This window comes from Mesorhizobium sp. B2-4-19 (assembly GCF_006441315.1).
Taxonomy (GTDB): Bacteria; Pseudomonadota; Alphaproteobacteria; order Rhizobiales; family Rhizobiaceae; genus Mesorhizobium.
In genome coordinates this window covers 56,330-112,110 of record NZ_VFUV01000002.1, presented here as the reverse complement: position 1 = coordinate 112,110, position 55,781 = coordinate 56,330, and the positions used below count along the sequence as shown (strand labels likewise).

Sequence of the window (55,781 nt, the reverse complement as noted above, 5' to 3'; positions counted from 1 at the left end):
AGGGAAAAGACCAAGGATCCGGAGAAGGCGGCAAAGCTCCTGTTCGACAATGCCGGTCGCATGGGCGGTCTGTGGCGCAAGCTCGAAACATCGGGCAAGCCCTGGGTATCGGCGATCAACGGCACCTGCATGGGCGGCGCCTTCGAGTTGTCGCTGGCCTGCCACGGTCGCGTCGCCGCTGATTCAGACAAGGTCAAGATGGCCTTGCCGGAAGTCAAGGTCGGCATCTTCCCCGGTGCCGGCGGCACCCAGCGCGTGCCGCGGCTGACCGATCAGCAGCAGGCGCTGCAGATGCTGACCTCCGGCCAGAGTCTCTCGCCGCAGAAGGCGAAGGCCATGGGCCTGATCCACGAGATCGCCGAGCCGGCCAAGCTGGTCGAGACGGCAAAGGCCATGATCAGGAACGGACTGAAAGCCGTCCAGCCCTGGGACGAGAAGGGCTTCAAGCTGCCTGGCGGTCAGATCTATTCGCCGGCCGGCTTCAATCTGTGGCCGCCGGCCATCGCCATCCTGCGCCGCGAAACCTATGGCAATTATCCGGCCGCCGCCGCCATCCTGAAATGCGTCTATGAAGGCCTGCTGGTGCCGTTCGACACCGCGCTCAGGATCGAACAGCGCTATTTCACCGAGATCATGCAGACCAGGGAAGCGGTGGCGATGATCCGCTCGCTGTTCGTGTCGCTGCAGGAACTGAACAAGGGTGCCCGCCGTCCGGACGGCGTGCCGGAAACCAAGTTCAAGAAGATCGGCATTCTCGGCGCCGGCTTCATGGGCGCCGGTATCGCCTATGTCACGGCCAAGGCCGGCATTCCGGTGGTGCTGCTCGACCGCGACATGGAGTCGGCCGAAAAGGGCAAGGCGCATTCGGACAGCCTGGTCTCGGATCAGGTCAAGAAGGGCCGCGCCAAGCCGGAGGAGAAGGACAAGCTCCTGTCGCTGATCACGCCGACAGCCGACTATGCCGATCTTGCCGGTTGCGACTTGGTGGTCGAGGCGGTGTTCGAGGATTCGGCCGTCAAGAAGGCCGCCACCGAACAGGCGGAAGCCGTGCTGAAGTCGTCCGCGATCTTCGCGTCGAACACCTCGACCATTCCGATCACCTCGCTGGCGAAGAATTCGGCGCGCCCGAAGAGTTTTGTCGGCATCCACTTCTTCTCGCCGGTCGACAAGATGATGCTGGTCGAGATCATTTTGGGCAAGAAGACCGGCGACAAGGCGCTCGCCACCGCGATCGACTTTGTCCGAGCCATCAAGAAGACACCGATCGTCGTCAACGACACGCGCGGCTTCTACGTCAACCGCTGCGTGCTGCGCTACATGTCGGAAGCCTACAAGATGCTGATCGAGGGCGTGCCCGCGCCGATGATCGAGAATGCGGCGAAGGCCGCCGGCATGCCGGTCGGTCCCTTGGCGCTGACCGACGAGACGGCGATCGACCTTGCCCAGAAGATCATGAAGCAGACCATCAGGGATCTCGGGGACAAGGCCGTCGACCCGAAGCAGATGGCGCTGATCAACACCATGGTCGACGACCATGGCCGCTTCGGCCGCAAGAACGGCAAGGGTTTCTACGATTATCCGGCCAAGCCGGCCAAGAAGAAGCTGTGGCCGGGGCTGAAGGACCTCTATCCGCAGCTTGCACCCGAGAAGGTCGATTACGAGGAGCTGCAGCAACGGCTGTTGGTCACCATCGCGCTGGAAGCGGCGCGGGTGATGGAGGAAGGCATCGTCACCGATCCGCGCGAGGCCGATGTGGGCTCGATCCTGGCCTTCGGCTTCGCGCCCTACACTGGCGGTGCGCTGTCCTATATCGACGGCATCGGCGCCAAGCAGTTCGTCAAGATCGCCAAGGGCCTGCGGAAGAAATACGGCGCCGAGTTCAAGGCGCCCAAGCTGCTACTCGACATGGCCGAAAAGGGCGAAACCTTCTACCAGCGCTTCGATCCCTACGCCAAGGGCGACGTGAAACAGGCCGCCTGACGCCGGCCGAAACACAAAGACTGGCCGACACACAAGGGGACGCCATAGCACGTTCATTTTGCGCATGATGGCCACGGCACGCAGCCGTGGCCGAGCGGATGTTCATAACTTCCCATCAGGGCCTGCGGCCGGATAGGCTGATCTCCGACCATCGATGTCCGACCGCTGAAACCGCGCCCTTCGCGCGGCCAAGGGCGCGCCGTCTGGGGGCGGCACGCAGTTTTGTTAGCGATCCGCCAGTTGCGCCCGGGTAGTGTCTCAGTTTGAAATCCGGCGGCCTTTACGCGCTGCTCGCTCTTGCCCTTCCGATGCGGTATGATTTTGTTTGCGAAAGCCAAATTTGATGGGCATTGGAATGTTGTCCTCCGACCTAACGAATGTCATCGAACAGGATCATCTGGCCGTGAGTGCTTTTGTTAAGGGCGATCCTGAGCCCCTGAAAAGCCTGTATTCGCGACGCGATGACGTGATAATCGCGAACCCGTTCGGTCCGCCGGCCAGGGGATGGACAAAGGCTGCTGAGACCATGGATCGAGCTGCCACCAACTACCGGGATGGCGAGGTCATCGGCTTTGAGCGAATCGCCGAGTACGCGACGGCAGACTTGGGCTATATCATGGAGATCGAGCGGGTCCGATCCAAGGTTGGCGGCGCCGATAAACTGGTGCCGATTGCGCTTCGGACCACCACTATTTTCCGGCGGGAGGATGGCGTGTGGAGGATCGTTCTACGTCACGCCGATCCTATCACGTCGGGACGGCCAGCGGCGTCGGTAGTTGGGCAGTAGAAGATACCGACCGGACCGAAAGGTCAAAAGCGCCCCGCCGATGTGATCGGCGATGCCGTCCGCGTCATGCGCATTGCTACCGGCGAGGAAGCCGACGATCTGCAGGTCGACGGCAAGAGCGCCGCCGCCAAAGAGCTTGATTCGAAGGGTGGCAAGAAGCGCGCCGAGAATATGACGCCAGAGCGGCGCGCCGAGATCGCGAAGAAGGAGGCGGAAAGCCGCTGGAAGCGCTAGGCGCGCCCCTCTCGCCATTGCCGCTCCGCAAACTAAGACACTACCTGCGCCCGGTGGACATGGCGGCGAATGCGCGTTAGACAGGAGAGGCATTTTTTCCTGTCTGGAAGGAGAGCACGACATGCTCTCGCACGACCGCGTCTGGGCCGCCATCGATGCTCTTGCCGAGCGCTATTCGCTTTCGGCGTCAGGTCTGGCGAGGCGCGCGGGCCTCGATTCGACCGCCTTCAACAAGTCGAAGCGCCTGTCCTCGGATGGCCGGCCGCGCTGGCCCTCGACCGAATCACTGGCCAAGATCATCGAGGCGACGGGTGCCTCGCTCGACGAATTCACCGGGCTGATCGAAGGCCGCATGGGCGCCGCGCCCGCCTACAGGCGTTCCGTGCCGCTGCTCGGCTTTGCCCAGGCCGGCGCCGGCGGCTTCTTCGACGATGCCGGCTTTCCGGCCGGGCAGGGCTGGGATCTGGTCGAACTGCCGGCGCAATCGACCGAAAGCTCCTATGCGCTGCAGGTGCAAGGCGATTCCATGCTGCCGCTCTATCGCAATGGCGACGTCCTCATCGTCGAGCCGGGAGCCATCACCCGCAAGGGCGATCGCGTCGTCGTCAAGACCACATCGGGCGAGGTGATGGCCAAGGTGCTCGAGCGCCAGACCGTCAAGTCGATCGCGCTGGTCTCACTCAATCCCGATCATCCCGACCGCGACATTCCCATGCGCGAGGTCGAATGGGTGGCGCGGATTGTCTGGGCAAGCCAGTAGGTCGGGCTGGTGCGGGTACCCCATCTCATTGTGGCGGTTCTGATGATCCCGGTGATGGCGGCCCTGGTCGTCGCCGGCGGCCGCGCGCTGAGGGGAAGCCAAGGCACCGTCGCGGTGGATCAGATCGATCCCGGCGTGGACACGATCTCTCAGGCCGGCACCGATGCCGGGTCTGACGAGCCGGCCACCTCAGCCATTCCCGCGCCGGCCGTTCCGCCACCGCCAAAGCCGGCGGTGCATTCGCGGGCGATCGATCCGGACGTCGTCGCGCCGCCGGAACTGCGCGCCGGGGAACTCGAGCGGGTCGAGCCGCGCCAGCCGCTGAGCAAGCTGGCGCTGGCCATGCCGCCCAAGCCGAAGATGCCCGATGACTGGAATGGCACCAAGCTGTTCCAGCCGGTCGCGACAGCCGCCGGCCTGATCGAGGCGAAAGGCTATTCGGTCGCGATCTCCGGCGTCGATGTCGTCGGGCAGGACGAGACCTGCACCACCGACGGCAAGTCCTGGCCGTGCGGCATCCGTGCGCGCACGGCGTTCCGCGCTTTCCTGCGCGGCCGTGCCGTGGTCTGCACGGTGCCGCCCGAAGGCGGCCGCGACCGCATCGCGGCGGAATGCCGGATCGGCAAGCAGGACGTCGGCCAATGGCTGGTCGACAATGGCTGGGCGCGTGCCGCCAAGGGCGGACCCTATGTCGCGGCCGGTGAAAAGGCGCAAGGCGCGAAGAAGGGCATTTTCGGGTCGGCGCCGAACCTGGCCGGCATATCAGCGATTCCGCCCGTGCCAGCCCCGGCGCCTCAGGCGCCGGGCTCGATCCTGGAAGAGGTCGACGGCGTCCTCAAGCCAGCTGACCAGCCAGCGCCTGCTGAATGAGCGCGCGGGTCTCGGCGACGCCGTAGAGCGCGGCGAACGAGCCGAAGCGCGGACCGCGCTCCTGGCCGATGAGCACCTGGTAGATCATCTGGAAGAAGGCGCCCGAAACGCCCGGGCCGCCCTCAGGGCTCTGCTTGGAATGATCCTGGTAGCGTTCGATCTTGCGCGCCACGTTGAGCGAAGCGTTCTGGATCGCTTCGCCGCCGGCATCCGCCGGCAATGCACCAAGTGCCGCGTCCAGGGCCTCGAGCGCGTCGCGCTCGACTTCGTCGGCCGCACGGAAGGTCTTCGTCGGCCGCACGAAATCGTCGAAATAGCGGATGGCGTGGCCGACCAGCTGGTCGAGTTCGGGATGCGTCTTTGGCGTCACGCCTTGCGTATGGCGCGAGATGAAGCCCCACAGCACGTCCTTGTTCTGCGCATTGGAGGCGCTCACCAGGTTGAGCAGCAGCGAGAATGGCACCGGCATGTCGATATCAGGCGGATTGCCGTCATGCATGTGCCAGACCGGATTGCCCAGCCGCTCCTTCCAGTCCTGCCTGGGGTAGGCGCCCAGGAAGGTGTAATACTCGTCCACCGCCCTCGGAATGACGTCGAAATAGAGCTTCTTGGCCTGCCGCGGCCGCTGGTACATGTAGAGCCCGAGACTTTCGGTCGGCGCATAGGTCAGCCATTCGTCGATGGTCAGGCCGTTGCCCTTCGACTTCGAGATCTTCTGGCCGTTTTCGTCGAGGAACAGCTCGTAGACGAAATGCTCCGGCGCGCGCCCGCCCAGGATGTTGCAGATGCGGTCATAGACCACCGCGTTGGTCTGGTGGTCCTTGCCGAACATCTCGAAATCGACGCCAAGCGCTGCCCAGCGCATGCCGAAATCCGGCTTCCACTGCAGTTTCACCCGGCCGCCGGTGATCGAAAGCGTGGTCTCGGTGCCTTCATCGTCGAAGGTGATGGTGCCGGCCTTGGCGTCGACATGCTTCATCGGCACGTAAAGCACACGGCCGCTCTTCGGGGAAATCGGCAGGAACGGGCTGTAGGTCGCCTGCCGCTCCGGCCCGAGCGTCGGCAGCATCACCGCCATGATCTTGTCGTAGCGCTCGGCGGCGCGCAGAAGCATCGCGTCGAAACGGCCTGACTTGTAGTACTGCGTCGCGCTGGCGAATTCGTAGTCGAAGCCGAACGTGTCGAGGAAGCGGCAGAGCATCGCATTGTTGTGGTCGGCGAAGCTCGCATAGTCGCCGCCGAACGGATTGGGGACCGAAGACAGCGGCTTGTGCAGATGCGGCTCGAGTGCCGCGCGATCCGGCACGTTGTCGGGTATCTTGCGCATTCCGTCCATGTCGTCGGAGAAGCACAGCAGCTTGGTGGCGACCTTGTCCTGTGTCAGCACGCGGAACGCATGGCGCACCATCGAGGTGCGCGCCACCTCGCCGAACGTGCCGATATGCGGCAGGCCCGACGGGCCATAGCCGGTCTCGAACAGGATCGTTTCGGGAAAGTCGCTGCCTTTGTGGCGCTCGATGATCTTTTTGGCTTCCTCGAACGGCCATGCCTTGCTCTCGGCCGCTGCCGCCAGCAGTTCGGGGTTGAGATCGATTGTGTTTGATCCCGCCATGGTCGTGTTTTCCAAATTGTTCGCCGGCCAGATCATTCGCCAGCATGGTCGCAGTGTCGATTTTCAACCGGTCCTCTAGGCGCGCATGGCCGGAGCGTCAACGCGTGGGGCGCTTTTTCCTTGCGACCTTCGACCCCCGTTCCTACCTTCGAAACCCGTTCAAGGAGTAAAGAATGCCGTCGCCGACCCCACATGAAGCCCTGATCTACCTGATGGTCATCACCTCGGCCTCCGACCGCGACATGACCGATGTCGAACTGGCCCGGATCGGCGACGTTGTCCGCTCATGGCCGGTGTTCGAGGATTTCAAGCAGGATCGCCTGGTTCCCGTCGCCCAGGCTTGTCAGAAGCTGCTGCAGGAAAAGGATGGCCTCGAGGGTGTCCTGGCCCAAATTGCCGAAGCCCTGCCGGAGCGCCTGCGCGACACCGCCTATGCCGCCGCCTTCGAAGTGGCCGCCGTAGATCTCGAAATGCGCATGGAGGAAGTCCGGGTGCTGCAGTTGATCCGCCGCAAGCTCGATCTCGACACGCTGACCGTCGCCGCCATCGGCCGCGCGGCAAAGGCGCGGCTGCGCACCCTGACCTGAATCTCAACAAACGCTGGGCCGTGCTCTGGAATCAGAAAAAGCTGACCGGGAAGTAGCGCAGGTAGAATTCGGCGAAGGTGCCTTTCATCGAGATCTCCTGCAGCGCGTAATCGATCGCGGCGGCCAGCGCCGGATTGTCCGTCCGTGTGGCGATAGCCATGCCCGTGCCCAGATATTCGGGCGCCAGATAAGGACCGCCGGCAAAACGGCAGCACCCGGCTGCATCCGAGCCGCCCAGCCAGAAGGCGAAACGCATGCCGTCACCGAAGGCCGCATCGATCTTGCCCGCCTTGAGATCGCTGTAGAGGGCTTCCGGTCCGTCGAAGGAGACGATTTGGACCGTGCTGAAATAGTCGCGCAGCATGCGCTCATGCGCCGAGCCGGCGAGAACGCCGACGCGCTTGCTGCGCAGCTTGTCGAAGACCGGTTCGGCAAGTGCCTTGTTCTTCGGCGTGATGAAGCGCGCCGGAAACTGCAGATAGGAGCGCGAGAAGGCGTATGTCTGGCGCGATTGCGGCGTCGCGGCGATGCCGGCGATGATCGCTTCGCCTTCGCCTTTCTCGAGGGCCCCTTCAAGCTCGCCCCAGGGCAATGCCTGGATCTGGCATTTGTCGGCAATGCCGAGTTCGGCGCAGATGGCGCGCGCCAGATCGATGTGGAAACCGGACAGTTTTCCCGCGCCGTCGAGGAAATTGAAGGGCGGAAAATCCGTGGTCGTCAGGAATCGCAGCCGTGGCAGTGCCGAGAGGTCGGGCTTCGGCAACCGCTCCTTGGCGTCCCATAATACCGGTACCTGCGGTTCGGCCGCGCGCGCCCCAGGAGCCAATGGCAGTGCCGCGATCAGCAGCGACGCCAGGACCAGGAACCTCCATTGGAACGCCACGATAGAACTCCGCCGCCCTCGTGTTCGCACCGGTTTTGGTACGAAAATGGGACAGGCACAATGGTTTTTGATTTCAACGCGCCAATTTCAGGCTATGCTTTAGCACGTTTGCAAACAGCGGTGGCTGCCCTGGTTGGGGGACCAGGGTCGAGAACCACAACCGAGAATGTGCGCGTTGCAATCCGTGGTCGGTGGCCAAATGCAGACAACGCATGGACCATCGATCTCAATGCATGAGGCAACATGGGGTTAATGTTGCGATGGGTCAATTCGATCGCACGCTGGAATACATAGACCAACTGCAGCATGCCGGAACGGCGGCGGCGGTCTGCGAGAAACTTTTGGGCATAACGTCGGATTTCGGCCTGACCGCGCTGATGGCGGGAACCGTTCCGCAGCCAGGTACACCGAGTGGGCAGCAAAAGCAGCATGTGCTGCTTTGCGACTGGCCCGTCGAATGGCTGGAGCGCTACGTGGCGCGCAACTATGTCGATCACGATCCGGTGGTCAGCCACATGAAGCAGCTGCAGGCGCCGTTCCAGTGGCGCGAGGCCGCCCAGGGCATCAGCTTCGACAAGAGCAGCGATGAGGTGATGGGCGATGCCGGCGCCTTCAAGCTGCGCGACGGGCTGGCCTTCCCGCTGATCACGCTCGATGGCCAGATCGTCATGGTGTCGCTGGGAGGCGAGGCCGTGCAGCTGTCGGCGGCCGAGTTCGGCCTTGTGTCGCTGGTCTCGACCTATGCCGTTGGCCGCGCCATGCAAATCCACACCATGGCGACCAAGACCATCGACCATATAGAACTGACTCCGCGCGAGCGCGAATGCCTGCAATGGGCCGCCGTCGGCAAGTCGGAATGGGAGATTTCGCAAATCCTCGGCATCTCCGAACACACGTCGGAGAAACATCTTCTTAACGCCAAAAGCAAACTCGGTGCCGTCAACCGGGTCCAAGCCGTCGCCGAAGCGATAAGGCGCGGCTACATTAGTTAGGTCGGCCGTGCCGACCTAGAACTTCTTGCCTACGTGATCACGCAATTTTCTCGTTGAGGCACGGCCGTATCTTCCTCTTAAACCCAGGAGACGACGGCATGCTTTTTTGTCTTACAACTCAGGAATTGATGGAACGTCCCGACCTTTGGGAGGCCGTCCATCGTCTACGCTACCAGATATTTGTCGAGGAGATGGGGTGGGAGGACCTGCGGCGGCCGGACGGATTCGAGGTCGACCAGTTCGACCATGACGAGGCGGTGCATCAGATCGTCATCAGAGGCAACGAAGTCGCGGGCTATCAACGGATGTTGCCGACCACGCGGCCCCATCTGCTGACGGAGGTCTTGGCTGACCTTTCCGAAGGAACGCCACCATCGGGCCCCAACATCTGGGAATTGACCCGCTACGCGGTGGCTCCCGGCTTTCGCGATGGTCGTCGCGGCGTCTCGACCGTCGGAACCGAATTGATCGCCGGCTTCGTCGAGTGGGGGCTGAAGCGCGGTGTCGACAAGGTGATCATCGAGTTCGAGCCGATGTGGGTGCTGCGCGCCCTGCAGCTGCATTTCCTGGCGACGCCGTTGGGCTATCAGCGCACCTATGGCAATCAGCAGGTCGTGGCGACCCTGCTCTCCTTCAATGAGCACACGCTGGACGTTGTGCGTTCGCGCCGCAACCACCACGCTCCCGTCCTGGCCCGGGGATATCCCGACATGTTCGGCCAAAGGAGGGCGTCATGAGGTTGGAGACCGCCATGAACCCGCACCCGCAACCGGAACTGCGCAACCACACGCTGATCGTCACCGTGTCGTCGAGTGACGGCCGGCCGGTGCTCGACAGAAGGGCCTATGAAAGCCTTGCCAGGACGTTCCATGAAGCCGCCGACAATGACGAGGTCCGTGTCGTCGTGCTGCGTGGCCTGGCAGGCTGCTTCTGCCTCGGCGGCGACTTTTCCGAATTCCTCGACGCCACCAAGCACCAGAAGCTGATCGCCGCCGTCACCGACATGTTCCGCACGCTGGCGACATTCCCCAAGCCCATCCTCGCCTGCGTCGACGGCGATGCCGTCGGTGTCGGCTGCACCATCCTGTTCCATTGCGATATGGTGATCGCCTCGAATGAAAGCACGTTCCGGGTGCCGTTCGTCGATTTCGGCCTTGTGCCGGATGCGGCGACCAGCATCCTGGCGCCGCAGAAGCTCGGCTATGCCGGCGCCTTCCGCTTCTTCTGTCTCGGCGACACGCTCCACGCCGAGGACGCCAGGGCACTAGGCCTCGTCGCCGAGATCGTGCATGACGGCGTGGAGGAAGCGACACTCGGCCGCGCCAGGCAGCTCGCCAAGAAGCCGGTTGCCGCCCTGCTGCAGACCCGCGGCCTGCTCAAGGGCAACACCGGCGCGCTGTGCGACCGCATCGACCAGGAGATATCGCTGTTCCAGCAGGCGTTGCAGGACGACACCACGCTGCGGCGCCTGCAGCGGATCGCCCGGCTCGCGGCCTGAGCAACCGCGTCAAGAAGCCACGCGCCGCGCTGCCCGGTGGCCGGCGGCGCGGGAAGGCCTAGCCTTCCTTGCCGAGGAATGACGGCCCCTCGTCGATGATCTTCTTGTCTTCCTTGCCGATGATATCGAGATCGCGCCCCTCATAGGGTACCGACAACAGGATGCGCCGCATCACCGCCAACCGCGCGCGGCGCTTGTCATTGGCCCGCACGATGATCCATGGCGCGAACGCCTTGTGGGTGCGCTCGAACATGGTGTCGCGCGCCTTGGTGTAAGCGTCCCATTTGGTGATGCCGGCGACATCGATCGGCGAGAACTTCCAGCTCTTCAGCGGGCTGTAGCGGCGATCGTGAAAACGCTCGAGCTGCGTTTCCCGGCCGATGTTCAGCCAGAATTTGAAGAAATGGATATCGTCGTTGACGATCATCCGTTCGAAATGCGGCGTCTCGTCGAGAAACTTCTCGTGCTGTTCGGGCGTGCAGAAGCCCATCACCGGCTCGACGCCGGCGCGGTTGTACCAGGAGCGGTCGAAGGTGACGAATTCGCCCGACGTCGGGAAATGGTCGACATAACGCTGGTAGTACCATTGTCCCAGCTCGGGCGGGGTCGGCTTGGTCAGCGCCACGTTGCGCGCCGTGCGCGGGTTGAGATACTGGTGCACCACGAAGATCGTGCCGCCCTTGCCGGCGGCGTCGCGGCCCTCGAACAGCGCCATCACCCGCTTGCCGGTCGCCTGCAGCCATGCCTGCGCCTTCACCAGCTCGATCTGCAATTTCTCGAGCGTCTCGTCATAGTCGTCGCTGTTCATCTTCTTGTCGTAGGGGTAGCCGCCCGCGGTCAGCTTGTTGTCCTCGACCCAGTCCGGGAGCTCGGGATTCTCGATGTCGAACTCCCGCTCCTTGCCGTCGATCCTGATCTTCAGCGGACCTGACGCCGGTGTTGCGGGATTTTCCTTGGCCTTTTTCATCGAGACGAACCCTTTCCAGCTTACGGACTCATGCTATTGGGAGCCTCCATGCCGGTCTAGCAGGAAGTTGCCATACGGCCGGACAGCGCCCGAGAGGGCTATAGGACGCGCGGATGGCTGAGCAAAGCGCAGAGCAGGCAAGTGTGGCGCAAGCCATGGCCATCCGGCTGTGGAACAGCCGCTGGCTGCTTGTGGCCGGTGTCGTCGCGGTTCTGACAGCTTTTGCTTTTGCCGATATTTCCGCCTACGTGCTGGTGCCGGCGCTGCTCCTGTTGCTTGTCGCTGCGATGCTGCCGGCCGCAGGCCTGCGCCAGTCCGGCGAGAATGCCGCCGCAATCGAGGCGAGCGGCCTGCAGCGCCTGTCGGGCGAATATCTGGCGGCGGCCGTCGCCGATCCGCTGATCATTTTCGACCGCTCCGCCACCATCGTCCATGCCAACGCCGCCGCCTTTGCCGCTTTTGGCGGCATCGCACCGGGCCTGTCGCTGCCGCTGAAATTCCGGGCGCCGGAAATGCAGACGCTGCTCGACAGCGTGCTGTCGGGCACGATCGCCTCCGATGTCGTCGACTATACCGAAAAGCTGCCGGTCGAACGGGCCTACCGGGTCAGCGCGTCCTCGGTCGGGCACGGCACCGACCTCTATGTGCTGGTGTTCAAGGACCAGAGCGAAACGCGCAGGATCGACCGCATGCGCGCCGATTTCATCGCCAATGCCAGCCACGAATTGCGCACCCCGCTCGCCTCGATCGCCGGTTTCATCGAAACGCTGCGCGGACCGGCCCGCAACGATCCGGCGGCGCGCGAGCAATTCCTGCAGATCATGCAGAACCAGACCGGCCGCATGGCGCGCCTGATCGATGACCTGCTGTCATTGTCCCGGCTGGAGATGAAGCCCTATCTGAAGCCCGGAACCGAGGTTGACCTGCGCCAGACCGTCGACAGCGTGATCGATTCACTGGCCCCGCTTGCCCACGAAAACAGCGTCGTCATCGAGCGTGATTTCGCCAAGGGACCCCTTAATGTGCCGGGCGATCGCGACGAGCTGTTCCAGGTTTTCGAGAATTTGCTGGAAAACGCCTGCAAATACGGCCAGTCGGGCGGCCGTGTCGTGGTGTCGATCGCGCGCGCCGATGACGGTTCCGAACCCGGCATCGACGTCACCATCCGGGATTTCGGTCCCGGCATTCCCGAGGAGCACATTCCGCGCATCACCGAGCGCTTCTACCGCATCGATGTCGAGACCAGCCGGACCCAGAAAGGCACGGGCCTTGGCCTGTCCATCGTCAAGCACATCCTGACGCGCCACAATGCCAGGCTGACGATCAAATCCGAGGTCGGTAAGGGCGCCGCCTTCTCGGTTCATTTGCCGACGCACTGATAGTGCCCTAGTTTCCCCTGGAAGCATTTCTTTTTTCTGTCATCCGGCTAGCGTATCAGCGGGGATTCGAGGAAACGACTCAAGAACCCGTGGGAAGGCATTTCATCCATGCAGTCCGTGCACATAATGAGCGCCTTTGACGAGGAGCTGAAATATCTGTCGAAGCGCATTGCGGCGATGGGCGGCCATGCCGAGCGCATGGTCGAACAGGCGGTCGCCGCCCTCGTCAATGCCGATCCAGGGCTGGCCCAGAAGGTCATTAACGACGATGCAGTGCTGGATGAGGGACAGCGCGAAATCGACGACAAGGCGATCATCATCATCGCCAAGCGCCAGCCGATGGCGACGGACCTGCGCGAGATCGTCGGCGCCATCCGCATTTCGGCTGACCTAGAACGGGTCGGCGACCTCGGCAAGAACGTCGCCAAGCGGGTGGTCGCCGTCACCGACGGCCGCCAGCCGACCAGCCTGTTTCGCGGCCTGGAGGCCCTGGCCAATCTGGCGCTGACCCAGCTCAAGGAAGTTCTCGACGTCTACGCATCGCGCTCGGTCGACAAGATCGGCTTCGTGCGCGACCGTGATGATCAGATCGATGCCATGTACACGTCGCTGTTTCGCGAATTGCTGACCTACATGATGGAAGATCCGCGCAACATCACGCCCTGCACGCATCTTCTGTTCTGCGCCAAGAACATCGAGCGCATCGGCGATCATGCGACCAATATCGCCGAGACCATCTATTACATCGTCACCGGCGACCAGATGCCGGCCGAGCGGCCGAAAGGCGACAAGACGGACAAGATCAGCCTTTCGGCGCCGCTTCCGGCGAAATGAACGTTCATCCTCTCGAACGCCAGATCATATTGCGCTAAACTATCCCGGCGTTAAGCTTCTCAGGCCTTGATAAGGGGCCTGCTTTCAGGAGGCTGCGATGGAATATGTCCGAGAGTTCAAGCCCGCGGCGCCGACATCAGGCATCATCGCCTCCAGTGTCTACACGGCCGGGCGGCGTATTGCCGACATTCCGATCGAGGAAGCCGGCGAATGGGCCAAGAAATCAGGACATGTCGTCTGGATCGGGCTGCTCGAGCCGGATCGCGAGCTTCTGTTGCGCGTTCAGGCGCAGTTCCATCTGCATGAACTGGCGATCGAGGATGCAGAGCATCCGCACCAGCGGCCGAAGATTGAGCAATATGGCGATGCGCTGTTCATCGTCGCCCGCACCGCGCAATTGATCGAAGGACGGGTGACTTTCGGCGAGACGCATCTGTTCGTCGGCTCGGGCTACATCGTCAGTGTCAGGCACGGCCCGTCGACCTCCTACGCCGCCGTGCGCCAGCACTGGGAAAGCTGTCCGCATTCGCTGGCCAAGGGCGAGGACTTCGTCCTCTATGCCATTCTCGATTTCATCGTCGACAACTACATGCCGGTGCTCGAGCAGATCGAGGACGAGGTCGAGGTGATCGAGGACCGGGTGCTTTTGAAGCCGATGACCGGTCCCGATATCGAGCGGCTCTACATGCTGCGCCGCGATCTGCTGCGCCTTCGCAATGCGGCGCTTCCGCTGGTGGAGGTCTGCCGCCGCCTGACCAGCGCCGACCTGCCGCAGATCCATTCGGCGATGCACCCGCTGTTTCGCGACGTGACCGACCACATCCGCACGGTCCAGGAAAAGGTCGACAGCCTGCGCGAGGTGCTGGCCTTTGCCTTCGAAGCGAGCCTGCTGGTCGGTCAGAGCCAGGAAACGGCGATTTCCAAGAAACTCGCCTCATGGGCGGCTATATTGGCGGTGCCGACGGCGTTCGCCGGCATCTACGGCATGAACTTCACCGACATGCCGGAACTGAAGATGGAATATGGCTACCCCATCGTGCTGGCCACCATCGCGACGATCTGCGCGTTTCTCTACTGGCGTTTTCGCAAGAATGGGTGGCTGTGAAAGGAAGTCAGTAGAAATTAGTGAGCAGTGAACAGTGCTCCATTTCACTACTCACTACTCACTAGGTCACCGACTCCGCCGCCGCTCCGCAGCTGGCTGGAAGGCCACGCGAGCATGATATTTGCAGTAAGGACCGGTTTCGGCGGCCTCGTTGCCGCAGAAGTTGAAATCCTCCGACAGCGGATCGCCGTTCGGCCATTTGCAGGTGCGCTCGGTCAGCTCGACGAGCTGCAGATGCCGTGAGATCGGTACCACGACATTCTCGACTGGGCGGATATAGTGCCGCACCACCGGCTCGGCGTCGAATTGCGTCTGAAGGGCGGTCGCGCCGATCGATGTCGTGACGTGGCGAGCCGTGCTCGCGGCGCGCGCCACCGATTTCTGAACGGTCGAGCCCTGTGTCGTCTTCTTCTGGCGTGCCGGCGTCGCCGTTGCGCGGCCGCGGCCCGACAGCTTCAGACGGTGCACCTTGCCGATGACCGCATTTCGGCTCACCCCTCCAAGCTGGGCAGCAATCTGGCTTGCGCTCAGACCCTCCGACCACAATTTTCTGAGAAGTTCGACCCGCTCGTCAGTCCAGTTCATGAGACCGCGCTCCTGCTAAGCGTGCGGCAATCAGAATCCTTTCCCGACCCAGCACCACTGCTGGGGCAGACACCACATATATCTGGTGATTAGGTCCGCCGCACGAAATCTAGTTATTTCTCGACTACAATTACCTTATGCGCAGACTCGGTGACAAGAGTCCCAAGTGCAACACGAATCGGTTTTTTCGGTTTTCCCCAACTTGCCCGGTCTCTTATGAGCCGGCGTCTCGTCAGGGGGCTTGCCGCGTGCCACTACGCGACGTTTTCGTTGACTTCATGGCCGAAAAACACGATAAGCCGCACAAGGCCGCCGCTTTGGCGGCTTTTTTGATTTTCCGGTACCGGAGACGCATATAATGAGCGGTTCGGCGCTTTACGAGACCTTTGCTCGCGCTCCCCTGGCTTTCGACCACGGGGAAGGCACCTGGCTGGTTACCGACAAGGGCGAGCGATATCTCGATTTCGCCGGCGGTATCGCGGTCAATTCGCTCGGCCATAGCCATCCGCATCTGGTCGCGGCGCTGACCGAGCAGGCGGCAAAGCTGTGGCACGTCTCCAATCTCTACGAGATTCCCGGGCAGAGCCGGCTTGGCGAGCGCCTGGCCGATGCCACATTCGCCGACAAGGTGTTCTTCACCAATTCCGGCGCCGAGGCGCTGGAATGCGCGATCAAGACGGCGCGGCGCTACCATTTCGTCAAGGGGCATCCCGAGCGCTTCCGCGTCATCACCTTCGAAGGCGCCTTCCATGGCCGCACGCTGGCGACCATCGCGGCCGGCGGCCAGTACAAATACCTTGAAGGCTTCGGTCCCAAGGTCGAAGGCTTCGACCAGGTCGGCTTCGACGACATCGATGCCGCCGAGAAGGCGATTACGCCGGAAACCGCCGCGATCCTGATCGAACCGGTGCAGGGCGAGGGCGGCATCCGCCCGGTCCCGACGCAGTCCCTGAAACGGCTGCGGCAGCTTTGCGACCAGCACGGCCTGTTGTTGATCTATGACGAGGTCCAGTGTGGCATCGGCCGCACCGGAAAGCTGTTCGCGCATGAATGGTCAGGTGTTGCGCCCGACATCATGGCGATCGCCAAAGGCATTGGCGGCGGCTTTCCGATGGGCGCTTGCCTTGCAACCGACGAAGCAGCCGCTGGCATGACGGCTGGCGTGCACGGCACCACATTCGGCGGCAATCCGTTGGCCATGGCGGTCGGCAACGCCGTGCTCGACGTGGTGCTGGAAGAGGGCTTCCTCGAAGACGTCCAGCGCAAGGCATTGCTGATGAAGCAGGGCCTGGCGGCGATCGCCGACGAGTTTCCCGATGTCATCGAAGACATCCGGGGCACTGGCCTCATGCTTGGCCTCAAATGCGCCATGCCCAACACCAAGGTGAACATGGCGCTGCGCGACCAGCATTTGCTGGCGGTTCCGGCCGGCGACAATGTCATTCGCCTGCTGCCGCCGCTAACCGTCACCGACGCCGAGATCCACGAAGCGCTCAACCGCATCCGTGCCGGTGCCAAAGGCCTAGCGGATGCCATCGCCGTGGCCGCCGCGAAGTAATTCCGGAAAATTGCTGATGTCAGTTCGCCATTTCACCGATCTTTCCACCGTTTCCGAGGGCGACCTGCGCTTCATGCTGGACGACGCGGTGGTGCGAAAGGCGCGCCTCAAGGCCGGCGAGCGCACCCGGCCGCTCGAAGGCAAGGTGCTGGCGATGATCTTCGACAAGCCGTCGACGCGCACGCGCGTCTCCTTCGATGTCGGCATGCGCCAGCTCGGCGGCGAGACCATCATGCTGACCGGCACCGAAATGCAGCTCGGCCGCTCCGAAACCATCGCCGACACCGCCAAGGTTCTGTCGCGCTATGTCGACGCGATCATGATCCGCACCACCTCGCATGACCGGTTGCTGGAGCTGACCGAGAATGCCACGGTTCCGGTGATCAACGGACTGACGGATGACACCCATCCGTGCCAGCTGATGGCCGACATCATGACCTTCGAGGAGCATCGCGGTCCGGTGGCCGGCAAGACCATCGCCTGGACCGGCGACGGCAACAATGTGCTGCATTCGCTGCTCGAGGCCTCGGCGCGGTTCCGCTTCAACCTCAACGTCGCCGTGCCCGAAGGCAGCGAGCCGGCGCAGAAGCATATCGACTGGTCCAAGGCGCATGGCGGCAAGCTGCACTTCACCCGCTCGCCCGAGGAAGCCGTCGACCAGGCCGACTGCGTCGTCACAGATTGCTGGGTGTCGATGGGCCAGGAGCATCGCGCCCGCGGCCACAACGTGTTCTCGCCCTACCAGGTCAATGCCAAGCTGATGGCGCATGCCAAGCCAGACGCGCTGTTCATGCACTGCCTGCCGGCGCATCGCGGTGAGGAAGTGACCGACGAGGTCATCGACGGACCCCATTCGGTGGTCTTCGACGAAGCCGAGAACCGGCTCCACGCCCAAAAGGCGGTGCTTGCCTGGTGTCTTGGGGCTTGAAGCGTCTTGGGGCTTGAAATGGCTTGGGGTTTGAAAGGTCCGGACGCTTGATCTGCGGGGGCGCGATGCCTATCTGCGCCGCATCACGCAAATCAAGCGCGTTTGGACGCATGCACCCCAGGGGGCGGCATGGCCGCGCCCTGGAGCTTTGTCATGTTGGAAACGCATCAAGTGACTGAACATCACCCCAAACTTGGCGAGTTCGGCTATGCCGGCGACGACCATGTCGTGCCGTTCGAGGTCGGCCCGCTCGACGTACGCGGCCGTACCGTGCAGCTCGGGCCGATGCTCGACGCCATTCTCAGCCGCCACGATTATCCCGAGCCGGTCGCCCGCCTGCTGGCGGAAGCCTGTGTGCTGACGGTGCTGCTCGGCACATCGCTCAAATTCGAGGGTAAGTTCATCCTGCAGACCCGCACCGATGGGCCGGTCGACATGCTGGTGGCGGATTTCACCACGCCGTCGGCGCTGCGTGCCTATGCGCGCTTCGATGCCGATCGGCTCGAGGCGCTGGTCGCCGCAGGCGAAACGTCCCAGCAGACGCTGCTCGGCGGCGGCGTGCTGGCACTGACCATCGATCAGGGCGCCCACACGCAGCGCTATCAGGGTATCGTTCAGCTCGACGGCGAAACGCTGGAAGACGCGGCGCGCACCTATTTCCGCCAGTCGGAGCAGATCCCGACGGATATCAGACTTTCGGTCGCCAAGCTTTTGACGCCCGGCGTCGGCGTCGCGCGCGAGCAATGGCGCGCCGGTGGTATCCTGGCGCAGTTCCTGCCGCAGGCGCCCGAGCGCATGCGCGTTCCGGACCTGCCCGGCGGCGATGGCGATCCGCGCGAGGATATCCATGATCCCACCGACAATTCCTGGCAGGAATTGCTGGCGCTGCTCGGTACCATCGAGCCGACCGAGCTGATCGATCCGACGATCGGCGCCGAACGGCTGCTCTATCGCCTGTTCCACGAGCATGGCGTGCGCGTTTTCGGCGGCGTTCCCGTCGCCGACCAGTGCTCATGCTCGCGCGACAAGATCCGCGGCATCCTCGAGGGTTTCTCCGCGCAGGAGATCAAGGACAGCACCGAGGATGGCGGCATCCACGTCGCCTGCGAATTCTGCTCGACACAGTACGACTTCGATCCGGCGGAATTTGCCGCGCAGTAAAGCCAGTCCTTCTCCTCGTAAAACGGGGAGAAGGACGCTAATTCACCGTACGCCTGGTCCCCGGCAGATCCAGCGAAAATGCCGGGATGGCGATGTCGAAGGTCTCGCCGCGCTTGTTGCGCATCGTGTAGTGCCCGACCATGATGCCTGATGGTGTCGAGAGCGGGCAGCCGGACGTGTACTGATAGCTGTCGCCGGGATTGAGTTCGGGCTGGTCGCCGACGACGCCCGGGCCACGCACTTCCTCGACCCGGCCGGCACCGTCGGTGATGTGCCAATAACGCGACAGAAGCTGCACGATTTCGTCCGACTGGTTGTCGATCGTTATGTGATAGCCCCAGACATAGCGGTTCTCGGAAGGATCGGAGCGGTCCTCGAGGTAGAACGACCTGACCTGCACTTCGATGTTGCGCGTGACGGCGCGGTACATAAGCGGCTCCAAAACGATCCGATACCTTTCGGCGCTCCTGGCGAGCAGGTCAACGAGCGCGTCTTGTCGCGCCTCGTCCTGAAACGCAGGTGCCGGCAAAGAATGTCATTTAAGTGACACATGACAATGATGGGGTGCGCCAACCACTGCCGGGCGACTCGGGCGCTCTGTCGAACTGTCGAAAACGGCCGCCGCACCGGCCGGTTTTTCTGGAGTGACCGGATCTCGATGGAACTCACTCTCATAACCGCCTCGCTGTCGTCCGCTCTCATCGCCTCAAACCTCGCCAGTATCCTGCTCGCCGCCTCACGGTTGAGACGGCGCACCACGATCGCGCCGCCGGCCGGCAAATCGCCGCCGGTATCGATCGTCATACCCTGGCGCGGCGTCGAGCCGTTCACGCAGGAGACGCTGGAGCGCGCTTTCTCGCTCGACTGGCCGCGCTACGAGCTGATCTTCTGCGTTGCTCATGGCGACGATCCGGTGGTCAGGTTGATCCGCGCCGCCATTGGCCGCTTTCCAAAAGTGCCGGCCCGGCTGTTGATCGGTGACGACCGCGTCAGCGCCAATCCCAAGCTCAACAATTGCGTCAAGGGTTGGGAAGCCGCGCGGCACAACTGGGTCGTCCTCGCCGACTCCAACGTGCTGATGCCGAGAGACTACATCCAGCATCTGATGGCGGCGTGGCGACCGGATACCGGCCTTGTCTGCTCGACACCGATCGGCTCGCGGCCGGAGGGCTTCTGGGCCGAGGTCGAATGCGCCTTCCTCAACACGCTGCAGGCCCGCTGGCAATATGCCGGTGAGGCGCTCGGCCTCGGCTTTGCCCAGGGCAAGAGCATGCTGTGGAACAAGCCGATGCTGGATGCCAATGGCGGCATCCGCGCGCTGGCCGCTGAAATCGCCGAGGATGCGGCGGCGACCAAGCTGGTGAACAGCGTAGGCCTATGCGTCAATCTCGTCGCGGCACCCTTCGAGCAGCCGCTTGGCAGGCGCACGCTTGGCACGATCTGGTCGCGCCAGGCCCGCTGGGCGCGCCTGCGCCGCGTCACCTTCCCGCGGTTCTTCGCCCCGGAAATCCTGACTGGCGCGGTGGTGCCGCTGGCGCTTGCGCTGGTTGCGGCGGCAAGCGCCGGCTTCAGCCTGCCGCTGACGGCCATCGCCGTGCTGGCGGCCTTCTATCTACCGGAATGCGCCCTGGCCCGGTCCAAGGGCTGGCACCTGTCGCCGCGCACGGTCGCGGCGATGATTGCGCGGGACTTGATGCTTCCAACCATGTGGGCGCGCGGCTGGCTCGGCGGCGCCGTCGACTGGCGCGGCAATGCGATGATCATCGGCACCAAGGCCGCCGAACTGGAAGAGGCGTCGTCGCGCGCCTGATCGCGGCGCGCACGACGCTGCCTCGACGGCTCCCTATTTGGCGGCCTTCAGCGCCTGCGCAATATCTTCCAGCAGGTCGTCGGTATCCTCCAGGCCGACCGACAGCCTGAGCGTGCCAGGCCCGATGCCGAGTTCGGCGCGCGCCTCGTCGCTCAAATTCTTGTGCGTGGTCGTCGCCGGATGGGTGATCAGGCTCTTGGCATCGCCGAGATTGTTCGAGATCAGCACGATGTCGAGCGCGTTCTGCAGGGCGAAGGCCGCCTGCTTGCCGCCCTTGACGTCGAGGCAGATCAGCGTCGAGCCGCCCGACATCTGCTTCTTGACGATCTCGGCCTGCGGATGGTCGGCGCGGCCGGGATAGATGACGCGGGCAATCTGCGGCTGCTCGGCGAGGAAATCCGCAATCTTGCCGGCGCTCTCCGTCTGCTGGCGCACGCGCAGCGGCAGCGTCTCCAGGCCCTTCAGCAACGTCCAGGCGTTGAAGGGCGACAGGCTGGGGCCGGTGTGGCGGAAATAGTCATGCAAATTCTCGTCGATCCACTTCTTGTCCGACAGGATCACGCCGCCGAGACAGCGGCCCTGGCCATCGATGTGTTTGGTCGCCGAATAGACGACGATATGCGCGCCAAGCTGCAACGGCTTCTGCTGGAGAGGCGTGGCAAAGACATTGTCGACGACAAGCCGCGCGCCGATCGAATTGGCGAGCGCAGCCACAGCGGCGATGTCGACCACTTCCAATGTCGGGTTGGTCGGGCTTTCCAGGAAGAACAGCTTGGTGTTGGGCCTGACCGCCTTTTCCCAGTTGGCGATATCGGTGCCGTCAACCAGCGTCGCCTCCATGCCGTAGCGTGGCGCCAGCGTCTCGACCACCCAGCGGCACGAACCGAACAGCGCGCGCGCCGCCACGATGTGGTCGCCGGCCTTGACGCTGCACAGAAGGGCCGCCGTCACCGCCGCCATGCCAGATGCCGTGGCGCGCGCGTCCTCGGCGCCTTCGAGCGCGCACATGCGCTTTTCGAACATGTCGACGGTCGGATTGGCGTAGCGCGAATAAATGAAGCCCGGTTCCTCGCCCTTGAAGCGGGCCTCGGCGGCTTGCGCCGTTTGATAGACATAGCCCTGGGTCAGGTACATTGCCTCGGAGGTCTCGCCGAAGCCGGAACGCAGGGTTCCGCCATGCACGAGGGCTGTCTGAGGCTTCCAGTTGCGCTTCTTGTTGCTCATTGCTTTTGTTCCAGACACAAAAAAAACCGGTCGCGAAAGTCGCAACCGGTCCATACGGCCTCGCGGCCAACGGTCCTTTAGCGACTTGTTTAACGTGGCTGCAAGCCGACCGGCCAAATCACCACGGGATAACGACCCTTTAGACCCGTACCACGCTTGCGTCAATTGCCGGCTTCATTAAGAGGTTTGTACCAAGCAGGTTCCGCAAAAGTGTTTCACGGTTTTGCGGCGAGAACCTGCGGCAGGAAAATCGTCTGGCCTAGGAGCGGAGCCTTGCGGCAGACAGGCATTCTTCCCGATCAGGATATCTCGGCGCTGTTCCAGTCCGGCGCGCTGAAGTCGCCGCGCGCGCTCGATGCAGACCAGATCCAGCCGGCCAGCCTCGATCTCAGGCTCGGCGACAAGGCCTGGCGGGTGCGGGCGTCCTTCCTGCCGGGTCCGGATCATCGGGTTGCCGACAAACTCGATCGGCTGAAGCTGCATGAGTTCAGCCTCGCCGATGGCGCGGTGCTGGAAACGGGCTGTGTTTACATCGTGCCGCTGCTGGAAAGCCTTGCGCTGCCCCCAACCGTGTCCGCCTCGGCCAATCCGAAGAGTTCGACCGGGCGGCTCGACATTTTCACCCGCGTCATGACCGACCGTGGCCACGAGTTCGACAAGATCGCCGCCGGCTACAATGGTCCGCTTTACCTGGAAGTCAGCCCGCGCACCTTCCCGATCGTCGTGCGCACCGGCTCGCGCCTGTCGCAGATACGCTTCCGCATCGGCAACGCGCTGCTCTCGGAAGCCGAATTGCATGAATTGCACCGCGAGCAGATGCTGGTTGCCACCGAGCCGCCGAATATTTCGGGCGGCGGCATCGCGCTGTCGATCGATCTCAAGGGCGACAGTGACGGGCTGGTCGGCTATCGCGGCAAGCATCACACCGGCCTCGTAGATGTCGACAAGCGCGCCGCGCAGAATGTCGTCGATTTCTGGGAACCCATCCACAAGAGCGGCGCCGGCGAACTGGTGCTCGATCCGGATGAATTCTACATTCTCGTCAGCCAGGAGGCGGTGCATGTGCCGCCGCTCTATGCTGCCGAGATGACGCCCTTCGACCCGCTGGTCGGCGAATTTCGCGTCCATTATGCAGGCTTCTTCGATCCGGGCTTCGGCCATTCGGCGGCCGGTGGCACCGGCAGTCGGGCGGTGCTTGAAGTGCGCAGCCACGAAGTGCCGTTCATCCTCGACCATGGCCAGATCGTCGGCCGGCTGGTCTACGAGCACATGCTGAAGCGGCCGCAGGCGCTCTACGGCACCGATCTCGGCTCCAACTACCAGGCACAGGGGCTGAAGCTCTCCAAGCATTTCCGCGCCGCGCGCTGAACCCCGATTGCCGTCAGGCAAGATACTTGCCTGCGCCGGCACATCGTGCTTGGCTGGCTTGTCGGTCGCCGGGATGACGGCGCTCAAGGGGAACAGGAAAATGCAGATCTCGAAATGGATCCTGTCGGGGGCAGGCGCCGCCATGTTGTCGATGGCCGCAGGCTCTCCGTCGGCGCAGGCCGCCGAGAAGAAGAGCGGCACCGAGGGCGCCTATCCGCCGTTCAACACCATCACCTCAGACGGCAAGGTTGTCGGCTTCGACATCGACATCGCCAATGCGCTGTGCGCGCAGGTGAAGATCGAGTGCTTCGATATTTATTGAGCTCCATGCCTGCCTGGATCAGCCGCGAAAGAGATGCTCTTTCGCGGCTCCAAGGCACCCATGAAATTGGCCGATAAAGAGCAGTTCGCGCACAGTCAGGCGTTTCCTGCCCCAAAATGCTTCTGTTTGTCTCTCCCCGTCGAGTGAGGCGCCTGAGCCGGGTTTCAATGGGAACAGCTGCTTGTCGAGGTAGCCGAGGACCTGAGCTCTGGCAGAATCGATGCCGCAGGTCCGGCCATTGTCGTTCAGACTGTCTGTGCGATGCGCTGATATCATACGATCCGCGTTACGCATCAGAAAGCTCGCTTGCGTCTTTGAGTAGCCGGTTGCCAGAAGCCGGCTCGTCATCACGGCCCGCGCCTCGCGGTAGGACTTTGCGCTGCATTGCCCGGCGCTGTAAGCCACGAAGGAAGAACAGGCGAGGGATAGGGCCAAGCCCCCTAAGATGAAACCAAGCCCCATCCCGTTCATTTTCTCTCCCAGGATATTGGCGCTATCTCAAAGCGCCTTCACCGCAACCTTCACCGGCTTTTCGATCTCGAGCGGATTGCGCAGCGGCAGGCCGAAATCCCCGGCCTCGATCTCGAACACGTCGCCGGCCTCGGTCTTGACGCCGTCCGTGAAGGACAGCGTCGCGGTGCCGAACATATGCACATGCACGTCGCCCGGCTGGCGGAACGCCGAATATTTGAAGTGATGGTGTTCGAGATTGGCGATGGTGTGCGACATGTTCGCTTCGCCCGACAGGAACGGCTTTTCCCACAGCGTCTTGCCGTCGCGCAGGATGCGCGAGGTGCCGCGGATGTCGGAAGGCAGGTCGCCGATCAGGATCTCCGGTCCGAACGAGGCATTGCGCAGCTTGGAGTGGGCGAGGAAGAGATAGTTCACGCGCTCGGTCACGTGGTCGGAAAACTCGTTCGACAGCGTGAAGCCGACGCGGAAGGCGGCGCCGTCATCGCCGATGACATAGATGCCGGCGATTTCAGGCTCTTCGCCGGCGTCCTTGGCGAAGGCCGGTGACAGGAGTGCGGCACCCGGCGCCACGGCCATCGTGCCGTTGCCCTTGTAGAACCATTCCGGCTGCACGCCGACCTGGCCTTTGGCGGGCTTGCCGCCCTCCAGTCCCATGCGGAACATCTTCATGGAATCGGTGAGTTGCTCCTCGCCATCGGTGCTGAGCTTCTTGTGCATGGAATCGCGCGTCGCCGCCGAGCCGAGATGGGTCAGGCCGGTGCCGGTGAGGTGCAGATGCGCCGGATCGGGGTGATTGATCGGCGACAACAGCCGCCCCTTCTTGTAGGCGGCATCGAGGTCGACCGTCTCACCGAGCCCCTTGCGCTCGATCAGGGTGGCCAGGCCGACGCCGGTGCGGGCCGCCTCCATCGCCAGCGAATAGACGCTGCGGGCGCCGTTGATGATCCGGGTCTTGCCGCCATTGCGGGCAACGACGCGGATGGTCTCGGCGTCATCGAGAATCTGCGAGATCAGCATGATCAATCCTCTCTCATGTGCCTTGGCATGGCTGCCGCCGCGGCAAACCTTCCCAAGCGCGGCTGGGACGTCGCCCATGCCACGGGTGAAATTCTCCGTTCGGATTGCGCTCGCGGGGCCTGGTCCCTTGAGGGAACTTCTTCGTGCCGGTCGGTTGCCGGCAGCGCCGCGATGTGACCCGTATGCCTTCCTCGTTGCCTCGCCGGAGCGGTTCGGTCCGCTCTCGGTATTTTGTTTTTACGCAATTCCCGTGGGAAAACCGCGATGCGCTTTCCCTGAATTGTTCCTGTCAGGCCTTGTTCTTGTTGTAGACGTCGAAGATCACGGCGCCGAGCAGGACCAGACCTTTGACCACCTGCTGCCAGTCGACATTGACGCCCATGATCGACATGCCGTTGTTCATCACGCCCATGATGAAGCCGCCGACCACGGCGCCGATGACCTGGCCGACGCCGCCCATCGCCGAGGCGCCGCCGATGAAGACGGCGGCGATGACGTCGAGCTCTGAGCCCAGACCGGCCGCCGGCACGGCCTGGCCAAGGCGAGCCGCGATGATCAGGCCGCCCAGCGCCGACAGCACGCCCATATTGATGAACACCAGCAGCGTCAGCCGCTCGGTGTTGATGCCCGACAGCTGCGCCGCCTTGGGGTTGCCGCCCATGGCGTAGATGCGACGACCGATGGTCATGCGCTTGGTGACGAAGACGAACAGCGAGATCAGCACGCCCATGACGAGCAGCACCACCGGCAGGCCCCTGTAGCTGGCGAACTCATAGACCAGGAACAGCGCCAGCGCGCTGGCGACCAGCGTCTTGACGACGAACAAGGGGAAGGGCTCGGCTTCATAGCCGTGGCGTTCGCGCTTGCGTCGTGTCCTCACCCCGAAATAGGCATAGGCCAGCACTGCGATCAGGCCGAGCACGACCGTCGTCATGTGCAGCGTCAGGCCGCTGCCCACGATGGTCTTGCCGGCGGCGTTCACCGTGGGCGGGATCAACGTCAGCGGGCCGATAATGTCCGGGATGAAGCCGGAGCTCAGCGCCTTGAAGCCGTCTGGAAGTGGGCCTACCGAGGAACCGCCGCCCAGCAGCGCCTGGCAGATGCCGCGGAAGATCAGCATGCCGGCCAATGTCACGATGAAGCTCGGTATTCGGTGATAGGCGATCCAATAGCCTTGCGCCGCACCGATCAGGCCGCCCACGATAAGGCAGACGATTGAAACCACCAGCGGATTGCTGAGCGGCCCGAGCTGCCAGATGACCATCATGTTTGCCGCCAGCGCGCCGATGAAACCGGCGACCGATCCGACGCTAAGGTCGATATAGCCGGAAACGATGACCAGCAGCATGCCCAGCGCCATCACGATGATGAACGAGTTCTGCTGCACCAGATTGCTGAGGTTGACCGGCTTGAACAGCGTTCCCGACGTGGTGAACTGGAAGAACAGCATGATGACGATCAGCGCAATGATGAGACCGTATTCGCGCAGGTTCGTCGTCAGCGCCGAGACGGCAATGCGTGGACGCTGGTCCTCGGCGATGTTGCCCTGCGGGGCGGGGGCGCTGTCGGTGCTCATGCTGCTTTTCCTTCTCCGCGAACGATGGCGCGCATTATTTTTTCCTGGCTTGCGTCCGCCGCGGGCATTTCGCCGACGATGCGGCCTTCGTTCATGACGTAGATGCGATCGGTGATGCCGAGCAATTCCGGCATTTCCGACGAGATGACCACGATCGCCTTACCCTCCGAGGCAAGACGCGCGATGATCGTGTAGATTTCGTACTTGGCGCCGACATCGATGCCGCGCGTCGGCTCGTCGAGGATCAGCAATTCCGGATCGGCGAACAGCCATTTCGACAACACCACCTTCTGCTGGTTGCCGCCGGAAAGATTGCCCGTCATCTGATAGACGCTCGAAGCGCGGATGTTGGTCTTCTTGCGATAATCGTTGGCAACGGCGAGTTCGCGCATATCGTCGATCACGCTGTGACGCGACACGCCGCCGAGATTGGCAAGCGTGATGTTGTGCTTGATATGGTCGATCAGGTTGAGACCGTAAGTCTTGCGGTCCTCGGTCACGTAGGCGATGCCGTGTTCGACCGCCTTGCTCACGGATGAGACATCGATCGGCTTGCCCTTGAGCAGCACCTCGCCCGTGATGTGGCGGCCATAGGAGCGGCCGAACAGGCTCATGGCGAATTCGGTGCGGCCGGCGCCCATCAGCCCGGCTATGCCGACCACCTCGCCCTTGCGCACATTGAGGTCGATGCCTTTGATCACCTGCCGTTCGGCATGAATCGGGTGATAGACCGACCAGTTTTTCACTTCGAAGACGACCTCGCCGATCTTTGGTTCGCGCGGCGGATAGCGATCGTCGAGCGAACGGCCGACCATCGAGGTGATGATGCGGTCTTCCGAGATATCCTTCTTGGCCAGCGTTTCGATGGTGCGCCCGTCCCGAATGACGGTAACCTTGTCGGCGACCCGGTTCACCTCGTTGAGTTTGTGCGAGATCAGGATCGAGGTCATGCCTTGCCGCTTGAACTCGAGCAAAAGGTCGAGCAGCGCCTGGCTGTCCTTCTCGCTGAGCGATGCGGTCGGCTCGTCGAGGATCAGCAGCTTGACTTCCTTGCTCAACGCCTTGGCGATCTCGACCAGCTGCTGCTTGCCGACGCCGATATTGGTGATCAGCGTCTTGGGGTCCTCCTTGAGGCCCACCTTCTTCAACAGCGCGCTGGTGCGCGCCTCGTTGGCGTCCCAGTCGATCATGCCGTATTTGGCGTGTTCGTTGCCGAGGAAAATGTTTTCGGCAATCGACAGCATCGGCACCAGCGCAAGCTCCTGGTGGATGATGACGATGCCCTTGTGCTCGCTGTCATGGATGCCTTTGAACTGGCATTCCTGGCCCTGAAAGATGATCTGGCCGTCATATGTGCCCGCAGGATAGACGCCCGACAGCACTTTCATCAGCGTCGACTTGCCGGCGCCGTTCTCGCCAACCACGGCGTGGATTTCGCCTTCCTCGACGCTGAGGTTGACATTCGACAGCGCCTTCACGCCGGGAAACGTCTTGGTGATGTCGCGCATCTCCAAAATCGTCGAGGTCATCGGGGCAAGCTCCTAGACTTTCTTGTCTTTACGCAATTCCCAGGGGAAAGCGTTACGCGCGTTCCTGGAATTGCTCTAGGCCGGCGGTAAACAATACCGGGGTCGCTTGTGAACGAAAAGGGGCCCTGCGTCGCGCAGGACCCCAGATTTCATAACAGAGATTACTTCAGGTCTGCGGCCTTGATGTAGCCGGAGTCGACGACCAGCTTCTGGTAGTTCGACTTGTCGACCTCATGCGGCGTCAACAGGATCGAGGGAACGACCTTGACGTCGTTGTTGTAGGTCTTGGTGTCGAGGCCGTCAGGCTTGCCGCCCGAGAGCACCTTGTCGACCAGACCGACAGTGGCCTTGGCCAGGTCGCGTGTGTCCTTGAACACGGTCGAGTACTGCTCGCCCGTGATGATCAGCTTGACCGAGGCGGTCTCGGCGTCCTGACCGGTCACGATCGGCCAGGGCTGAGCGGCCGTGCCGTAGCCCACGGCGCGCAGCGAGGCGGTGATGCCGCGCGACAGGCCGTCATAGGGCGACAGAACGCCATCGACACGGCTGCCGTCCGAGTAGTTGGCCGACAGCAGGTTGTCCATGCGCGCCTGGGCGGTTGCGGCCAGCCAGCGCAGCGTGCCGACCTTGTCCATGCCCATCTGGCCGGACTTGATCTTGATCGAGCCGTTGTCGATCAGCGGCTGCAGGACGGAAATCGCACCGTTGTAGAAGAAGAAGGCGTTGTTGTCGTCGGGCGAGCCGCCGAACAGTTCGACGTTCCACGGCTTGGTGTTCGGGAAGCGCTCCTTGAGGCCCTTGACCAGCGAATTCGCCTGGATCACGCCGACGCCGAAATTGTCGAAGGTGGTGTAATAGTCGACATTGGCGGTCTTCTTGATCAGGCGGTCATAAGCGACGACGACGACGCCCGCGTCAGCGGCCTTCTGCAGCGCATCCGACAGGGTGGTGCCGTCGATCGAGGCGATGATCAGCGCCTTCGGGCCCTTGGTGATTTCGTTTTCCAGCTGGCTGAGCTGGTTGGGGATGTCGTCCTGCGCATATTGCAGGTCGACGGTGTAGCCGAGAGCCTCGAGCTGGGACTTGACGGCGTCGCCGTCATTGATCCAGCGCTGCGAAGTCTTGGTCGGCATCAGCACGCCGACGAGACCCTTGTCGGCCGCGTGCGCCGAATAGGTCATGGCAGCGATGCCAAGCGCCGCGACTGCGGCCAGTGTCTTGATGATTTTCACGTAACTCTCCCTGGTTGATGGACGCAGCACCCCGGGGGTCGCGGGCCGCGCAATCGTGCAGAAGCGCCAAGGCACTGCTGCCGTCATATCGATCTCCGGTATCCTCCCATGGCCCCGAGCCGCTGATTTCAATCGATACGATTTTATCGTCGGCGACCGTTGCGTCTCGGAACGCGCTGACGTTGCCGTCCTTTTGCCATAACTGTCAAATGCGATCTTTGATGGTTGCTATACCGCAAGTGGTATATGTTATGACGCTTGACGGGTTGCTGGCAAATGCCTGCGGGCCACGAGCGGAGGCAGGGAAAAACCATGGCGGCGTTACGGAATCCGGCTGCGGGTTCAAATGATTACAACGAGACCCCAGGCGATGGCGAAACCCTGCTGCGCAGCGGCCTCAGCCTGCGTCATATGCGCATGATCGTCGCGCTCGACGATCACGGTCGGGTGAGCGCGGCGGCGCAGGTCATGAACATTTCGCAGCCGGCGGCATCGCGCATGATTGCCGAGATGGAGGCGGTGCTCGAGGTCAAGCTGTGCGAGAGGCTGCCGCGCGGCATCACGCTCACTCCCTACGGCAAGGCCTTGGCCAGGCGTGCGCGTACGATCCTGCTGGAGATGCGCGAGGTCGATCGGGAGATTTCCGAGCTCAAGGCGGGCAAGGGCGGTTCCGTGTTTCTCGGTGCCGTGACGGCGCCGGCGATCGAGCTGGCGGTGCCGGCGATCCGCGAAATCCGCCGCATCTATCCACGCATCGAGATCACCATGCAGGTCGAGACCTCGAATGTGCTGGCGCGCGAACTGATCGCCTCGCGCCATGATTTCATCATCGCGCGCATCCCCGACGATCTCAATCCGCGGCTGTTCGAATCGCGTGTCATCGGCGTCGAGAAGGCCTGCCTGATCGTGCGTCGTGGCCACCCGCTGACCAGAGGCAGCGTGGTGCGGCTGGAAGACACTGCCGCCTATGACTGGGTTTTCCAGTCGGGCGGCTCGCCCTTGCGTCAGGCGATGGAGAGCAATTTCCTCAACCGCAACATCGCGCTGCCGGACCGGATCCTCAACACCAGTTCGTTGCTCCTGACGCTGGTCATGGTCGCGCAGTCCGACGCCATCGCGCCGGTCTCGGTGCAGGTGGCGAAATTCATCCAGAACCCCGACGGACTCGCCGGCGCCATCGATGTCGTCCAGACCGAGTTCGACATCGAGGTCAGGCCCTATAGCCTGATCACGGTCAGGAATCGCGCGTTGTCGCCGGCCGCCAAGATGCTGCACGATTTCATCCTGCGCGAAGTGGGGTGATGGAACAAGAAGTGCAGTCACGCGTTCAGGCCGAACGGCATGCTCGCTGGAGCTCGTTTTGGGCGAGGGAACGAGATGCCGATGTCAACAACTCTGGAGGTTTTGATGGAACGTCGGTTGTTTCTCACAGGAATGCTGGGCATTGCGGGGGCCGTGGCGTTTGCGGGCATAGCCGGACCTGGCCGCGCGGTTGCCGGCATTCCTCAGGGCAACGGAATTCTCGATGAACTGGACAAGCCGGACCCGGCTGTCTTCGAAGGCGATGACGACCTCGAAGTCGAAAAGGTCTCTCACCGTCGTTGGCATCATCGCTACTACGGAGATCGCTATTACGGAGAGAGGCGGCGGCGGCGCCGCGGCTGGAGACGGGTCTGCCGTCGGTATTGGCGCCATGGACGCCGTCATGTGCGTTGTTGGCGCGAGCGGGTGTGGCTCCGCGCCTGGCTGTGACGAACCGTTGACGAAAAAGGCCGGCCGCCGCGGCGTGGCCGGTGTCGTCACTGCCGGAGGCACAGGAAGGTGGCGCCGCGAAACATCGACAATCTCGCCCGGTTCTTTCTCAAGGAGCAGATGCATTGGCCAGGGATAGTTACGCCTGACCAGTTCGTGCCGGTCCATCCATTTCGACAGGTTCCGGCACCGATCAAGTCAGCATCGCGAACCCGGCGACAGGCATGTGGCGGGGGCAAGATGATTAGTCGACCAAGACGAGCGGACGATTATCCAGTCCGCGTCATCGACTGCCAGGAGGCGATGGAGCCCGGCTTCCAAGCCGTCGTTGATTGCATGAGGCCGGCTGGTCGTGCGGCGAAACTCTGCGGTCACTGAAGCGGCTGATCGCGGCGGACAACTTGACCCAGAAAGAGAACGCCAGGACGGAGACACAGCTTGTCATTGCTCGGGCCATGATGCGCGGGCAAGCCGTTTTGGGTAATCACAACTCCGTAAAAATCGTACATTCATTTTCAATTGAAATGAGACGACAGGAGAGTAGGCTTTTGGCTCTTCGCCCGGCTTCCTCAAACGGCCGGCGCGGCCCGGCTAGTCATCCTGTGTCAACCTGAAGGCTGGCCGGGCCGCCTCGATGATCCCTAGCGACCGAGCGGCCATCGCGAAAGCGAGACGAGTTCAGCCTCGTCTTTGATGCCGGCCATATAGTTTGCGATAACCCGCGATGCGATCATATCGAGGGTGTCCGGTGGCGGATGCTCAAGTTTCAGCTTGTCGAAAACCCTGCCGAAGAGCGCCAATTCGGTTGCGTCGAAAATGCCGGCTTCAGTCGCCTTTCGCCGAATTGGCATGATCTTCCTCCGAAAGTCCTGAAGGGAAGCATGCCGTAAGTCCTCTTCGCCGCGCAAGTGCTTTATCCGGCCGATGATTCCGGGCTTCACCCATTGCGTCACCGGTGCTCCATGCCCTTCGGCGCCGGCCCGGCGTGCTCCTGGACACGCTTCCACAACCGCTCTCGGATGGCCCGGCTGGGAGTTGACGAAGGCCGACCCGACATAGCGGCCGGTCGCCCGATCCGCCATCAGGTCAAAGGCCGGCTTTCCAGCCTTGCGCTCGACGCCGAGCAGCTCGTATTCGTCGACCGAGTAGCATTTCGCCTTCAGCCAGTCGTCGACAGGCCGCTGCGGTATTTGCTGTCGCGGCGCTTCGATACCATTCCTTCAAGGCCAGCCTTGTCGAGCTTTTAGCCAATCGTGATATAAGCCACTGATAACGTTGCATTTTTGGGGCTTCTCATCGCGGCGGACAACATGGCCCAGACAAAGGCCGCGAGGACGGAAACAACAGCTTGCCGTTGCTCCGGCCATGATGCGGGCCGGAAAGTCCCTCGAGGAAGCTCCGATTTGTGGCATCTCTATTTTGCGCTTTCCGGTTTCTAGACACGATGCGCGATCAACCATAGAAGCAGGATGAGAGCCGCACCGAACGCAAACAGCGTATAGCCCGCAAGAAGTAAAAGGATGGGGAAAAAGTCACTGCGGTAGGCTGTCAGGATCATCCGGACCAGAGGGCTGGCAATTTCATTGTGCAATACGTCGTCTTTGTCTTCTACAACTCCGATACGTGGAGTTTTGTGCGCCTCAGTCGCCTCAGTCGCCTCAGTCGCCTCAGTCGCCTCAGTCGCCTCAGTCGCCTCAGTCGCCTCAGTCGCCTCTGCCCGCTCTGACTTCGCAGCCGTCTCGGAATTCTCAGCCGCTTTTAAAATCCTGTTTGATATATGGGCCGCCACCAACGGATCATCGGATAGATGGTCCGGTGAGACCGGTTTGGCGAAGATTTCAACGCCATGTGTGCCCATGGGCCAGTAAGCGTCTCTGCTGATTTAAGTTCCCTCGAAAAGGGGCCGCGCGAGCAAGTTGTAAGATCTTTCCCTTTCAGGATGGGCCTTTGGTCCGGTCAGTATGCGACTGAAGTCCGTCGTCAGGAACCATGCCGCTGGCGGCAAGTTCGGAACAGCGGCGGGCAGAAGGGTCCTGCTGTCGCCAGATTACAAGAGGAGAAAACTATGAGAATGCACCTAACCAGCGCCGCCGCGGCGCTCGTCCTGTTTGCTGGCGTCGGCGCAGTGGCCGCCGAGGATGTTGTCATCACACCTGAGCAGGACACCGTAGTGCGCGAATACGTGAAGAAGCAGCCGCTGGCTTCCGTCAAGATTCCGGGCGTGGAACTCAACGTCGGCACGGCTCTGCCGGATACGGTCGAGCTCCACGAGGTTCCGAACGTCAAGTACCGCTACGTTGTGATCGACAACCGGACGGTTCTTGTGGATCCGAGCACGCGTAAGATCATCAAGGTCTACAACTGACCTGATGTAACAGCTCGTCGCCTTCATTGGCGGCGGGCTTAACGAGGAATTGCGATAGGTACCACCATGTCACATCGTGAGGCTGGGAATTCCGAGGCTTTGGCGTCGCGTGTCGTTGATCTCAAAACCCGAATGCTTGAAGCGAACATTACAGACGGCGAGATCGAGACATTCCAGAAGGTGGCGGCCCTTCTGGGGGATGTCCATGGGCGTATCGAGGGCGACGACCTGATTGCCGCGTCGTTCCTTGTCGACCCGCATGTCGGTTGAAGCGTCCTGTTCCCGGGGCTCATTTGGACCGCGATCGATCGCTGGGGCGTCAAGTTCGGCCGCCATCGTAGGACTGAAGTCCCTTCCAGATCCGCCAGAAGGCCCAGCCTGGAACATTTTCCGCCACTCTTGTTTGTTCTCAATGGGACACCGGTTGGGAGAAATACGGAAATGGCTTTGTGCGATGAATTGAGCGACGTGACGATGGAGTTCCACTGTCCGGCCTGCTCACACCCTATGGTAAGGCCTGGTTCCTGGCTCCGCACAATCGGAAGCTTCAGATGCGACAGTTGCAAAGCTATGGTGCGCATAGGTTATGAAAAGAAGCTGTCGATTTTTGCGGCCTACCTGAAAAACCGGCACCAGCATGGCGCCGGCGTCGCGCCATCACGTCAGGCGGATCGATCAATTCCGCGCTTTCCTCTGCATGGAACATAAAACCTGGCGGCCCGGCGGTTGACGATTTGGGGCACTTGTCAGCAGCCGGGCCTAACCGGCGGTTTGTTGGGGTATGTGGGTCGCCGCCGGCTGTGGCAAAAATGCGCCGAAGCCAAGAGGCTGGCATCATTCGAACAGGCGATCAGGAATGCGGGCAAGCGCGGCCTTAAGAATAGAGCGGGCAAGCGCTGCCTTAAGAATAGAGTTGCCTGATCGAATCTTTACGCGAGTTTGAATGATATCGGGTGCAACCGGCAAAGGGCGCGCCCGGCCGAGAGACCGCATTGCGCTCCCGCCCCACAAGGGAGACGCGACGTGGCGGAAACCAATCCCAATTCAATCAGACAGGCTCAGGAGTTGCGGTTCCTGTCCGCAAGCTGGAGCGGGTAGCGGGAATCGAACCCGCGCGTTCAGCTTGGGAAGCTGACAGGCTACCATTACATCATACCCGCGCGTGCCCTCGTTACCATGAGGTTCGGCCTTCGGGCAATCGCAAAGCGGTTCCTCGAACAAACGCTTTCGCTGGTCCTCGGCGCTGACCGTGATTCCTATTTTGCCTTGGCGACTTTGTTGCTGGCGGCAAAGCTTGGCCAGTATTTCGAGATGGCGAGCGTCGCGCCGGCGGACGAGAAATGACCGTAGTCGAAGTAGAGAAACTGCCTGGTGCCGGCGTCGGCATAGGAGCAGCCGGCCGCGTCGCACAGATAGGCCAGCGGGTCGATGAAAGTCGCCCCTTTGACGAATGGCAGCACCTGCTTGTTGATGTCCGGATCCATGGCCATCGGCCAGGATGTGTTCGCGACGTGCTCCCTTCTTGCGAAGAAAGCGATTTTCTGGACGTCGGCGATGAACTCCGGAGACTGGCCGATGACATAGACCTTGACGCCCATGTCGCGCAGCCGGTCGACTGTCTTCTGCAGGCCGTCGAAGCCCCTTGCCTGATAGTCGGTCCACCTGCCGCTCAGGATCACCGCCTGGATGTTGGCATCGTGGATGATCGACAGCGCCCGTTCGTTGAAACGCGTGCAGGCCGGCCGGGCATAGGAGAAGTAGCTCAGATTGGGTGGGCAGCCGGCATAGGTATACTGGATGATATTGGCCTGGATTTTCTGGGCATTGGCTTCCAGCCCCGACACGTAGTGCGCGGCGAAGGAATCGCCCCACAGCAGCACATTGGTGGGAAAGCCATGCGTTCGGGTGCAGTCGGCGAGGTTCCAGTTCTCAATCCGGCTCGCGCCCTCATTGAAACAGACGCCATTGCGCCAGTCACCCACCAGGACCCGTTCCGTCGAGAAATCCGGGAACCGTTGCGGAAAACCCTTGCCCAGCGCACCGGCCAGGCCGGCGACGCACAGCAGGGCGATCGCCGTGGCCGAGAAGGCGAAGATGGGCAGGGGGGCGGTGAAGGCTCGCTTCTGGCGGAAGGGCTGCTCGACATATTTCCACGAGAACGTCGCCAGCGCGACGCTCGCCACGATCATCGCCATGATCGTCGGCACGCCGATGGCCTTGAGCGAGAGATAGTGGACGAACGAATTGATCGGCCAGTGAACGAGGTAGAGCGAATAGGAGATAAGGCCGATCCACACCAGCGGTGTGAGCCGCAGCACCTGCGTGGCGACAGGGACCGGCCGGTCCGCATGGGGCTGGCCAGCATAGATGAGCAGCGCCGTTCCGATGCAGGGAAACAGGGCATTGTAGCCCGGAAACGGATCGCTTTCCGAAATCGTCAGAAAGCCGAAGGCGATCAGGCCAAAACCGGCCAGCCCGATCAGTTCAGTCAGCGGACGGCTGGCAAGCGCCGGCGGCTTTCTCAGCATCAGCATGGCGCCCAGCGCCAGTTCCCAGATGCGCGTCGGCAGGAGGTAGAAGCCGGCGGTCGGCGCCAGCGTGGTTGCCATGACCGCCAGGGCAAAACTGCCGACGGCAATCGGCAGCAATATCGTCAGCCAGCGCTTCGAGGCGTATCGGTAGATCAGATACACCAGGACCGGTGCGAAGATATAATACTGCTCCTCGACCGAAAGCGACCATGTGTGCAGCAGCGGCCGTAGTTCCGCGTCGATGGAGAAATAGTTGGTCGTTTTCCAGAAATAGATGTTCGACCAGAACGTCGAGGCCGCGATCACGCTGAGGCTGTACTCGTGCAGATCCGACGGCAGGAGGATGAACCAGGCGGCGATACTGGCGAGCAGGACGACGAAGGTCAGCGCCGGCAGGATGCGCCGCGCGCGGCGCCAGTAAAAGCGACCGATCGAGAACTGGCCGCGCTCGAGGTCGTCGAGCAGGCTGCCGCTGATCAGATAGCCCGATATGACGAAGAAAATATCGACACCGGTGAAGCCGCCGGGAATGGCCGATACGCCGAAATGGAAGAGCACGACGGGCAGCACCGCAACGGCCCGCAGGCCATCAATATCACGCCTGTAGTTCATCCGGCGGGTCCGTACGCCGTGGCCCTTGGCAGCCGTGCGGCGGAACCTGACATGCTCCTCATGCGGCGATGTCCCCGTCGTTCGAAAAATCGTGGCTCGTGGTTTTCACGGACTGTGCTCTGCAACACAAGTTTGCTGCACTGCAACATCCATGTCAAGGCAGATGCCAGACCTTCGAACGCTGACGAAACCGGTTTCGAACGGAGGCTGTAGATCAGGCGGGAGGCAGGTAGATCACGGCGTCGTCGTCCGCATAGGCTCGCTTCCAGCCCAACTCCGCGAAGAATGGGATGCGAGTATCGTCGGCCGTAAGGAGTGCCCAGCCGATGGCGTATTTCTTCAACTGGGCCTCGAGCAGCGGTTTTCCGTCGCTGTGTCCCGTCGCGTCCTCGGCTTTCGTGAAGCCGCCCAGGAACAGCTGGTCCGTCCTGCCGTCGACGTAGGTCTTGATGCCGTGGAAGATCAGCGTGCCGCCGAAATTATAGGAATTCAGCACATTGCCGGAAAGCTGGTGATCCCTTGCGTATGCGAGGGCGCCGCTGGCCGCTGTCTTCGGGCTCGGCGCCACCTGGTAGGCACTGCCGAGGATGACGACCGCACCGACCAGCAGGATAGCGATTGCGCCGCAGATCGCGTAAAACTGGTTGGCGAAGAGTTTTTCCAGTCCGTCACGCTTTTCCGCCAGCCAGGTCGGGGTCGAGACCGAGGGGTATTGCCGGGCGACCTCGACCGCGATCACCAAGGGGATCAGCAGGAAGGGCAGATATACAAACCGCAGATGGGCGAGATAGACATGCAAGGCGAAGACGATGAACACCGCCTTGGTCCAGCCGATCCGCAGCCTCGATACCAAAAGTCCAAAAAGCGCCAACAGCATCACCGCTTCCTGGAAGATCTGCTCCTGCGCGTTGAACGCCCGCCACTCCAGGATGAGTGGCACCGCCTCGTTGCCATAGGCCACCGTGAACGTCGCCAGGATGGCTTTCATCCCATAGGGATGCATCAGGCTGACCAGCGGGCAGAGCAGGCCGAAAGCAACCCATTTTGCCAGGAGGGCGGGTTTCGACAGACCCGTGCGCGCCAGGAGATCGAGCCCGGCGAAGGCAGCGATGACGAAGCTCAGGGTGAACGTGGCATGAAGGTTGGCCCACAAGACCACAAGCACCAGCAGCCACAAGGGCGGGGCTCTCTCTTCCTGCGCCGCGCCAAACAGCATTGCCGTCCAGACGACGATGATCGGCAAGGTGAAGACGTGTGGACGGGCCGTATAGATCGGGGCGATCAGCAAAGCCGCGGCGAAGGCCAGCGCTATCGCCAGTGTCGGCTTCAGCCATGCGCTGAGGAACCATCCCATCAGGAAGACCGTCAGGCTGACCGTGGCGATGATCAGTGTGACGACGCCATTCCAGCCGCCGGCACGGTAGGCGAGGGCCAGAAAGACCTGCCCCAGCCATTCCTTGGCGATCCACGGCTGACCGGCGAACGTATAGGAATAGGGGTCGACGACGGGAAACGTCCGGTTTTCCAGAAAGTCCAGTCCGACCTTCACTTGCCACCAACTGTCGGGATCCTGAAGCATCGCGCTGGCCAAGGTGGCAAGCAGATAGGCCACCAGGCAGGCGCAGAGAAGGCAGAGTATCAGCCTGATGCGTTGCGCGTCCCCGAGGGACGGCCTCGCCGCCGCGATTGCCGTGGTCTGGTTCATGTCGCGGCTCCAGATGGCGTCGCCGCCACGACTGCTATATAGCCGAGCGTCGTGTTGAGAAGCCCGACGGCGCCAAAGCGCAGCATCCGCGAGACCTCAAACGGAAGAGCCGACCGCATCCTGCCCATGCCGTTCCCGTTGCATCCGCCCGACCTTCGCCTCAGCCACGCGCGGCTCTTTTCGCCATCTCCTGCAGGCGATGGACGGGCAGGTCGCTGTCCTTGGCCGGTTGGTCGCGCGAAACGATTTCGTTGACGAAATAGAGCGGCCGCCGCTTCGTCTCCATGTACATGCGGCCGAGATACTCGCCGAAAATGCCGAGCACCAGAAGCTGGACGCTGCCCAGGATCAGCATGATCGCGGCAAGGCTCGTCCAGCCGGGCACCACGTTACCCCTGGACCATTCGATCAGTGTATAGCCGAGCACGACCAGGCCGAGAAGGCCGAACATCATCCCCAGCATCGAGGCAAACCGCAAAGGCACGATCGAAAAGCTGGTCATCGCGTCGACCGCCAGCAGGATCATCTTCTTCAGCGGATAGTGGGTGGTGCCGGCGAAGCGCCGGTGTCGCTCGTAAGGGAAGGCGACCTGCTTGAGCCCGATCCAGCTCACCATGCCGCGAATGAACCTGTAGCGTTCGGGCATCGCATTCAGATGGTCGAGCGCCCGGCGGCTCATCAGCCGGAAGTCCCCGGAGTCCGGTGCGATCTCGACATCGACCATCCGGCCGAGCAGGCGGTAGAACATCGAGGCGGAAGCCAGCTTGAACCAGCCTTCGCCGTCGCGCTTGACCCTCTGGCCGTAGACGACATCGAAGCCTTCATCCATCTTCGCCATCATTGCGCCGAGCAGTTCGGGCGGATCCTGGAGATCGGCGTCGAGAATGAGGATGCGCTCGCCGCGGCAGAATTCCAGTCCCGCGCTCAAGGCGATCTGGTGGCCGTAATTGCGGGCAAGGTCGATGGCGACCACATGGTCGTCCTTTTCGGCCAGTTCGAAAATGGCCTCGCGGGTGCCGTCGGTCGCCCCATCGATGACAAGCACGATCTCGTAGGAACGGCTTTGCTCGAGGCACACGGCGCTGACGCGTCGGTGAAGCTCGGCCACGCCGTCGCGCTCGTTGTAGCATGGCACGACGACCGACAGCGTGACCGCGCGGTGCGCGCCGATTTTTCCTGTTCCCACCAAAAGCCTGGCTCCCGCTCTTGCAATGGCAATAGCGGCAATTGGTTAGAAAACAGATAAGCCAGGTCGACATGGGATCATCGGCCGGCCGACGCGATGGGCTCGGCACGTCACGGACGCACCGGCAACTCCATGCGGATGCGGGCGCCGCGCCAGGAGCCCGTCAGGATGCGGATCGTCCCGTCATGCAGCAGCGCGATCTGCCGGGCGAGATTCAGTCCCAGCCCCGCGCCGCGCGACTGCGGCTGCAAGCGGTAGAAGGGCTCGAAGACGTTCTCGCGCTCTTCCGCGGGAATGCCCGGTCCCTCATCGCGTACTTCGATGCCACCGGCCTCGTCGATGGCGATCGTGATCGTGCCGCTGCCGCCGCCATGCTCGATTGCGTTGCGCACGAGGTTGGCGAGCGCCCGTTCGATCTGCAGGACATTGATCTCTACTCGCGCCTTGTTTGGCGACGGCTCGAAGGCAAGGTCATAGCCGGCCTCGATGGCGAGCGGTGCGAAGTCGGCCGCCACCCGGCTGACGAGATCATCGAGATCGACGATCTGGCGCTGGTCCGACGGGCGATCGAGCAACTGATGGTCGAGCAGTTGCTGGGCAAGATGCGACAGGCGTTCGATGTCACGCAGCAGCCGCGCGCTCTGCGGTTCCTGCTTCAAAAGTTCAGCGCGTGTGCGCAGGATGGCGATCGGCGTGCGCAGTTCATGCGCCGCGTCGGTGAGGAAACGGTTGTGGCGGTCATAGCCGTGGGCGAGGCGGGCAAGCGCCTCGTTGAAGGCATGCACGAGCGGCGCGATTTCCTGCGGCACCTGCTTGACTGGCAATTGCATGGCGCGGGTGCCGATGTCGATGCGCGCAGCCTGGCGGACCGTTTCGACAAGGCCGGCGAAGGAACGGCGCACCACGGCTGGCGTCGTCACCAGTGTCGTCGTGCCCATGACGAGAATGATGGGCAAAAGCAGGATCGCGATGACGAGCGCGAGCGCCGGCAGCGCGCGCTCCCAGTTCCTGCTGCCGTCCGGATTGCGGGCGACTTCGACGGTGGCGGAAATGTTGATCTCAAGGCCATCTGTCTGTTGGCGCGATGACTGCGTCGCGGCGATGATCTGCACCATGCCGGCCTTGGTCGAAGCGTTTTCGATATAGGCCTCCGGCCGCATGTCCTTGTCGGAGAATCCGATCGTGGCGTGATCGGCCGCGCCAAGCAACTCGTCGAAGCTTTTGGTGTAGATGTCGGGTATGTTGCCGGCACGGACGCTCTCGCCGCTGCCATCGCGAACGAGATACCAGACATTGGGGAAGCTCTCGCGAAACGCGGTGAGTTCCTCCGTTTCACGCACGATCAGCCTGCCGTCCTTGTCCCGGTCGACGGCATCCTTGACGGCCGCGACGGCGGCCTCATTGTCGATCAAAAGGCGCGGATTGGCGATCCAAAGGGCTGCCGCGCAAAGCACGATGAAGATGAGCAGCGTCGCCGCCTGCAGCAGGATCAGCCGCCGGACCAGGATCCATTGCAGCGAGCCAGTGCGGACCTTTTTCACGAGACCGCCCGCAGGAGATAGCCGAGATTGCGGATCGCCCGGATCTCGATGCCGGCGGCGACATCGTCGAGCTTGCGGCGCAGCCGCGAAATATGCGCATCGAGCGCATTGGAGCCGATCTCGTCGTCGAGGGCATAGACAGCCTCTTCCAGCGCGCTGCGCATGATGGTCCGGCCCGGTCGGCGGATCAGCGTTTCAAGCACCAGCCTTTCGCGCCGCGGCAGATCGAGCGCCTGGTCCTCGATCAGCGCCTCGCGATGGCGGAAATCATAGGTGAGGCGGCCGACCATCGTCTGGTTGGCGCGCGAGGTGAACGAACGCCGGTGCAAGGCATGAAGCCGCGCGACGAGTTCCACCGTGGCGAAGGGCTTGACCATGTAATCGTCGGCGCCGGCATCGAGCCCGGCGACCCGGTCGTCCAACCCGCTCATCGCCGTCAGTGCGATGACAGGCACATCCAGATGCAAGGCACGCAGGCGCGGTATGAGGCTGAGACCGTCGCCATCCGGCAGCCGGCGGTCCAGCACCACCGCGTCGTGATAGCCCAGGCGGGCCATCGCCTCGGCATCGGCCAATGTCGCGGCATGGTCGACGATGATGTCCACACGCTCGAGCGCGGCCTTCAGCACGGAGGCCATTTCCGGTTCGTCCTCGATCAACAGGACGCGCATGAATATATTCTCCTTTATCCGCGGCCGGTCGGGGTCCGCGGCCGTTCACTCGCATTCCAGCTTTGGCTGGCGGAAATTGGTGATGAACCAGCGGCCGCCGGAAGCGCGGGCATAGAATGTGTAGAAGCATTCCTGACGCTCGATATAGCCGGGCGTCTCGGTCTCTTCATAGACGGTTCCGTGTTTTGTCTCGCGAACCTCGCCGCTCGATGTCCCGGAAACCGCTGACGTCGACACCTTGCGCCACTGATAGGCGCGCTCGCCCTGGCCAAGATCGACGATCGCCGTTGGCGGACCATAATCGAGGACGACCGATTCGACCGGCTGCCCGACATAATTTTTCATGATGTCGGAGGCACAGCCTGCGAGCGCGATTGCGATGAAGACGATCTTCGGGGCTCGTGTCAGGAGGCTGGCGCCATGCGTGGACATATCGGAACAGATTCCCATGGTGAAAATTCACGCACGGACCTAGATCGCGAAGATTGCATCGACATTGCAGCGACGCATGGGAAGGGCGCCATTGCGCAAAAAGGCCGCTGTGCGGTGGATATCGAGACACCGGATTGCGCGATGCCCAGCGGCATCGTGCAATCCGGTTCGCTCGGTCTAGAACCGGTAATTGATGCCGGCCTTCAGTTCATGGCTGCCGATCGTCGTCTTCGATGTGCCAAGAGCCGATGTCGTCTCCACGCCGCGGGTGCGGACATAGTCGTACTCGACCTTGGCGGACAGCCCGCCGGCGAAGCCCTGCTCGATGCCGGCGCCCAGGAGGTAGCCGACCTTCCATCCATCGGCGCTGCTGACGTTGTCGCCCTTGTCGAATTTGGTCAGGGCAACGCCGCCGGTGCCAAACAGCAGCGTCTGGTCGAAGCTCAATCCTGCCTTGGCCTTGGCGGCGCCGCGCCATTTCTCCTTGATCTTGCCGCCCTGGACGTCGTGTTCGGCGCCGCCCAGATAGGAGCCTTCGATCTCGGCGCCGAGAACGGTGGGACCCATCTGCTGGTTGTAGCCGGCCTGGACACCGCCGCTGAAGCCATTGCGGCCTGCAAACGGGTTAGGCATCCCGGTGAACGCCGTGCCGCCATGCACGCCGACATAGGCGCCGCTCCACTGGAAGGCGGGCGGGTCGTTGTAGGTGGGTGAAAGGTCGGCGGCCATCGCCGGCCCGAGAAGGCAAAAGGCGAGGCTAGCCGCCGTCAGGACGATCTTTACTCGAGAGGACACAGCATTACTCCAACACAAACGCGCATCCAGCAATCGACGCGCAGGTTAACTCTCGGGGAGCTTGGCCGCTGGGCGATCAGGCTCCGGTTTGGTGTCTTTCAGGGATGGCTGCACGGTCCTGAGACTGGCGTTCGCCAGCCGTGGCAAGGGGGTCGGAGCGCCGCGCAACCAGTCACCTGAAAGACGCCGACTGTCTCGCAGGTGAAAATTGCACGCACATTGCGCAAAATTGGAAAATGACGATTTTGTGCTTTATTTTCAATAAATTAAAATGAGCTTGTTTACCTATATTTAAGAATTGCGGGCCGTCCGAAGCTCGGAGTCTCGATCCCCTGTTCCAGCCGGGCACAAACCGCGCTGGCTTGATGGATAGCCGCCAAGCACGTATCTCTGGGCCGTGCCCGTGAGTCTGGGCATCTCAATCGGGAGACGACCTTGTCCGCACTGACGCGCTTTCTCGGCGACTCGCCGCTCAGGGTGATCCTGAAGCTGCTGGTGGTGTCGTTCCTCGTCGGCCTTGTCATGAATGCCTTCGGCTGGTCGCCGATGGATGTCTTCTACGGCATCCAGAAGTTCTTCATCGATCTCTGGAACCTGGGCTTTCACGCCACCGACCGCTTCCTCGGCTACATCCTGCTTGGGGCCGCGATCGTCGTGCCGGCCTTCATCGTGCTCAGGATCGCCAACTATCGGAAGTGACTTTCAGCTGTAGGCCGAGGCGACCTCGAACAGGATGGCGTGCCGTGCGGCAAGGGCCGGAACATCCGTCGAATAGCCGCCACCGATGACGCCGCAGATCGGAATGCCGAGTGCACGAAAATGGCCGATGACCATCTCGTCGCGGGCGTGCAGGCCGTCATTGGAAAGCGCCAGCCTGCCAAGCCGGTCCTCGGCGTGGACGTCGACGCCGGCATTGTAGAAAACGATGTCCCAGCGCGCCCGGGCCGACAGCTCCGGCAGGATCGCGGCCAGCCTCCTGAGATAGGCGGCATCGCCGGTGCCGTCGGGAAGCGCGATGTCGAGATCGGAGGCGATCTTGCGCACGGGATAGTTGCGCTCGCCATGCATGGAGAAGGTGAACACACCTGGCTCCTCGCTCAGGATATCCGCGGTGCCGTCGCCCTGATGCACATCGAGATCGACGACCAGGATGTTTTGTGCGGCGCCCTCGTCGAGCAGCACCAGCGAGGCGACGGCAACGTCGTTGAAGGTGCAGAAGCCGGCGCCTTGCGCGCGCCGCGCATGATGGCTGCCGCCCGCGGTGTTGCAGGCGATGCCATGGCGCAAGGCGAGCCGCGCCGCCAGTATCGTGCCGCCTGTGGCAAGCTGCGCGCGCAGCGAAACGCGGGGGCCGACCGGAAAGCCGATCTCCCGTTCGATTTTTTCCGGTACTGAACAGCTGATGACCTGGTCGACATAGTCGGCCGCATGGGCAAGCCTCAGCCATGATGCCGGTGCCGGATCCGCGGTGTTGAGCGCGTCAGGCCTGGCCAGGCCGCGTGCGCGCAAAGCCTCCATCAGCAGCGGATACTTGCTCATCGGGAAGCGATGATTGGTAGCAAAGCCGGCGTCGTAGTCGGGGTGGTGGACGATCTGCAGGGGCATGAACGGAATCCGGCGGCTTCGCGCCAGACCGGGATTTCGGTTGGCCATCGCGGGAAGAATGATTGCGCGGTGGCCGGAAAATGGGGCACATCGGCTCTTCGATCAAGCCGCAAATCAGCAAGGCAGCAATCCCTTGGACAAGGGCGCAACTCCAGTCGACGCCAGAGCTTTTGTCGTTACCAACCGTTCCGTGCTCGCCATAGCGGTGCCGATGACGCTCGCCTATCTGACCACGCCGATGCTCGGCCTGGTCGACACGGCTGTTGTCGGCCAGTTCGGGAACGCTGCTTTGCTCGGCGGCCTTGCGGCGGGCGCACTTGTTTTCGACGTCGTCTTCACCAGCTTCAATTTCTTGCGTTCGGGCACCACCGGCCTCGTCGCCCAGGCTTTCGGGCGTGGCGACACGCTCGAGGAACAGGCGGTGTTCTGGCGCGCCGTGCTGATCGCGGTCGTTGCCGGTGTCGTGCTGGCGGCGCTTTCGCCGTTGATCGCCATCGCCGGCCAGTGGTTCATGGGCGCCGAACCGCGCGTCAGCGAGGCGATGGGCGTCTACATCAGGATCAGGCTGCTTTCCGCACCGTTTTCGCTGATCAACTACGCCATTCTCGGCTATGTGCTGGGGCGTGGCGAGGGCGGGCTCGGCCTTGTGCTGCAACTGGTGCTCAACGGCATCAACATCGCGCTCTGCTTCCTGCTTGGCCTGAAGCTTGGCTGGGGCGTTGCCGGCGTCGCCTGGGCAACGGTCACGGGCGAATTCCTGGCCATGCTGCTGGGTCTCGCCATCGTGGTCCGTCGCTTCCGCGCGATCCCGCCCTTGCCGCGCCATCGGCTGCTCGACACGGCCGCCTTCCTGCGCATGCTGTCGCTCAACCGCGATATCATGATCCGCTCGTTCTCGCTGCTTGCCGCCTTCGCGCTGTTCACCCGCCAGGGCGCGCAGTTCGGCACGGTGACGTTGGCAGCCAATGCGGTGTTGATGAACTTCTTCCTCGTCGCCGGCTATTTCCTCGACGGATTTGCCACCGCCGCCGAGCAGCTCGCGGGCCGCGCCGTCGGCGCCCGCGCCGAGCAACCCTTTCGGCAGGCGGTGCGGCTGACCCTGTTCTGGGGGTTAGGACTGGCCGGTGTCGCGACCCTGGTGCTGCTGTCGGCCGGCGCCAACCTGGTCGCCATCGTCACGACATCGCAGGAGGTCCGTTCGGTGGCCGACATCTATTTGCCCTGGGCCGCATTCACCGCGCTGAGCGGCGTGCTGGCGTTCCAGATGGATGGCGTCTTCATCGGCGCGACCTGGTCGCGCGACATGCGCAACATGATGTTGCTGTCGTTTCTGGTCTTTGCCGTCGCGCTGTTGACGCTGGCGCCTGCCTTCGGCAATCAGGGCCTGTGGGCGGCGCTGCACGTTTTCCTGCTGGCGCGCGGCTTCAGCCTGCTGACCATCTTGCGGTTGCGGGTGCGGACGGCGTTCAGCTGAGCGGCTTGGACGCCCATCGATCGAGGTGACTGTCGCGCAATTCGCCAATGGACTTCAGCCGCTCCGTCTCGCAAAAGCGTGCCATGCCGGCGACGACACGGCCCGGCAGCGCGGGTCCGGCATAGATCATGCCGGTGTAGAGCTGCACCAGATCGGCCCCGGCGCGGATTTTCTCCAGCGCGGTCTCGGCGGAATCGACGCCGCCGACCCCGACAATGGCGATGCCCGGCCCGAGCAGCTTGCGCATCTTCGCCAGCACGATAGTAGAGCGTTCGAACAGCGGTTTTCCCGAAAGCCCGCCGGTCTCGCGTGCGACGCCGCCGCTGCGCAGCGGCGGCCGCGAAATTGTAGTGTTGGAGACGATGATGCCGTCGATCCGTTTTTCCACGACCTCGGCGGCGATGTCTTCCAACTCGGCCTCGACCAGATCCGGTGCGATCTTGAGGAAAATGGGCGGCTGGGCCGCGGCCGACGCACGCGCGGCCATGACACGCGATAAAAGTTCGCCGAGCTGCTCGCGCGCCTGCATGTTGCGCAGGCCGGGCGTGTTGGGCGAGGAGATGTTGACCGTGAGGTAGCTGGCATAGGGGGCAAAGCGGGTGACGCCGCGCTCATAGTCACCGATGCGATCGGCGCTGTCCTTGTTGGCACCGATATTGACGCCGACAATGCCGGAACGTCCCTTGCGCGCGGCAAGGCGTTTTTCGGCCACGGCATGACCTTCATTGTTGAAGCCCAGCCGGTTGATCACCGCTTCATCCGCCGTCAGCCGGAAGATGCGCGGTTTCGGATTGCCGGCCTGCGGCAGCGGCGTGAGCGTGCCGACCTCGGCAAAGCCGAAGCCAAGGCCAAGCAGCGCATCGGGCACCTCGGCATTCTTGTCGTAGCCGGCCGCCATGCCGAGCGGATTGGGGAAGTCGAGGCCGCAGATGCTGGCCTTCAGCCTGATGTCGCGCACCGTCCGCGCGCCGGCAGGCAGGCCGCAGCGCAGCGCCGCGATCGACAGGCCATGGGCGGTTTCCGGATCGAAGGTGAACAGCAGCTTCTGGCCCAGTCGGTCGAGCACGCTCATTGCCCCTCCAGTGGCGGGAACCGATGCGCGCCATCGGCACCGAGCGGCAGCGGCCGCACCCATTTGACGGTATCCAGCACCAGCACGCCGTAAAGATGCGGAAACAGCGCGCCGCCGCGCGAAACCTCGTATTTCAGCGCGTCGCCCAGGCTGGCGTCGTCGACGGCGACCAGCAGAAGGTCCGTCTGGCCGGAAAAATGCTTTGCCGCGGTTTCCCGGACCTGCGCCGCCGTGGAGAAATGGATGAAGCCGTCGGCGACATCGATCGGCGCGCCGGTGAAGCGGCCACTGGCTTCGGCCTCGCGCCAAAGCGCTTGCGGGGTTATCTTGTAGATAAACTGAGACATGGCTGCGCTATAGTCCGAACCAGTCGTGCGGGGAAGGCCACGCCAAGGGTCTTCCCCATTTCCGGCGCAAACATGCGATATTTCAGGCCTTGGCCATGGAGGACAACATGCGTCTGCAACACATCTTGATCCCCGCCGCGCTGGTTTCACTGGTCGCGGTATCAGCTTATTCGGAAGAGACCGATCGCTACCGGCTGGAAAAATCCGCCAACGGCTATGTCCGTATGGACACGCAGACCGGTGCGATGTCGATCTGCGAGGAACGCTCCGGTCAGCTCGTCTGCAAGGTGGCGGCCGACGAACGCGCCGCGTTCCAGGACGAAATCGACCGCCTGCAGAGCTCGATGAAGGCTATGGACGAGCGCGTCACCAAGCTGGAGAATTCGCTCTCCGCCCGCCTCGAATCGAAACTGCCGAGCGAGGAGGAATTCAACAAGACGATGAGCTACATGGAGCGCTTCCTCAGGGGCTTCATGGGCATCGTCAAGGATATGGACAAGGACAACGGCGGCGGCGCCCAGCTCAACTCGCAGAAGACCTGAGCTCCTATAGCGCCGCGCGTCCTTTTGGACGCGCAAAGGACGCTGTAGGACTTTGATCTTGCGAAGCGGGGAAAACGCGGCGCGCTGGTTTTGCCGCTTGAAAACAGCGCGCTGCCCCTCATAATCGCCCGACTGGTCCCGAAAAGCTTAAAAATCATCGACGGGATTCGGGGAGGAACATTTGCCGTCAGGCTATTCTTTCGTCATCGCCGACGATCACCCGCTGTTTCGCGGTGCGCTCCGCGAAGCGCTTGCCGGCATCGGCAATGTCGCCGCCATTCACGAGGCCGGCGATTTCGAAAGCGCCAAGGCATTGGTCGTGGCCAATGAGGATGTCGATCTGGTGCTGCTCGATTTGTCGATGCCGGGCGCCAGCGGTCTCTCCGGCCTGATCTCGCTGCGCGGCATTCACCCTGCGGTGCCACTGATCGTGGTCTCGGCGCATGACGATCCGGCGACCATCAGGCGCGCGCTCGATCTTGGCGCATCCGGCTTCATCTCCAAATCGGCCAGCATGGAGGAAATCCGCAACGCCGTGCAATCGGTGCTGGCCGGCGACATCGCGGCGCCCGTCGGCGTCGATCTCGGTGTCGAGCGCGATCCCGAAATATCGGACCTGATCAAGCGGCTGCAGGCGCTGACGCCGCAACAGACGCGCGTGCTCGGCATGCTGGCCGAAGGCTTGCTCAACAAGCAGATCGCCTATGAGCTCGGCGTTTCCGAGGCGACCATCAAGGCGCATGTCTCGGCCATCCTGCAGAAGCTCGGCGTGGACAGCCGCACCCAGGCGGTGATCCTTCTGTCCAAGATCGGCACCGACCCGTTGCAGACCAACGGCTGAGCGTCTGCGTCGCCTGTTCAATCGGGACACCGGACCTCGGTCTGCACCGGTCGGACGTTGAAACTCACGAAGCTGATGGCGGCCATGATTCAGACGCCGATGCCGCCATAGAGCATCACCCAGCTCGCCCCGCCCGGCACCATCGAGGTCAGCCGTAAATTCGGCCTTCCGCCGCTGCCGTCGTCGGAGATCGTGCTCTTGTCCACGCTCTCAGACCCGCAATCGCGCGATGCATTGCGCACCCTTGCCATGGGGTTTCGCGAGCATCGTCCGTCGCTGGCGGCCAACGGCGTGAAGCCCCGGTTCCGCAATTCGCAGATGGTCGACAGCCCCGTCTGAGGCTGTCGACCCGCGTCTGTGCGATGACGCCGAACCTCAGCGATAGTTTTCGATGGTTGAGCCCAGTTGCGGCGTGGCATCATCCTCCGTCGGCCGCGAAGGATTGCGCGCCCGGCCGATGGCGGCGCCGAGACCAAGCGATGCGATCGTCACCAGCGGAATGCCGGTGATCAAGGGCAGGCGCGGTGCCAGCGCGTAAGGCGCCGTTCCGATCGATGGCCCCAACGAGTCCTTGAGGTCGACCGCCACCGACGAAGCCGCCATGTAGGAGGCGCGCCGTGCTGGCGGCGCCAGCGCATTGACGGCGGTCGGCACCAGCGGTCCGACCAGCATCTGCGCGATCGAGGGCTGGGTGCAGGGCTGCGCGCCAGGAGGAAAGAAGCGTGTTGATCATGACGTCACCTGCGCATGGAGGCCCGACTGTCGTCGACGGCCAGGGGTTTGCGCGTTGGTTGACGTAAACGCCTACGGCCGCCCTGGAGCGACAAGGAGGTTTGAGCCGCGTGGTAGTATCCAATACGGCGATGGGGCCGGCTTCAGCCGAGCCGCACGGACAATTCGACGTCCTCGCCGAACGGCGTGGACATGTAGCCCGATGCCGGCGAGCGCACCCGCTGCAGATATTCGGGCGAGAAATCGGCATTGTCGGCGATGACCAGCGCGCCTGGCCGCAAGCGGCTCTCGACCAGGCTGAGGATCTCCGGATAGATCGCCTTGGCGCCGTCGAGCAGCAAAAGGTCGATCGTCTCCGGCAGGTCGGTGCTCAGCGTTTCAAGCGCGTCGCCCTCGCGGATCTCCACCAGGTCGATAAGGCCGCCCTCGGTCAGATTGGCCTTGGCCCGCATCACCTTGGATGGCTCGAATTCGGTGGTGATCAGGCGGCCGCCGCCATTGTCCCTGAGCGCTGCCGCAAGATAGAGGGTCGAGATGCCGAACGAGGTGCCGAACTCGATGATGATGCGCGCCCCGCTGCTGCGCGCCAGCATGTAGAGCAGCGTGCCGGTCTCTGGCGAGATCGCCAGCCAGAGGTCCTTCAGCCGACCGTAGAAATCGATATATTCAGTCTTGCTGTTGAGCAGGCGCGCCCGCTCCTCGTGCAACAGTCCCGCCACCGGACTGGTCGCGGCATTGGCTTCTTCGAACAGGCGGGCGAGCAGCGGGGCCAGCGGGGCATTGGTCAGCGTCGTCATGAACGTCTCCGGTCGAAATGGCTGCGTGCTTGTGTTGCTCCGAAAATACGAATAATCCTTCAGGTTTCCAATTCGCATTACCGGGCCGAGACATGACCGAACGCCCAAGTCATTCGATTTCCTCGCGAAAACTGCCCAAACAGGCTCGCGCGACGGACCTTGTCGCGGCGATTTTGCAGGCTGCTGTTCAGGTTTTGGAGAAGGAAGGCGCGCAGCGTTTCACCACCACGCGCGTGGCCGAAAAGGCCGGAGTCAGCGTCGGCTCGCTCTATCAGTATTTCCCCAACAAGGCGGCACTTCTGTTCCGGCTGCAGAGCGACGAATGGCAGCAAACGACCGACCTGCTGTGCCGTATTCTCCAGGAGGTCGAGAAGCCGCCCCTCGAGCGGCTGCGCATCCTGGTGCATGCTTTTGTCCGCTCCGAATGTGAAGAAGCGGCAGTGCGTGGCGCGCTCAACGACGCGGCGCCGCTTTATCGGGATGCGCCAGAGGCTCAAGAGGCGCGGGCTTCGGCAGAGCGCACGGTCGAGATATTCATGCAGGAGACCCTGCCCGAGGCCTCCGATGCCACTCGGGCCTTGGCCGGCGAACTGGTCACGACGATGCTCAGTGCGGCGGGACGGGATTTTTCGGCAAGCCCGCGAATGCCTGCGGAGATCGAGACCTATTCCGACGCGATAGCCGATATGTTCTGCGCCTACCTCAGGAGCCTGGGGCACAAGGCCTGAAATCGCCAGCTTTGGCCGGCCGGCCCGTTGGCGTCACTCTGCCGCCGATGCCATCGGCCTGACCCTGGCCATCATCGAACGCAGCACCGCCGGTTTCAGCGGCTTGTTGATCACCGCAATATCGAGCCCAGCTGCCGCCGCCCGCACCTCGTTGGACCGGTCGGCGGTGACCAGCACGGCGGCCAGGTCGTTGCCATGGGTCGCACGCAGCCGGGCGATGATATCGAGGCCGGTTTCGCCGTCGAGATGGTAATCGGCAAGCACGATATCCGGGCGGTGTAGCGCGGCGTGCTCCAGATCCCGTGAGCCGGACACGGAATCGACCTTGCATCCCCAGCCTTCGAGCAGCAGCCGCATGCCCTCGAGGATGCGGGCGTCATTGTCGATACACAGCACATGCAGCCCGGCGAGCGAAGCCGCGGCACGGGCGGGAGCCTTGGTTTCGACCTCGCGTCGCGGTTCCTGCACCGCTGCGACGGGCAGGATGACGGAAAAGCGCGTGCCCTTGCCTGGAGTGGAGAAGATGCGGATTTCCAGCCGAAGCACCCGGGCGATGCGGTCGACGATGGAGAGGCCAAGGCCGAGCCCTTCGGCTTCGCGCGCGCCTTCATCGAGCCGGGTGAACTCATGGAAGACCGTGTTCAGCTTCTCGCCGGCAATGCCGATGCCGGTGTCGATCACCTGGATCTCCGCCAGTTCGCCGCGCCGCCGCACGCCGACCAGGATGCGACCCCTGCGGGTATACTTGATGGCGTTGGAGACAAGATTCTGGATCAGGCGGCGCAACAAATTGCGATCGGTCACCACAGTCAGCGAAGACGGCATGATCGTCAAGCCGAGCTTTTTCTCGGCGGCCATCGGCCGAAAATCATTGCCGATCTGGCGCAGCAGGCCGTCGAGATTGAAGGCGGTATCGTCCGGCTTCATCGCGCCGGCATCGAGGCGCGAGATGTCGAGCACGGCGCCGAGAATCGTCTCGACCGATTCCAGCGAGGATTCGATATTGACCGCCGCCTTGCCGGCCGGGCCTTTGCCGGCCTTCTCGATCAGCGAGGAGCAATAGAGCCGGGCGGCGTTCAGCGGCTGCAGGATGTCGTGGCCGGCGGCGGCGAGGAAGCGCGTCTTGCCGAGATTGGCCTCCTCCGCCAGCATCTGCGCCTGCGCAAGTTCCTCGTTGACCCGGGTCAGTTCGATGGTGCGGGTCTTGACGCGCTGCTCCAGCGATTCATTGGCGCGCTTCAGCGCCAGATCCTGTTCGACGCGCCCGGAAATGTCGGCATAGGTGGCGACGATGCCGCCATCCGGCATCGGGTTGGAGCGCAGTTCCAGGATACGGCCACTGGTCTTCAGTTCCATCTGCCAGGGGCTGACGAAGCTGGTCAGCCGGTTGAGCATCGCCACGCGCTGGTCGGCGGGGATGTCGCCGCGCTCGGCGAGATGGCGCAAGATCTGGTCGAGCGAGACGCCGACCTGGCCCATCTCGTCGGGCAGGTCGAACAGCGCCCGGTACTGGCGGTTCCAGCAGATCAGCCGGAAATCGCGGTCGAAGACGGTGATGCCCTGCTCCATCTGGTCGAGCGCGATCTGCAGGAGGTCGCGGTTGTGCTGCAGCGCCTCGGTGGCGTCGTCGAGCAGGCGGAAGGCATCCCGGGATTCGCGGTCATGGCGCCGGAACAGCAGCGACAGGATCAGCCGCGCCGAGGAGGAGCCGACGGCGCTGGCCAAAAGCTGCTCGGAGAAGCGGATGACCTCCATGCTCGCCTGCTCCTTGCCGTGCAGCGAGGTGCCGTTGGTCTTCTCGAACGACTGGAAGGAGCGCTCGGTGCGCTCGACGCCGAGGTAGCGCGCGATCGTGTCCTTGAGGTCGTTGACGGTGATGGCGGTGCGGAAGCGGCGCAGGCTCGGCATCGGACCGGCGTCGCGCGGCACGAAGATCGACGCCTGGATGCGCTCCAGCGGCACCGACGCGCGCGACAGCGAGCCAAGCACGAAGAACAGCGTGTTGATCGACAGGCTCCACAACACGCCATGGTTCAGCGGTTCGGCGACCGTGCCGAACAGCGCCTGCGGCCGCAATGCGTCGAAACCGAACAGTCCTTGCAAAATGATGTCGGCATCGGGTGCGACAAGCGAGGGCAAAAGCAGTGTGTAGCCCCATATGAGGATGCCGGCGATCATGCCGAGTGCGGCGCCCCTGCCATTGGCGCCGCGCCAGATCAGCCCGCCGATCAGCGCCGGCGCGAACTGCGCGATGGCCGCGAAGGACATCAGGCCGATGGATGACAGCCGCGCGCTGTTGGTGCTCTCGCGATAGTAGAGGAAGGCGATGAACAACAGGATGAAGATCGCTCCGCGACGCACATTGAGGATGAGTGTCGACCAGTCCTCGTTCTCGGAGGTCGAGGTCTTGAGCAGGCGGCGCACGAACAGCGGAATGACGAGGTCGTTGGAGATCATGATCGAGAGCGCCACGCTTTCGACGATGACCATGGCCGTTGCCGCCGACAGCCCGCCGATGAAGGCCGCCATGGCGAGCACGTCGTGGCCGCTGAACAGGGGCAGCGACAGCACGTAGAGATCGCTGCTGGTGCCCGTGCCGACCAGCGACAGGCCGGCAAAGGCAATCGGCAGCACGAATAGGTTGATCGCCACGAGATAGAGCGGAAACACCCAGGTCGCGGTGCGCAGTTCGGCTTCGCCGCGGTTCTCGACGATGGTGACGTAGAACTGCCGCGGCAGCATGACGATGGCAAAGCCGCTCAGACAAGTCAGCACCAGCCAGGTGGCGAGCGAGGTGTTGTAGCCCATCGCCTGGCGCACTTGTGCATTCTGCGCCAGCTTGGCGAACATGTCGCCCGGGCCGCCGAAGATCAGGAAGGTGACCATCAGGCCGATTGCCAGGAAGGCGGCGAGCTTGACCACGGTTTCGACCGCCACCGCCAGCACCAGCCCGTCCTGATGTTCGGTGGCGTCGGCATGGCGGGTGCCGAACAAGACGGCAAACAAGGCCAGCAACATGGCGACGACCAGCGAGATGTCGCTGACGAACGGATCGAAGGAGGGCGGCGATCCCGTATAGTGCTCGACCATCAGGCTGACCGAGCCGGAAATCGCCTTCAGCTGCAGCGCGATATAGGGCACCGCCCCGATGGTGGCGATCAGCGTGGCGATCGCCGCGACGGTGAAGCTTTTGCCGTAGCGCGCGCCGAGGAAGTCGGCGATCGAGGTGATCTTCTCGGTCTTGGCCAGCCGCACGATGCGGTTGAGCAGCGGAAAACCGAACACGAACACCAGCACCGGGCCGGTATAGATGCCGAGGAATTCGAGGCCGCGTTCGGAGGAGAGCCCGACCGAGCCGAAGAAGGTCCACGAGGTACAATAGATCGCTAGGCTGAGTGCATAGATGAAGGGTCGCGCACGACCGGGCCCGGAGATGGCCGAGCGGCGGTCGCCCAGGCTGGCGATGGCGAACAGCAACGTCACATAGGCGATCGCGATGATGACGATGAACAAGCCTTGCACGCCTGGAATTTCCTCCTTTGCCGTCTTTCTATCCGGCTTGATCGAACGCAATCACAGCTTGGCGCTGGAGTCCATCGCGGCTTTGGGCGCATGAAGCGCGTGATTTCTGGAGGCTAACGGCAGGGAAGGAGAAAGCGGTCGCTTTCTCCTTTTTGCCCATGTTGCAACCGAAGGTTTTTGTTATGTTGTCGCCGGGTCGATGTCGCAAGGACGGAACGGCAGCGCGGCCCGCCATGCAAGGAGGGTCGAATGCTGAAAGAATTCCAGGAATTCATTTCCAAGGGTAACGTGATGGACTTGGCCGTCGGCGTCATCATCGGCGCCGCCTTCGGCAAGATCGTTGATTCCCTTGTCAACGACATCATCATGCCGATCGTCGGTGCGATTTTCGGCGGTCTGGATTTCAACAACTACTTCTTTGGCCTTTCCGCGGCCGTGACCGCCACTTCGTTGGCCGAGGCCAAGAAACAGGGCGCTGTTTTCGCCTATGGCAGCTTCATCACCGTGGCGCTGAACTTCATCATCCTGGCCTTCATCATCTTCCTGATGGTCAAGGCGGTGAACAATCTGCGCAAGCGGCTCGAGCGCGAAAAGCCTGCTGCCCCCGCCGCTCCGCCTCCCGCCGATGTCGCGCTGCTGACCGAAATCCGCGATCTGCTCGCCAAGCGCTAACCGTTGGCAAACATTGCTGGACCAAAACCCCGGTCGTTCGCGGCTGGGGTTTTCTGTTTTCGTATCTGGTAAAGAGCGGCAACCCCAAGGGAAAACGGATTGTCCATGAGCCTGATCGATAGCTTTCGCGCCGAAGCCCGCGCCGCACCGGAAAGCGGCATTGTCGCCGTCGTCAATTACGGCCGCCTGCGCGAGGGCCTGATCCCGTTATGGGCCGGCGAGGGCGACCTGCCGACACCCGCCTTCATCACCGATGCCGCGTCGAAGGCGCTGGCCGGCGGCGAGACGTTCTACACCTGGCAGAGGGGCATCCCCGACCTCAGGCAGGCGCTGGCACGCTACTACGCCAGGCATTTCGGCAAGACCTTCCCGGAGGAGCAATTCATCGTCACTGGATCCGGCATGCATGCCATCCAGATGTCCCTTACCGCTCTCGCCGGCGCCGGCGACGAGGTGATCTATCTGTCGCCGGCCTGGCCGAATTTCGACGCTGCCGCCGCCCTGTCGGGAGCCGTTCCGGTGCCGGTCACGCTCGATCATTCCGGCAATGGCTGGTCCTGCGACGTCGAGAAGATCGCCGCGGCGAT

General features: G+C 62.7%; 55 protein-coding genes, 1 tRNA gene, 2 pseudogenes and 1 riboswitch (2 of these 59 running past the window's edge). Of the genes and pseudogenes, 31 read left to right on the top strand and 27 right to left on the bottom strand.

Going from position 1 to position 55,781, the window contains the following annotated elements:
* From FJ546_RS03815 to FJ546_RS03795, 5 genes are all read left to right on the top strand, one after another.
* Positions 1-1,980, top strand: partial view of a 3-hydroxyacyl-CoA dehydrogenase NAD-binding domain-containing protein gene (locus FJ546_RS03815; RefSeq protein ID WP_140888150.1) — the 3' portion only. 240 nt of this gene lie to the left of the window's left edge; 1,980 of the gene's 2,220 nt are visible here — the last part of the coding sequence; its start codon lies off the left edge, out of view; its stop codon occupies positions 1,978-1,980.
* Between the two features lie 355 nt (positions 1,981-2,335).
* Entirely contained in the window at positions 2,336-2,767 is a 432-nt protein-coding gene (locus tag FJ546_RS03810; RefSeq protein WP_181167814.1) for a nuclear transport factor 2 family protein, read from the top strand.
* 66 nt (positions 2,768-2,833) lie between these two features.
* A complete protein-coding gene (locus FJ546_RS03805; protein WP_246686740.1) occupies positions 2,834-3,001 on the top strand; it encodes an RNA-binding protein in 168 nt (55 codons plus the stop codon).
* Positions 3,002-3,122: 121 nt separating this feature from the next.
* Complete coding sequence (locus FJ546_RS03800; protein ID WP_140888147.1) at positions 3,123-3,761, top strand: helix-turn-helix transcriptional regulator; 639 nt, start codon at positions 3,123-3,125, stop codon at positions 3,759-3,761.
* Between the two features lie 9 nt (positions 3,762-3,770).
* Complete coding sequence (locus FJ546_RS03795; RefSeq protein WP_348641955.1) at positions 3,771-4,631, top strand: thermonuclease family protein; 861 nt, start codon at positions 3,771-3,773, stop codon at positions 4,629-4,631.
* Here the strand turns inward: FJ546_RS03795 and FJ546_RS03790 are convergent.
* Positions 4,597-6,243 (bottom strand): lysine--tRNA ligase, encoded by a 1,647-nt coding sequence (locus FJ546_RS03790; protein ID WP_140888145.1) that lies wholly within the window; start codon positions 6,241-6,243, stop codon positions 4,597-4,599. The genes FJ546_RS03795 and FJ546_RS03790 overlap by 35 nt on opposite strands.
* A 173-nt stretch (positions 6,244-6,416) precedes the next feature.
* Between FJ546_RS03790 and FJ546_RS03785 the strand changes: the two genes are divergently transcribed.
* The gene (locus FJ546_RS03785; protein WP_140888144.1) at positions 6,417-6,830 is read left to right on the top strand and encodes a tellurite resistance TerB family protein; all 414 of its coding nucleotides are present in this window, start codon (positions 6,417-6,419) and stop codon (positions 6,828-6,830) included.
* Positions 6,831-6,861: 31 nt separating this feature from the next.
* Here the strand turns inward: FJ546_RS03785 and FJ546_RS03780 are convergent, their stop codons facing one another.
* The gene (locus FJ546_RS03780; protein ID WP_140888143.1) at positions 6,862-7,713 is read right to left on the bottom strand and encodes a transporter substrate-binding domain-containing protein; all 852 of its coding nucleotides are present in this window, start codon (positions 7,711-7,713) and stop codon (positions 6,862-6,864) included.
* A gap of 260 nt (positions 7,714-7,973) precedes the next feature.
* Between FJ546_RS03780 and FJ546_RS03775 the strand changes: the two genes are divergently transcribed.
* From FJ546_RS03775 to FJ546_RS03765, 3 genes are all read left to right on the top strand, one after another.
* Positions 7,974-8,705, top strand: coding sequence for a LuxR family transcriptional regulator (locus FJ546_RS03775; protein ID WP_140888142.1), 732 nt, complete (start codon positions 7,974-7,976; stop codon positions 8,703-8,705).
* 98 nt (positions 8,706-8,803) lie between these two features.
* Positions 8,804-9,442 carry an acyl-homoserine-lactone synthase gene (locus FJ546_RS03770; protein WP_095771883.1) on the top strand — a complete coding sequence of 213 codons (639 nt, stop codon included), beginning with the start codon at positions 8,804-8,806 and terminating at the stop codon, positions 9,440-9,442.
* The gene (locus FJ546_RS03765) at positions 9,439-10,203 is read left to right on the top strand and encodes an enoyl-CoA hydratase-related protein (RefSeq protein ID WP_246686739.1); all 765 of its coding nucleotides are present in this window, start codon (positions 9,439-9,441) and stop codon (positions 10,201-10,203) included. The genes FJ546_RS03770 and FJ546_RS03765 overlap by 4 nt, the downstream gene beginning before the upstream one ends.
* Before the next feature lie 58 nt (positions 10,204-10,261).
* On the opposite strand, the gene ppk2 is transcribed toward FJ546_RS03765, so the two are convergent.
* Positions 10,262-11,170 (bottom strand): polyphosphate kinase 2, encoded by a 909-nt coding sequence (gene ppk2 / locus FJ546_RS03760; RefSeq protein ID WP_140888141.1) that lies wholly within the window; start codon positions 11,168-11,170, stop codon positions 10,262-10,264.
* Between the two features lie 113 nt (positions 11,171-11,283).
* Between ppk2 and FJ546_RS03755 the strand changes: the two genes are divergently transcribed.
* From FJ546_RS03755 to FJ546_RS03745, 3 genes are all read left to right on the top strand, one after another.
* The gene (locus tag FJ546_RS03755; RefSeq protein WP_140888140.1) at positions 11,284-12,549 is read left to right on the top strand and encodes an ATP-binding protein; all 1,266 of its coding nucleotides are present in this window, start codon (positions 11,284-11,286) and stop codon (positions 12,547-12,549) included.
* Positions 12,550-12,657: 108 nt separating this feature from the next.
* The gene (phoU, locus tag FJ546_RS03750) at positions 12,658-13,383 is read left to right on the top strand and encodes a phosphate signaling complex protein PhoU (RefSeq protein WP_095771886.1); all 726 of its coding nucleotides are present in this window, start codon (positions 12,658-12,660) and stop codon (positions 13,381-13,383) included.
* A 97-nt stretch (positions 13,384-13,480) separates the two neighbouring features.
* Entirely contained in the window at positions 13,481-14,488 is a 1,008-nt protein-coding gene (locus FJ546_RS03745; RefSeq protein ID WP_140888139.1) for a magnesium and cobalt transport protein CorA, read from the top strand.
* Positions 14,489-14,554: 66 nt separating this feature from the next.
* On the opposite strand, the gene FJ546_RS03740 is transcribed toward FJ546_RS03745, so the two are convergent.
* Positions 14,555-15,073, bottom strand: a complete 519-nt coding sequence (locus FJ546_RS03740; RefSeq protein ID WP_140888138.1) for a GcrA family cell cycle regulator — start codon at positions 15,071-15,073, stop codon at positions 14,555-14,557.
* A gap of 358 nt (positions 15,074-15,431) precedes the next feature.
* Between FJ546_RS03740 and FJ546_RS03735 the strand changes: the two genes are divergently transcribed.
* The 3 genes from FJ546_RS03735 (at position 15,432) to FJ546_RS03725 (ending at position 18,720) form a co-directional block, all read left to right on the top strand.
* Positions 15,432-16,631, top strand: a complete 1,200-nt coding sequence (locus FJ546_RS03735; RefSeq protein ID WP_140888137.1) for an aspartate aminotransferase family protein — start codon at positions 15,432-15,434, stop codon at positions 16,629-16,631.
* Positions 16,632-16,647: 16 nt separating this feature from the next.
* A complete protein-coding gene (gene argF / locus FJ546_RS03730) occupies positions 16,648-17,559 on the top strand; it encodes an ornithine carbamoyltransferase (RefSeq protein ID WP_010913394.1) in 912 nt (303 codons plus the stop codon).
* A 129-nt stretch (positions 17,560-17,688) separates the two neighbouring features.
* Positions 17,689-18,720 carry an Hsp33 family molecular chaperone gene (locus FJ546_RS03725; protein ID WP_140888136.1) on the top strand — a complete coding sequence of 344 codons (1,032 nt, stop codon included), beginning with the start codon at positions 17,689-17,691 and terminating at the stop codon, positions 18,718-18,720.
* 37 nt (positions 18,721-18,757) lie between these two features.
* On the opposite strand, the gene apaG is transcribed toward FJ546_RS03725, so the two are convergent.
* Complete coding sequence (gene apaG, locus FJ546_RS03720; protein WP_140888135.1) at positions 18,758-19,150, bottom strand: Co2+/Mg2+ efflux protein ApaG; 393 nt, start codon at positions 19,148-19,150, stop codon at positions 18,758-18,760.
* A gap of 228 nt (positions 19,151-19,378) precedes the next feature.
* Between apaG and FJ546_RS03715 the strand changes: the two genes are divergently transcribed.
* A complete protein-coding gene (locus tag FJ546_RS03715) occupies positions 19,379-20,530 on the top strand; it encodes a ceramide glucosyltransferase (RefSeq protein WP_140888134.1) in 1,152 nt (383 codons plus the stop codon).
* Between the two features lie 33 nt (positions 20,531-20,563).
* Here FJ546_RS03715 and FJ546_RS03710 read toward each other — a convergent pair whose 3' ends face one another.
* Positions 20,564-21,754, bottom strand: a complete 1,191-nt coding sequence (locus tag FJ546_RS03710) for an O-succinylhomoserine sulfhydrylase (protein ID WP_140888133.1) — start codon at positions 21,752-21,754, stop codon at positions 20,564-20,566.
* A gap of 57 nt (positions 21,755-21,811) precedes the next feature.
* Positions 21,812-21,889, bottom strand: a riboswitch (SAM riboswitch).
* A gap of 138 nt (positions 21,890-22,027) precedes the next feature.
* On the opposite strand from FJ546_RS03710, the gene FJ546_RS03705 reads away from it, so the two are divergent.
* The gene (locus FJ546_RS03705; RefSeq protein ID WP_140888132.1) at positions 22,028-23,122 is read left to right on the top strand and encodes a 2'-deoxycytidine 5'-triphosphate deaminase; all 1,095 of its coding nucleotides are present in this window, start codon (positions 22,028-22,030) and stop codon (positions 23,120-23,122) included.
* A 100-nt stretch (positions 23,123-23,222) separates the two neighbouring features.
* The gene (locus tag FJ546_RS03700; RefSeq protein ID WP_246686738.1) at positions 23,223-23,444 is read left to right on the top strand and encodes a transporter substrate-binding domain-containing protein; all 222 of its coding nucleotides are present in this window, start codon (positions 23,223-23,225) and stop codon (positions 23,442-23,444) included.
* An 18-nt stretch (positions 23,445-23,462) separates the two neighbouring features.
* Here the strand turns inward: FJ546_RS03700 and FJ546_RS03695 are convergent, their stop codons facing one another.
* The 5 genes from FJ546_RS03695 to chvE all read right to left on the bottom strand — a co-directional run bounded on the left by FJ546_RS03695 (position 23,463) and on the right by chvE (position 29,272).
* Entirely contained in the window at positions 23,463-23,915 is a 453-nt protein-coding gene (locus FJ546_RS03695; RefSeq protein WP_140888131.1) for a hypothetical protein, read from the bottom strand.
* Between the two features lie 27 nt (positions 23,916-23,942).
* A complete protein-coding gene (gene araD1, locus FJ546_RS03690; RefSeq protein WP_140888130.1) occupies positions 23,943-24,935 on the bottom strand; it encodes an AraD1 family protein in 993 nt (330 codons plus the stop codon).
* A 289-nt stretch (positions 24,936-25,224) separates the two neighbouring features.
* Positions 25,225-26,511: a multiple monosaccharide ABC transporter permease gene (gene mmsB / locus FJ546_RS03685; RefSeq protein ID WP_140888129.1), complete on the bottom strand. Its 1,287-nt coding sequence runs from the start codon at positions 26,509-26,511 to the stop codon at positions 25,225-25,227.
* Positions 26,508-28,040 carry a multiple monosaccharide ABC transporter ATP-binding protein gene (gene mmsA / locus FJ546_RS03680; RefSeq protein WP_140888128.1) on the bottom strand — a complete coding sequence of 511 codons (1,533 nt, stop codon included), beginning with the start codon at positions 28,038-28,040 and terminating at the stop codon, positions 26,508-26,510. The genes mmsB and mmsA overlap by 4 nt, the downstream gene beginning before the upstream one ends.
* Positions 28,041-28,201: 161 nt before the next feature.
* On the bottom strand, positions 28,202-29,272 hold the full coding sequence (chvE, locus tag FJ546_RS03675; RefSeq protein WP_140888127.1) for a multiple monosaccharide ABC transporter substrate-binding protein: 1,071 nt from the start codon (positions 29,270-29,272) through the stop codon (positions 28,202-28,204).
* Between the two features lie 312 nt (positions 29,273-29,584).
* On the opposite strand from chvE, the gene FJ546_RS03670 reads away from it, so the two are divergent.
* From FJ546_RS03670 to FJ546_RS31985, 3 genes and pseudogenes are all read left to right on the top strand, one after another.
* On the top strand, positions 29,585-30,574 hold the full coding sequence (locus FJ546_RS03670; protein WP_140888126.1) for a LysR family transcriptional regulator: 990 nt from the start codon (positions 29,585-29,587) through the stop codon (positions 30,572-30,574).
* A gap of 81 nt (positions 30,575-30,655) precedes the next feature.
* Positions 30,656-31,024 carry a protamine-2 (modular protein) gene (locus tag FJ546_RS03665; RefSeq protein WP_246686737.1) on the top strand — a complete coding sequence of 123 codons (369 nt, stop codon included), beginning with the start codon at positions 30,656-30,658 and terminating at the stop codon, positions 31,022-31,024.
* A 240-nt stretch (positions 31,025-31,264) separates the two neighbouring features.
* Positions 31,265-31,488 (top strand): annotated as a pseudogene (locus FJ546_RS31985) (hypothetical protein); the annotation flags it as partial.
* A gap of 177 nt (positions 31,489-31,665) precedes the next feature.
* On the opposite strand, the gene FJ546_RS03655 reads toward FJ546_RS31985, so the two are convergent.
* On the bottom strand, positions 31,666-31,977 hold the full coding sequence (locus tag FJ546_RS03655) for a hypothetical protein (protein ID WP_246686736.1): 312 nt from the start codon (positions 31,975-31,977) through the stop codon (positions 31,666-31,668).
* Between the two features lie 482 nt (positions 31,978-32,459).
* Positions 32,460-32,882, bottom strand: a complete 423-nt coding sequence (locus FJ546_RS31080; protein WP_181167813.1) for a hypothetical protein — start codon at positions 32,880-32,882, stop codon at positions 32,460-32,462.
* A gap of 207 nt (positions 32,883-33,089) precedes the next feature.
* Here FJ546_RS31080 and FJ546_RS03640 point away from each other — a divergent pair, with 207 nt between their 5' ends.
* On the top strand, positions 33,090-33,389 hold the full coding sequence (locus FJ546_RS03640; RefSeq protein ID WP_140888124.1) for a DUF1236 domain-containing protein: 300 nt from the start codon (positions 33,090-33,092) through the stop codon (positions 33,387-33,389).
* A gap of 132 nt (positions 33,390-33,521) precedes the next feature.
* The gene (locus FJ546_RS03635; protein WP_348641954.1) at positions 33,522-33,659 is read left to right on the top strand and encodes a hypothetical protein; all 138 of its coding nucleotides are present in this window, start codon (positions 33,522-33,524) and stop codon (positions 33,657-33,659) included.
* A gap of 816 nt (positions 33,660-34,475) precedes the next feature.
* Here FJ546_RS03635 and FJ546_RS03625 read toward each other — a convergent pair.
* From FJ546_RS03625 to FJ546_RS03585, 8 genes are all read right to left on the bottom strand, one after another.
* Positions 34,476-34,549, bottom strand: a tRNA-Gly gene (locus FJ546_RS03625).
* Positions 34,550-34,645: 96 nt separating this feature from the next.
* The gene (locus FJ546_RS03620) at positions 34,646-36,532 is read right to left on the bottom strand and encodes an acyltransferase family protein (RefSeq protein ID WP_140888122.1); all 1,887 of its coding nucleotides are present in this window, start codon (positions 36,530-36,532) and stop codon (positions 34,646-34,648) included.
* Between the two features lie 214 nt (positions 36,533-36,746).
* On the bottom strand, positions 36,747-38,237 hold the full coding sequence (locus tag FJ546_RS03615) for a hypothetical protein (protein WP_140888121.1): 1,491 nt from the start codon (positions 38,235-38,237) through the stop codon (positions 36,747-36,749).
* Positions 38,238-38,397: 160 nt separating this feature from the next.
* Entirely contained in the window at positions 38,398-39,423 is a 1,026-nt protein-coding gene (locus FJ546_RS03605) for a glycosyltransferase family 2 protein (protein WP_140888120.1), read from the bottom strand.
* Positions 39,424-39,533: 110 nt separating this feature from the next.
* Positions 39,534-40,964, bottom strand: coding sequence for a HAMP domain-containing sensor histidine kinase (locus tag FJ546_RS03600; protein WP_140888119.1), 1,431 nt, complete (start codon positions 40,962-40,964; stop codon positions 39,534-39,536).
* Complete coding sequence (locus FJ546_RS03595) at positions 40,961-41,635, bottom strand: response regulator transcription factor (RefSeq protein WP_140888118.1); 675 nt, start codon at positions 41,633-41,635, stop codon at positions 40,961-40,963. Before FJ546_RS03595 ends, FJ546_RS03600 begins: the two co-directional genes overlap by 4 nt.
* 45 nt (positions 41,636-41,680) lie before the next feature.
* On the bottom strand, positions 41,681-42,067 hold the full coding sequence (locus FJ546_RS03590) for a hypothetical protein (RefSeq protein WP_140888117.1): 387 nt from the start codon (positions 42,065-42,067) through the stop codon (positions 41,681-41,683).
* A 177-nt stretch (positions 42,068-42,244) separates the two neighbouring features.
* The gene (locus FJ546_RS03585) at positions 42,245-42,862 is read right to left on the bottom strand and encodes an outer membrane protein (protein ID WP_095787321.1); all 618 of its coding nucleotides are present in this window, start codon (positions 42,860-42,862) and stop codon (positions 42,245-42,247) included.
* Between the two features lie 435 nt (positions 42,863-43,297).
* On the opposite strand from FJ546_RS03585, the gene FJ546_RS03580 reads away from it, so the two are divergent.
* On the top strand, positions 43,298-43,561 hold the full coding sequence (locus FJ546_RS03580) for a DUF6460 domain-containing protein (RefSeq protein ID WP_140888116.1): 264 nt from the start codon (positions 43,298-43,300) through the stop codon (positions 43,559-43,561).
* A gap of 3 nt (positions 43,562-43,564) precedes the next feature.
* Here FJ546_RS03580 and FJ546_RS03575 read toward each other — a convergent pair whose 3' ends face one another.
* Positions 43,565-44,467, bottom strand: coding sequence for a histone deacetylase (locus FJ546_RS03575; RefSeq protein WP_140888115.1), 903 nt, complete (start codon positions 44,465-44,467; stop codon positions 43,565-43,567).
* 133 nt (positions 44,468-44,600) lie between these two features.
* Here FJ546_RS03575 and FJ546_RS03570 point away from each other — a divergent pair, with 133 nt between their 5' ends.
* Positions 44,601-45,941: an MATE family efflux transporter gene (locus tag FJ546_RS03570; protein ID WP_140888114.1), complete on the top strand. Its 1,341-nt coding sequence runs from the start codon at positions 44,601-44,603 to the stop codon at positions 45,939-45,941.
* Here the strand turns inward: FJ546_RS03570 and FJ546_RS03565 are convergent.
* Positions 45,934-47,013 (bottom strand): quinone-dependent dihydroorotate dehydrogenase, encoded by a 1,080-nt coding sequence (locus FJ546_RS03565; protein ID WP_140888113.1) that lies wholly within the window; start codon positions 47,011-47,013, stop codon positions 45,934-45,936. The two genes, FJ546_RS03570 and FJ546_RS03565, sit on opposite strands and share 8 nt — an antisense overlap.
* Positions 47,010-47,360, bottom strand: coding sequence for a DUF952 domain-containing protein (locus FJ546_RS03560; protein WP_095791872.1), 351 nt, complete (start codon positions 47,358-47,360; stop codon positions 47,010-47,012). Before FJ546_RS03560 ends, FJ546_RS03565 begins: the two co-directional genes overlap by 4 nt.
* A 107-nt stretch (positions 47,361-47,467) precedes the next feature.
* Between FJ546_RS03560 and FJ546_RS03555 the strand changes: the two genes are divergently transcribed.
* From FJ546_RS03555 to FJ546_RS03545, 3 genes and pseudogenes are all read left to right on the top strand, one after another.
* The gene (locus tag FJ546_RS03555) at positions 47,468-47,902 is read left to right on the top strand and encodes a hypothetical protein (protein ID WP_140888112.1); all 435 of its coding nucleotides are present in this window, start codon (positions 47,468-47,470) and stop codon (positions 47,900-47,902) included.
* Positions 47,903-48,083: 181 nt separating this feature from the next.
* Positions 48,084-48,743, top strand: coding sequence for a response regulator transcription factor (locus tag FJ546_RS03550; protein WP_140888111.1), 660 nt, complete (start codon positions 48,084-48,086; stop codon positions 48,741-48,743).
* Positions 48,744-48,860: 117 nt separating this feature from the next.
* Positions 48,861-49,082, top strand: a pseudogene (locus FJ546_RS03545) (LysR family transcriptional regulator); the annotation flags it as partial.
* Positions 49,083-49,118: 36 nt separating this feature from the next.
* On the opposite strand, the gene FJ546_RS03540 reads toward FJ546_RS03545, so the two are convergent.
* A complete protein-coding gene (locus tag FJ546_RS03540; RefSeq protein ID WP_246686735.1) occupies positions 49,119-49,415 on the bottom strand; it encodes a hypothetical protein in 297 nt (98 codons plus the stop codon).
* Between the two features lie 203 nt (positions 49,416-49,618).
* On the bottom strand, positions 49,619-50,272 hold the full coding sequence (locus tag FJ546_RS03535) for an O-methyltransferase (protein ID WP_140888110.1): 654 nt from the start codon (positions 50,270-50,272) through the stop codon (positions 49,619-49,621).
* A gap of 92 nt (positions 50,273-50,364) precedes the next feature.
* On the opposite strand from FJ546_RS03535, the gene FJ546_RS03530 reads away from it, so the two are divergent.
* The gene (locus tag FJ546_RS03530) at positions 50,365-51,000 is read left to right on the top strand and encodes a TetR family transcriptional regulator (RefSeq protein ID WP_140888109.1); all 636 of its coding nucleotides are present in this window, start codon (positions 50,365-50,367) and stop codon (positions 50,998-51,000) included.
* Positions 51,001-51,033: 33 nt separating this feature from the next.
* Here FJ546_RS03530 and FJ546_RS03525 read toward each other — a convergent pair whose 3' ends face one another.
* The gene (locus tag FJ546_RS03525; protein WP_140888108.1) at positions 51,034-54,522 is read right to left on the bottom strand and encodes a PAS domain-containing hybrid sensor histidine kinase/response regulator; all 3,489 of its coding nucleotides are present in this window, start codon (positions 54,520-54,522) and stop codon (positions 51,034-51,036) included.
* Positions 54,523-54,771: 249 nt separating this feature from the next.
* Here FJ546_RS03525 and mscL point away from each other — a divergent pair, with 249 nt between their 5' ends.
* Together mscL and FJ546_RS03515 are read left to right on the top strand one after the other, a co-directional pair.
* On the top strand, positions 54,772-55,194 hold the full coding sequence (gene mscL, locus FJ546_RS03520; protein ID WP_140888107.1) for a large conductance mechanosensitive channel protein MscL: 423 nt from the start codon (positions 54,772-54,774) through the stop codon (positions 55,192-55,194).
* Between the two features lie 105 nt (positions 55,195-55,299).
* Positions 55,300-55,781 carry the beginning of a pyridoxal phosphate-dependent aminotransferase gene (locus FJ546_RS03515; RefSeq protein WP_095787326.1) on the top strand. 685 nt of this gene lie beyond the right edge of the window, so the window shows 482 of its 1,167 coding nt (coding positions 1-482); its start codon is at positions 55,300-55,302; its stop codon lies off the right edge, out of view.

Coding starts and splice junctions, on each gene's coding strand:
- FJ546_RS03810 (WP_181167814.1), top strand. CDS start 2,336: ATGTTGTCCTCCGACCTAACGAATGTCATCGAACAGGATCATCTGGCC.
- FJ546_RS03805 (WP_246686740.1), top strand. CDS start 2,834: ATGCGCATTGCTACCGGCGAGGAAGCCGACGATCTGCAGGTCGACGGC.
- FJ546_RS03800 (WP_140888147.1), top strand. CDS start 3,123: ATGCTCTCGCACGACCGCGTCTGGGCCGCCATCGATGCTCTTGCCGAG.
- FJ546_RS03790 (WP_140888145.1), bottom strand. CDS start 6,243: ATGGCGGGATCAAACACAATCGATCTCAACCCCGAACTGCTGGCGGCA.
- FJ546_RS03785 (WP_140888144.1), top strand. CDS start 6,417: ATGCCGTCGCCGACCCCACATGAAGCCCTGATCTACCTGATGGTCATC.
- FJ546_RS03775 (WP_140888142.1), top strand. CDS start 7,974: ATGGGTCAATTCGATCGCACGCTGGAATACATAGACCAACTGCAGCAT.
- FJ546_RS03770 (WP_095771883.1), top strand. CDS start 8,804: ATGCTTTTTTGTCTTACAACTCAGGAATTGATGGAACGTCCCGACCTT.
- FJ546_RS03765 (WP_246686739.1), top strand. CDS start 9,439: ATGAGGTTGGAGACCGCCATGAACCCGCACCCGCAACCGGAACTGCGC.
- ppk2 (WP_140888141.1), bottom strand. CDS start 11,170: ATGAAAAAGGCCAAGGAAAATCCCGCAACACCGGCGTCAGGTCCGCTG.
- FJ546_RS03755 (WP_140888140.1), top strand. CDS start 11,284: ATGGCTGAGCAAAGCGCAGAGCAGGCAAGTGTGGCGCAAGCCATGGCC.
- phoU (WP_095771886.1), top strand. CDS start 12,658: ATGCAGTCCGTGCACATAATGAGCGCCTTTGACGAGGAGCTGAAATAT.
- FJ546_RS03745 (WP_140888139.1), top strand. CDS start 13,481: ATGGAATATGTCCGAGAGTTCAAGCCCGCGGCGCCGACATCAGGCATC.
- FJ546_RS03740 (WP_140888138.1), bottom strand. CDS start 15,073: ATGAACTGGACTGACGAGCGGGTCGAACTTCTCAGAAAATTGTGGTCG.
- FJ546_RS03735 (WP_140888137.1), top strand. CDS start 15,432: ATGAGCGGTTCGGCGCTTTACGAGACCTTTGCTCGCGCTCCCCTGGCT.
- argF (WP_010913394.1), top strand. CDS start 16,648: ATGTCAGTTCGCCATTTCACCGATCTTTCCACCGTTTCCGAGGGCGAC.
- FJ546_RS03725 (WP_140888136.1), top strand. CDS start 17,689: ATGGCCGCGCCCTGGAGCTTTGTCATGTTGGAAACGCATCAAGTGACT.
- apaG (WP_140888135.1), bottom strand. CDS start 19,150: ATGTACCGCGCCGTCACGCGCAACATCGAAGTGCAGGTCAGGTCGTTC.
- FJ546_RS03715 (WP_140888134.1), top strand. CDS start 19,379: ATGGAACTCACTCTCATAACCGCCTCGCTGTCGTCCGCTCTCATCGCC.
- FJ546_RS03710 (WP_140888133.1), bottom strand. CDS start 21,754: ATGAGCAACAAGAAGCGCAACTGGAAGCCTCAGACAGCCCTCGTGCAT.
- FJ546_RS03700 (WP_246686738.1), top strand. CDS start 23,223: ATGCAGATCTCGAAATGGATCCTGTCGGGGGCAGGCGCCGCCATGTTG.
- FJ546_RS03695 (WP_140888131.1), bottom strand. CDS start 23,915: ATGAACGGGATGGGGCTTGGTTTCATCTTAGGGGGCTTGGCCCTATCC.
- araD1 (WP_140888130.1), bottom strand. CDS start 24,935: ATGCTGATCTCGCAGATTCTCGATGACGCCGAGACCATCCGCGTCGTT.
- mmsB (WP_140888129.1), bottom strand. CDS start 26,511: ATGAGCACCGACAGCGCCCCCGCCCCGCAGGGCAACATCGCCGAGGAC.
- mmsA (WP_140888128.1), bottom strand. CDS start 28,040: ATGACCTCGACGATTTTGGAGATGCGCGACATCACCAAGACGTTTCCC.
- FJ546_RS03670 (WP_140888126.1), top strand. CDS start 29,585: ATGGCGGCGTTACGGAATCCGGCTGCGGGTTCAAATGATTACAACGAG.
- FJ546_RS03665 (WP_246686737.1), top strand. CDS start 30,656: ATGTCAACAACTCTGGAGGTTTTGATGGAACGTCGGTTGTTTCTCACA.
- FJ546_RS31080 (WP_181167813.1), bottom strand. CDS start 32,882: ATGGGCACACATGGCGTTGAAATCTTCGCCAAACCGGTCTCACCGGAC.
- FJ546_RS03640 (WP_140888124.1), top strand. CDS start 33,090: ATGAGAATGCACCTAACCAGCGCCGCCGCGGCGCTCGTCCTGTTTGCT.
- FJ546_RS03635 (WP_348641954.1), top strand. CDS start 33,522: ATGCTTGAAGCGAACATTACAGACGGCGAGATCGAGACATTCCAGAAG.
- FJ546_RS03620 (WP_140888122.1), bottom strand. CDS start 36,532: ATGAACTACAGGCGTGATATTGATGGCCTGCGGGCCGTTGCGGTGCTG.
- FJ546_RS03615 (WP_140888121.1), bottom strand. CDS start 38,237: ATGAACCAGACCACGGCAATCGCGGCGGCGAGGCCGTCCCTCGGGGAC.
- FJ546_RS03595 (WP_140888118.1), bottom strand. CDS start 41,635: ATGCGCGTCCTGTTGATCGAGGACGAACCGGAAATGGCCTCCGTGCTG.
- FJ546_RS03590 (WP_140888117.1), bottom strand. CDS start 42,067: ATGTCCACGCATGGCGCCAGCCTCCTGACACGAGCCCCGAAGATCGTC.
- FJ546_RS03575 (WP_140888115.1), bottom strand. CDS start 44,467: ATGCCCCTGCAGATCGTCCACCACCCCGACTACGACGCCGGCTTTGCT.
- FJ546_RS03565 (WP_140888113.1), bottom strand. CDS start 47,013: ATGAGCGTGCTCGACCGACTGGGCCAGAAGCTGCTGTTCACCTTCGAT.
- FJ546_RS03560 (WP_095791872.1), bottom strand. CDS start 47,360: ATGTCTCAGTTTATCTACAAGATAACCCCGCAAGCGCTTTGGCGCGAG.
- FJ546_RS03555 (WP_140888112.1), top strand. CDS start 47,468: ATGCGTCTGCAACACATCTTGATCCCCGCCGCGCTGGTTTCACTGGTC.
- FJ546_RS03540 (WP_246686735.1), bottom strand. CDS start 49,415: ATGCTGGTCGGACCGCTGGTGCCGACCGCCGTCAATGCGCTGGCGCCG.
- FJ546_RS03535 (WP_140888110.1), bottom strand. CDS start 50,272: ATGACGACGCTGACCAATGCCCCGCTGGCCCCGCTGCTCGCCCGCCTG.
- FJ546_RS03530 (WP_140888109.1), top strand. CDS start 50,365: ATGACCGAACGCCCAAGTCATTCGATTTCCTCGCGAAAACTGCCCAAA.
- mscL (WP_140888107.1), top strand. CDS start 54,772: ATGCTGAAAGAATTCCAGGAATTCATTTCCAAGGGTAACGTGATGGAC.